This window comes from Streptomyces monomycini (genome assembly GCF_022271435.1).
Lineage (GTDB): Bacteria > Actinomycetota > Actinomycetes > Streptomycetales > Streptomycetaceae > Streptomyces > Streptomyces monomycini.
Map to the genome: position 1 here is coordinate 288,357 of NZ_JAFIQY010000003.1, position 56,159 is coordinate 344,515.

49 protein-coding genes and 3 tRNA genes (2 of these 52 cut by a window edge) are annotated in these 56,159 nt (G+C 73.0%); 24 read left to right on the top strand and 28 right to left on the bottom strand.

Annotated elements, in window-relative coordinates:
* Nucleotides 1–767: the final stretch of an NsdA family TPR-like regulatory protein gene (locus JXZ78_RS05750; protein ID WP_238782690.1), read on the top strand. It extends 865 nt beyond the left edge of the window; 767 of the gene's 1,632 nt are visible here — the last part of the coding sequence; its start codon lies beyond the left edge, outside the window; its stop codon occupies nt 765–767.
* Nucleotides 768–915: 148 nt separating this feature from the next.
* Here JXZ78_RS05750 and JXZ78_RS05760 read toward each other — a convergent pair whose 3' ends face one another.
* Nucleotides 916–1,509: a histidine phosphatase family protein gene (locus JXZ78_RS05760; RefSeq protein ID WP_030021487.1), complete on the bottom strand. Its 594-nt coding sequence runs from the start codon at nt 1,507–1,509 to the stop codon at nt 916–918.
* Nucleotides 1,510–1,827: 318 nt separating this feature from the next.
* On the opposite strand from JXZ78_RS05760, the gene JXZ78_RS05765 reads away from it, so the two are divergent.
* From JXZ78_RS05765 to JXZ78_RS05795, 7 genes are all read left to right on the top strand, one after another.
* A complete protein-coding gene (locus tag JXZ78_RS05765) occupies nt 1,828–2,943 on the top strand; it encodes a phosphatase PAP2 family protein (RefSeq protein WP_033038396.1) in 1,116 nt (371 codons plus the stop codon).
* Nucleotides 2,843–4,252: a hypothetical protein gene (locus JXZ78_RS05770; protein ID WP_372498399.1), complete on the top strand. Its 1,410-nt coding sequence runs from the start codon at nt 2,843–2,845 to the stop codon at nt 4,250–4,252. Before JXZ78_RS05765 ends, JXZ78_RS05770 begins: the two co-directional genes overlap by 101 nt.
* Nucleotides 4,243–5,796 (top strand): hypothetical protein, encoded by a 1,554-nt coding sequence (locus tag JXZ78_RS05775; RefSeq protein ID WP_030021489.1) that lies wholly within the window; start codon nt 4,243–4,245, stop codon nt 5,794–5,796. The genes JXZ78_RS05770 and JXZ78_RS05775 overlap by 10 nt, the downstream gene beginning before the upstream one ends.
* A complete protein-coding gene (locus JXZ78_RS05780; RefSeq protein WP_238782691.1) occupies nt 5,793–7,235 on the top strand; it encodes an AAA domain-containing protein in 1,443 nt (480 codons plus the stop codon). Before JXZ78_RS05775 ends, JXZ78_RS05780 begins: the two co-directional genes overlap by 4 nt.
* 399 nt (nt 7,236–7,634) lie before the next feature.
* Nucleotides 7,635–8,021 (top strand): DUF8844 domain-containing protein, encoded by a 387-nt coding sequence (locus JXZ78_RS05785; RefSeq protein ID WP_030021491.1) that lies wholly within the window; start codon nt 7,635–7,637, stop codon nt 8,019–8,021.
* Between the two features lie 364 nt (nt 8,022–8,385).
* Complete coding sequence (locus JXZ78_RS05790; RefSeq protein WP_030021492.1) at nt 8,386–9,138, top strand: hypothetical protein; 753 nt, start codon at nt 8,386–8,388, stop codon at nt 9,136–9,138.
* A 141-nt stretch (nt 9,139–9,279) separates the two neighbouring features.
* Nucleotides 9,280–9,353, top strand: a tRNA-Lys gene (locus JXZ78_RS05795).
* A gap of 83 nt (nt 9,354–9,436) precedes the next feature.
* Here the strand turns inward: JXZ78_RS05795 and JXZ78_RS05800 are convergent.
* A complete protein-coding gene (locus tag JXZ78_RS05800) occupies nt 9,437–10,663 on the bottom strand; it encodes a M6 family metalloprotease domain-containing protein (protein ID WP_238782692.1) in 1,227 nt (408 codons plus the stop codon).
* 265 nt (nt 10,664–10,928) lie between these two features.
* Between JXZ78_RS05800 and JXZ78_RS05805 the strand changes: the two genes are divergently transcribed.
* Complete coding sequence (locus JXZ78_RS05805) at nt 10,929–13,007, top strand: putative bifunctional diguanylate cyclase/phosphodiesterase (protein ID WP_238782693.1); 2,079 nt, start codon at nt 10,929–10,931, stop codon at nt 13,005–13,007.
* A 151-nt stretch (nt 13,008–13,158) separates the two neighbouring features.
* On the opposite strand, the gene JXZ78_RS05810 is transcribed toward JXZ78_RS05805, so the two are convergent.
* The 3 genes from JXZ78_RS05810 to JXZ78_RS05820 form a co-directional block, all read right to left on the bottom strand.
* A complete protein-coding gene (locus JXZ78_RS05810) occupies nt 13,159–14,340 on the bottom strand; it encodes an LLM class flavin-dependent oxidoreductase (RefSeq protein WP_030021495.1) in 1,182 nt (393 codons plus the stop codon).
* Nucleotides 14,341–14,440: 100 nt separating this feature from the next.
* Nucleotides 14,441–15,181 (bottom strand): maleate cis-trans isomerase family protein, encoded by a 741-nt coding sequence (locus JXZ78_RS05815; RefSeq protein ID WP_030021496.1) that lies wholly within the window; start codon nt 15,179–15,181, stop codon nt 14,441–14,443.
* A gap of 138 nt (nt 15,182–15,319) precedes the next feature.
* The gene (locus tag JXZ78_RS05820; protein ID WP_030021497.1) at nt 15,320–16,246 is read right to left on the bottom strand and encodes a maleate cis-trans isomerase family protein; all 927 of its coding nucleotides are present in this window, start codon (nt 16,244–16,246) and stop codon (nt 15,320–15,322) included.
* Nucleotides 16,247–16,455: 209 nt separating this feature from the next.
* On the opposite strand from JXZ78_RS05820, the gene JXZ78_RS05825 reads away from it, so the two are divergent.
* Both JXZ78_RS05825 and JXZ78_RS05830 read left to right on the top strand, forming a co-directional pair.
* Complete coding sequence (locus JXZ78_RS05825) at nt 16,456–17,421, top strand: D-2-hydroxyacid dehydrogenase (protein WP_030021498.1); 966 nt, start codon at nt 16,456–16,458, stop codon at nt 17,419–17,421.
* 44 nt (nt 17,422–17,465) lie between these two features.
* A complete protein-coding gene (locus tag JXZ78_RS05830) occupies nt 17,466–18,884 on the top strand; it encodes an amidase (RefSeq protein ID WP_030021499.1) in 1,419 nt (472 codons plus the stop codon).
* Here the strand turns inward: JXZ78_RS05830 and JXZ78_RS05835 are convergent.
* Nucleotides 18,865–19,365: a DUF3830 family protein gene (locus tag JXZ78_RS05835; protein ID WP_030021500.1), complete on the bottom strand. Its 501-nt coding sequence runs from the start codon at nt 19,363–19,365 to the stop codon at nt 18,865–18,867. The two genes, JXZ78_RS05830 and JXZ78_RS05835, sit on opposite strands and share 20 nt — an antisense overlap.
* Nucleotides 19,366–19,633: 268 nt before the next feature.
* On the opposite strand from JXZ78_RS05835, the gene ehuB reads away from it, so the two are divergent.
* The 6 genes from ehuB (at nt 19,634) to JXZ78_RS05865 (ending at nt 24,016) form a co-directional block, all read left to right on the top strand.
* On the top strand, nt 19,634–20,563 hold the full coding sequence (ehuB, locus tag JXZ78_RS05840; protein WP_030021501.1) for an ectoine/hydroxyectoine ABC transporter substrate-binding protein EhuB: 930 nt from the start codon (nt 19,634–19,636) through the stop codon (nt 20,561–20,563).
* On the top strand, nt 20,560–21,291 hold the full coding sequence (gene ehuC, locus JXZ78_RS05845) for an ectoine/hydroxyectoine ABC transporter permease subunit EhuC (RefSeq protein WP_030021502.1): 732 nt from the start codon (nt 20,560–20,562) through the stop codon (nt 21,289–21,291). The genes ehuB and ehuC overlap by 4 nt, the downstream gene beginning before the upstream one ends.
* Nucleotides 21,288–21,941, top strand: a complete 654-nt coding sequence (gene ehuD / locus JXZ78_RS05850; protein WP_030021503.1) for an ectoine/hydroxyectoine ABC transporter permease subunit EhuD — start codon at nt 21,288–21,290, stop codon at nt 21,939–21,941. Before ehuC ends, ehuD begins: the two co-directional genes overlap by 4 nt.
* Nucleotides 21,931–22,773, top strand: a complete 843-nt coding sequence (gene ehuA, locus JXZ78_RS05855; RefSeq protein WP_030021504.1) for an ectoine/hydroxyectoine ABC transporter ATP-binding protein EhuA — start codon at nt 21,931–21,933, stop codon at nt 22,771–22,773. Before ehuD ends, ehuA begins: the two co-directional genes overlap by 11 nt.
* 300 nt (nt 22,774–23,073) lie before the next feature.
* A complete protein-coding gene (locus tag JXZ78_RS05860; protein ID WP_030021505.1) occupies nt 23,074–23,832 on the top strand; it encodes an IclR family transcriptional regulator in 759 nt (252 codons plus the stop codon).
* A 110-nt stretch (nt 23,833–23,942) separates the two neighbouring features.
* Nucleotides 23,943–24,016, top strand: a tRNA-Lys gene (locus JXZ78_RS05865).
* 91 nt (nt 24,017–24,107) lie between these two features.
* On the opposite strand, the gene JXZ78_RS05870 is transcribed toward JXZ78_RS05865, so the two are convergent.
* The 6 genes from JXZ78_RS05870 to JXZ78_RS05895 form a co-directional block, all read right to left on the bottom strand.
* Complete coding sequence (locus JXZ78_RS05870; protein ID WP_030021506.1) at nt 24,108–24,695, bottom strand: lytic polysaccharide monooxygenase auxiliary activity family 9 protein; 588 nt, start codon at nt 24,693–24,695, stop codon at nt 24,108–24,110.
* Nucleotides 24,696–24,903: 208 nt separating this feature from the next.
* A complete protein-coding gene (locus tag JXZ78_RS05875; protein ID WP_030021507.1) occupies nt 24,904–25,497 on the bottom strand; it encodes a lytic polysaccharide monooxygenase auxiliary activity family 9 protein in 594 nt (197 codons plus the stop codon).
* A gap of 170 nt (nt 25,498–25,667) precedes the next feature.
* Nucleotides 25,668–26,702 carry a hypothetical protein gene (locus tag JXZ78_RS05880; RefSeq protein WP_238782694.1) on the bottom strand — a complete coding sequence of 345 codons (1,035 nt, stop codon included), beginning with the start codon at nt 26,700–26,702 and terminating at the stop codon, nt 25,668–25,670.
* Nucleotides 26,703–26,971: 269 nt separating this feature from the next.
* A complete protein-coding gene (locus tag JXZ78_RS05885) occupies nt 26,972–27,931 on the bottom strand; it encodes a C40 family peptidase (protein WP_050502657.1) in 960 nt (319 codons plus the stop codon).
* Between the two features lie 24 nt (nt 27,932–27,955).
* Nucleotides 27,956–29,470, bottom strand: coding sequence for an SPFH domain-containing protein (locus JXZ78_RS05890; RefSeq protein WP_238782695.1), 1,515 nt, complete (start codon nt 29,468–29,470; stop codon nt 27,956–27,958).
* Nucleotides 29,471–29,481: 11 nt separating this feature from the next.
* Nucleotides 29,482–30,864: a peptidoglycan-binding protein gene (locus JXZ78_RS05895; RefSeq protein WP_030021511.1), complete on the bottom strand. Its 1,383-nt coding sequence runs from the start codon at nt 30,862–30,864 to the stop codon at nt 29,482–29,484.
* 331 nt (nt 30,865–31,195) lie between these two features.
* Between JXZ78_RS05895 and JXZ78_RS05900 the strand changes: the two genes are divergently transcribed.
* The 4 genes from JXZ78_RS05900 to glxA all read left to right on the top strand — a co-directional run bounded on the left by JXZ78_RS05900 (nt 31,196) and on the right by glxA (nt 36,381).
* A tRNA-Lys gene (locus tag JXZ78_RS05900) sits at nt 31,196–31,269 on the top strand.
* 147 nt (nt 31,270–31,416) lie between these two features.
* Nucleotides 31,417–32,097, top strand: coding sequence for a FadR/GntR family transcriptional regulator (locus tag JXZ78_RS05905; RefSeq protein WP_030021512.1), 681 nt, complete (start codon nt 31,417–31,419; stop codon nt 32,095–32,097).
* Between the two features lie 352 nt (nt 32,098–32,449).
* Entirely contained in the window at nt 32,450–34,411 is a 1,962-nt protein-coding gene (locus JXZ78_RS05910) for a glycosyltransferase family 2 protein (protein WP_030021513.1), read from the top strand.
* Nucleotides 34,408–36,381 carry a radical copper oxidase GlxA gene (gene glxA / locus JXZ78_RS05915; protein WP_030021514.1) on the top strand — a complete coding sequence of 658 codons (1,974 nt, stop codon included), beginning with the start codon at nt 34,408–34,410 and terminating at the stop codon, nt 36,379–36,381. The genes JXZ78_RS05910 and glxA overlap by 4 nt, the downstream gene beginning before the upstream one ends.
* Nucleotides 36,382–36,459: 78 nt before the next feature.
* Here the strand turns inward: glxA and JXZ78_RS05920 are convergent, their stop codons facing one another.
* From JXZ78_RS05920 to JXZ78_RS05965, 10 genes are all read right to left on the bottom strand, one after another.
* The gene (locus JXZ78_RS05920; RefSeq protein ID WP_030021515.1) at nt 36,460–37,533 is read right to left on the bottom strand and encodes a glycoside hydrolase family 6 protein; all 1,074 of its coding nucleotides are present in this window, start codon (nt 37,531–37,533) and stop codon (nt 36,460–36,462) included.
* 389 nt (nt 37,534–37,922) lie between these two features.
* Nucleotides 37,923–38,648, bottom strand: a complete 726-nt coding sequence (locus JXZ78_RS05925) for a class F sortase (protein WP_050502658.1) — start codon at nt 38,646–38,648, stop codon at nt 37,923–37,925.
* Nucleotides 38,638–39,396 carry a hypothetical protein gene (locus JXZ78_RS05930; protein WP_157851634.1) on the bottom strand — a complete coding sequence of 253 codons (759 nt, stop codon included), beginning with the start codon at nt 39,394–39,396 and terminating at the stop codon, nt 38,638–38,640. The genes JXZ78_RS05925 and JXZ78_RS05930 overlap by 11 nt, the downstream gene beginning before the upstream one ends.
* Before the next feature lie 200 nt (nt 39,397–39,596).
* Entirely contained in the window at nt 39,597–40,376 is a 780-nt protein-coding gene (locus JXZ78_RS05935) for an HAD-IIA family hydrolase (RefSeq protein ID WP_030021518.1), read from the bottom strand.
* A 207-nt stretch (nt 40,377–40,583) separates the two neighbouring features.
* The gene (locus JXZ78_RS05940; RefSeq protein WP_030021519.1) at nt 40,584–41,645 is read right to left on the bottom strand and encodes a 2-aminoethylphosphonate ABC transporter substrate-binding protein; all 1,062 of its coding nucleotides are present in this window, start codon (nt 41,643–41,645) and stop codon (nt 40,584–40,586) included.
* Between the two features lie 67 nt (nt 41,646–41,712).
* Nucleotides 41,713–42,510: an ABC transporter permease gene (locus tag JXZ78_RS05945; RefSeq protein ID WP_030021520.1), complete on the bottom strand. Its 798-nt coding sequence runs from the start codon at nt 42,508–42,510 to the stop codon at nt 41,713–41,715.
* Nucleotides 42,497–43,471: a 2-aminoethylphosphonate ABC transporter permease subunit gene (locus tag JXZ78_RS05950; RefSeq protein WP_030021521.1), complete on the bottom strand. Its 975-nt coding sequence runs from the start codon at nt 43,469–43,471 to the stop codon at nt 42,497–42,499. Before JXZ78_RS05950 ends, JXZ78_RS05945 begins: the two co-directional genes overlap by 14 nt.
* The gene (locus JXZ78_RS05955) at nt 43,464–44,612 is read right to left on the bottom strand and encodes an ABC transporter ATP-binding protein (RefSeq protein ID WP_238782696.1); all 1,149 of its coding nucleotides are present in this window, start codon (nt 44,610–44,612) and stop codon (nt 43,464–43,466) included. Before JXZ78_RS05955 ends, JXZ78_RS05950 begins: the two co-directional genes overlap by 8 nt.
* Entirely contained in the window at nt 44,609–45,352 is a 744-nt protein-coding gene (locus tag JXZ78_RS05960) for a phosphonatase-like hydrolase (protein WP_030021523.1), read from the bottom strand. The genes JXZ78_RS05955 and JXZ78_RS05960 overlap by 4 nt, the downstream gene beginning before the upstream one ends.
* A gap of 5 nt (nt 45,353–45,357) precedes the next feature.
* A complete protein-coding gene (locus tag JXZ78_RS05965; RefSeq protein ID WP_030021524.1) occupies nt 45,358–46,479 on the bottom strand; it encodes a TIGR03364 family FAD-dependent oxidoreductase in 1,122 nt (373 codons plus the stop codon).
* Between the two features lie 98 nt (nt 46,480–46,577).
* On the opposite strand from JXZ78_RS05965, the gene JXZ78_RS05970 reads away from it, so the two are divergent.
* The gene (locus JXZ78_RS05970; RefSeq protein WP_157851635.1) at nt 46,578–48,389 is read left to right on the top strand and encodes a DUF2079 domain-containing protein; all 1,812 of its coding nucleotides are present in this window, start codon (nt 46,578–46,580) and stop codon (nt 48,387–48,389) included.
* A gap of 36 nt (nt 48,390–48,425) precedes the next feature.
* Here the strand turns inward: JXZ78_RS05970 and JXZ78_RS05975 are convergent, their stop codons facing one another.
* The 3 genes from JXZ78_RS05975 to JXZ78_RS05985 form a co-directional block, all read right to left on the bottom strand.
* Entirely contained in the window at nt 48,426–49,184 is a 759-nt protein-coding gene (locus tag JXZ78_RS05975) for a GntR family transcriptional regulator (protein ID WP_030021526.1), read from the bottom strand.
* Nucleotides 49,185–49,226: 42 nt separating this feature from the next.
* Nucleotides 49,227–49,640 carry a hypothetical protein gene (locus JXZ78_RS05980; protein WP_030021527.1) on the bottom strand — a complete coding sequence of 138 codons (414 nt, stop codon included), beginning with the start codon at nt 49,638–49,640 and terminating at the stop codon, nt 49,227–49,229.
* Nucleotides 49,641–49,788: 148 nt separating this feature from the next.
* Nucleotides 49,789–50,898 carry an ROK family transcriptional regulator gene (locus JXZ78_RS05985; RefSeq protein ID WP_238782710.1) on the bottom strand — a complete coding sequence of 370 codons (1,110 nt, stop codon included), beginning with the start codon at nt 50,896–50,898 and terminating at the stop codon, nt 49,789–49,791.
* Between the two features lie 251 nt (nt 50,899–51,149).
* Here JXZ78_RS05985 and JXZ78_RS05990 point away from each other — a divergent pair, with 251 nt between their 5' ends.
* Together JXZ78_RS05990 and JXZ78_RS05995 are read left to right on the top strand one after the other, a co-directional pair.
* The gene (locus tag JXZ78_RS05990) at nt 51,150–52,247 is read left to right on the top strand and encodes a Gfo/Idh/MocA family oxidoreductase (RefSeq protein ID WP_030021530.1); all 1,098 of its coding nucleotides are present in this window, start codon (nt 51,150–51,152) and stop codon (nt 52,245–52,247) included.
* Nucleotides 52,244–52,789, top strand: a complete 546-nt coding sequence (locus JXZ78_RS05995) for a heme-degrading domain-containing protein (protein WP_238782697.1) — start codon at nt 52,244–52,246, stop codon at nt 52,787–52,789. Before JXZ78_RS05990 ends, JXZ78_RS05995 begins: the two co-directional genes overlap by 4 nt.
* A gap of 8 nt (nt 52,790–52,797) precedes the next feature.
* Here the strand turns inward: JXZ78_RS05995 and JXZ78_RS06000 are convergent, their stop codons facing one another.
* The 3 genes from JXZ78_RS06000 to JXZ78_RS06010 all read right to left on the bottom strand — a co-directional run.
* Nucleotides 52,798–54,684, bottom strand: a complete 1,887-nt coding sequence (locus JXZ78_RS06000) for a choice-of-anchor A family protein (protein ID WP_050502659.1) — start codon at nt 54,682–54,684, stop codon at nt 52,798–52,800.
* A 234-nt stretch (nt 54,685–54,918) separates the two neighbouring features.
* Nucleotides 54,919–55,776 carry a fumarylacetoacetate hydrolase family protein gene (locus JXZ78_RS06005; RefSeq protein ID WP_030021533.1) on the bottom strand — a complete coding sequence of 286 codons (858 nt, stop codon included), beginning with the start codon at nt 55,774–55,776 and terminating at the stop codon, nt 54,919–54,921.
* 168 nt (nt 55,777–55,944) lie between these two features.
* A protein-coding gene (locus tag JXZ78_RS06010) for a YidC/Oxa1 family membrane protein insertase (RefSeq protein WP_033038399.1) crosses the window boundary here: on the bottom strand, nt 55,945–56,159 show its end. 586 nt of this gene lie beyond the right edge of the window; 215 of the gene's 801 nt are visible here — the last part of the coding sequence; its start codon lies beyond the right edge, outside the window; it ends in the stop codon at nt 55,945–55,947.

A 56,159-nucleotide genomic window follows, 5' to 3' on the forward strand; every position in this document is an offset into this window, starting at 1 on the left:
CCGAAGCGCTGGCCACCGCCCGGGTGGCCGGTGACGCGGCCCTGGAGGCGCACGCCTTCTGCAACACCGCCTTCCTGGCGCGCGACGCGGGCCGCCCCCGGGAGGCCGTACGCGCCGCGCAGGCCGCCCAACTGGCCGCGAAGGACCTGGGCTCGGCGCGCCTGCTGTCCCTCCTGGCGCTGCGCGAGGCGGGCGGCTGGGCGGGACTGGGCGACCGCAGGAGCTGCGAGCAGGCACTCCTACGGGCGCAGCGGCTGCTCGCCCGGGGGCTGTCCGACGACGACCCCGAGTGGATATCCTTCTACGGGGAGGCCGAGCTGGCGGGCCTGGAGGCGCAGTGCTGGTCCGCACTGGGCGATCACGGGCGCGCGGCGACGCACGCGCGCCGGGCGGTGGCGCTCCAGGACCCGCACTTCACCCGGAACATCGCCCTGTTCACCGCGGAGCTGGCCGGTGATCTCGCGCTCAGCCGCGCGCCGGAGGAGGCCGCCAGGGCCGGTACGCGGGCGCTGGCCCTCCTGGAGGACGTCCGGTCGGCCCGGATCCGCACGATGCTGGACTCGGCGGCGCGGGCGCTGCGGGCGTACCGGAACGGCGCGGGGAAGGCGGGCGGCGAGGTCGGCACGTTCCTGGACCGGCATGCCGCCACCCGGCCGCCCGTGCGGACGACGGTCGGCAAGGGCGGGCGGCGGACGGCGTACGGTGCGCGGGCGGGGCAGCAGAGCGACGGGGGCGCGGGGCGGCCGGGGGGCGGGCGGCAGGGGTAGGGGCGGGGTCCCCGGGACCCGGGTCCGCCCCTGGGGTCCCGGCCGCGTACGGGCCTGGGGTCCCGGCGGGGTACGGGCCCGGGGCCCCCGCGGGGTACGGGCCCGGGCTCCGGCGGGCCGCCGCCGTCCGGGCCCGCCGCGCCAGGGTTCAGCCCAGGTGGCCGGTGTCGTTCCAGCGCTCGATGGCGGGCTCCCCGTACGCCCAGCCCAGTACGGACAGGGACGTCGGCTCCAGGCGGATGCGGGCGGCGAAGGAGACGTCCAGGCCGAGCCAGCGGGCCCCCAGGGAGCGCAGGATGTGGCCGTGCGCGAACACCAGGACGTCCCGGTCGGCCGAGCGCGCCCACTCCACGATCTCGTCGGTCCGCGCCGCCACCTGGGCCAGCGTCTCGCCCTCGGGGACGCCGTCGCGCCAGATGAGCCAGTCCGGGCGCCCGGCCTTGATGTCGGCCGGCGTCAGCCCCTCGTACGCGCCGTAGTCGACCTCCATCAGCGCGTCCCAGTCCTGGGCCCGGTCGCCGAAGCCGGCCAGCTCGCAGGTCTCCTTCGCGCGCACCAGGGGGCTGGTGCGGACCTCGACGTCCGGCAGGCCGTCCCAGGGCGCGCGGTGCAGCCGCTTCCCCAGCAGCTCGGCGCCGCGGCGGCCCTCCTCCAGGAGCGGAATGTCCGTACGGCCGGTGTGCTTGCCGGACAGGGACCACTCCGTCTGCCCGTGCCGGGCCAGCAGAATGCGCGGTGCCATGGGGAATACCTCTGGCCGATTGCTCGGCTCTTCCGTCTTCGGAGCCCGCTGCGGGGCTGTCGCTGCTCGTTCGACGCCCGTCCGGTGCCCGGCCGGGGTCCGGCTCGCGTCGCCTCGTTGCGGTGGCCGTCCGTTCCATCATCGCGCATCGCCCGGCACCACCGGGGTGGACCCTCCCCGCCGGGAGCATCGCGCCATACGGCGTACGGTGGAGGGTCGGCGTTTTCCGCGCCGACGGGTGCCGCACCGCGCCGCACCCTCTCGCACCAGGCCCGCGACCGATCCGCCACGGGCCACGCATGTTGGAGAACGACCAGGATGGACGCCGTAGCGCGCCGCCCAGCGGCAGCCGGCAGCCGGCTCCGGTGGTGGACGGAACTGCCACTGCTCGCCCTCGTGTACGCGGCCTACTCCGCGGGCCGCCTCGTGGCCCGCGGCGACGCGCAGACCGCCGCCGGGCACGGACAGACGATCCTGCGGTGGGAAGAGCTGCTGCGGCTCGACCCGGAACGCGCGCTGAACCGTCTCTTCACCGCCACGCCCGCCCTCGGCGTCCCCGCCGACTTCGCGTACGCCTCGCTGCACTACCTGGTCACGCCGGTGGTCCTGGTATGGCTGTGGAACCGGCGCCCCGCGCACTACCGGGCGCTCCGTACGTGGCTGATGATCGCCACCCTCATCGGGCTGGTCGGTTTCACGCTGCTGCCGACCGCGCCGCCCCGCCTGCTGGCGACGGGCAGCGGGTTCGCGGACACCATGGCGCAGTTCTCGTCCTACGGGTGGTGGGGCGAGGACGCGAGCGCGCCGCGCGGGCTCGGCGGCATGACGAACCAGTTCGCGGCGATGCCCAGCCTCCACGTGGGGTGGGCGCTGTGGTGCGGCGTGGTGCTGTGGCGGCACGGCCGGTCGCGGCTGACGCGGGCGCTGGGGGTGGCGTACCCGCTGCTGATCGTGCTGGTGGTGATGGGCACCGCCAACCACTACCTGCTCGACGCACTGGCCGGGACGGCCGTGATGGGCCTGGGCCTGCTGCTGACGCGTCCGGCGCTGCGGCTGGCGGACGGCGTGCGCGGGCGGTTCCGGGCGGACGACCTGTACGGGCGGTTCCGGGCGGACGACCTGCACGGGCGGTTCCGGGCGGACGGCACGGGCGGCCGGACGGCGGGCGCGGACGTCCCCGTGGCAGCGGCGATCGCCCCCGTGACAAGCGCGGAGAACGGCCTTCTCACGGGCGTGGGAATCGGCCCCCTCGTGGGTGCCGCGCGCGATCTTCCGGCCGCCGGGGCGCCGGGGGAATCCGCGAATGTCAGTGGCGGATGCCAGACTTCCGCGGGTGAACGTTTTCCGCGACAGCCGACCCGCCGCGGCCGACCGGCCGCCGGAGCCGCCTCCGCTGCCGCAGCCGACGACGGGGCTGCGACAGCGGCTCGGTGAGCTGCGCGGCCCCGGCGTACGGCCGCGGCCGCTGGACGCCCGCGCGCTCGCCGCGCTGGCCGCCAACCCCGGCTGCCGCCGCCGCGCGCTGCTGGACGGCGCCGGGGTCGACAAGACGGCGCTCGCGGGCGCTCTCGGCTCGCCCGCTGCCTTCGGGCAGTCGCAGTTCGCGCTGGCCCGGGGCAACTCCTTCGAGGCCCGCGTCAAGGCGGACGGCGGCGCGGACCTGATGATGTTGCTGTACGAGCGCATGGGCGGCGGCGCGGAGGCCCACGAGCCCGGCCGGGTCGCCGTTCCCGACCTGTCCGCCGCGGGCCCCGAGGGGCGCGCGGCCCGTACGGCGCTGGCCCTGCGCGAGGCCACCACCACCGGCGGCTGGACCCTGCTGGACCACCCGCTGCTCACCCTGGACGTGGCCGGCTCACCCGCCTACCTGGAGCCGGACGCGGTCGTGGTGCATCCGGACGGCGGCTGGACGGTCGTGGAGATCAAGTCCTTTCCGATGATCGACGGTTCCGCCGATCCGGCCAAGGTGGGCGCGGCGGCCCGGCAGGCCGCGGTGTACGTGCTCGCGCTCCAGCGGGTGGCCGACCAGGTGCACGCCGGTACGGGCCGTACGGTGACGGTCCGGGACCGGGTGCTGCTGGTCTGCCCGAAGGACTTCGCGAACCTCCCCACCGCCGAGGCCGTGGACATCCGTAAACAACTGGCGACGACCAGGCGTCAGTTGCAGCGGCTCACCAAGGTCGAGGAGATCGCCGGGCAGCTCCCGCCCGGCACCACCTTCGACCTCCGGCTCGCGGACGACGGGAAGACGGTGACGCGGCCCGCCGCCGAGCTGGCCGAGGCGGTCGAGGCCGTGGACGCGGCGTACGCGCCGGAGTGCCTGTCCGCCTGCGAGCTGGCGTTCCACTGCCGGGAGCAGGCGCGGGCCGCGGGCGCCGTGGAGTCGCTGGGCCGCGGGGTGCGCGGTGAGCTGGGCGGGCTGCGTACGGTCGAGGAGGTCCTGGCGGCGGCGCGCCGTACGGAGAACGGGGCGGACGACGCGACGGGCGGGTCCGCGGGCGCGGGCGTCGCGACTGCCTGCGTCCCGGACGCGGACGCGGACGCGGCAACGCACGCAGACGCCGCAACGGATACGGACGTGCCCGCCGCCGAAGCCCTGCGCCGGGCGGCGGTCCTGCGCGCCGAGGCGCTGGCCGGTGCGGGTGCGGGTGCGGGTGGCACCGTGACCGGCGGCCCCGGGCAGACAGCGGACCGGCCCGGGGAGCGGGCCGGCGGAGCCGAGGGGGTGCCCGCATGTCGTTGATCGAGGTGCTCGCCAGGATGGAGGCGGTGGCAGCGGGCCGCGCGCAGCCGCTGACGACGGTCCGGCACCGGCATCTGTCCGCCCGGCCGCTGGTGTTCGTCCCGCTGACGACCTCGGGCGAGGCGGGCGCCCCGCTGGGCGCGCTGGTCGGCACGGACCGCGAGAAGCCGCAGCTGCTCGCCGTGCCCCAGCCGCGCGACCGTGACCTGCGGTTCGCGTTCCTCGCCGAGCTGGCCGAGACCGTCCTGCCGTACGTGGACGGGTACGCGGACACCGTCGAGACCGAGCAGCGCAAGGAGACCGACCCCGAGACGGGCAAGAAGGTCCCGGTCGAGGTCGAACTGTGCGCCGACGCGCCGCAGGTGATCGTGCCGAGCGCGGCCGGTGTGGAGTACGTGCGCCTGCTGGGACGGTCCATGCGGTTCCGGCGGACCGCCGACCAGGACCCGGACACCCCGCATCCGGCGCCTCCCCATGTGCCGCTGCTGGGCCGCTGGTTCACCCACTTCGGCGAGCGGGCCCGGGTGCCGGGCGCGAGCCTGCTGCTGCCGATGACCGGGCTGCTCGCCCGCCACTGGGCGACCGGCCAGAGCAACCTGGAGGACCAGCACCTGGGCGCGCTGCTCGCCTGGATCGACCCGCCCGGCGGCGAGCCCGGCGCTGCGGCCGCGCGGCGCGCGGAGACGGCACGGGACGCGGACGGCCAGCTGCTCTGCCCGCCGGCCGGCCCGGCCACGGACCCGGCGTTCGACAACAAGCGCCTCGCCCCGGCGATGGCCCGTTACGACGCGGGCCTGCCCGGCGCCGAGGAGGCGGTCCGCGAGCTGGTCGAGAGCCAGCTGCGCCCCGCCTGGGACTCCGTGTGGCACGGCATCGACCTGCTGCGGGCCCTGCCGGAAGGCTCCAGGGTGGCCGACCGCTGGAAACGCGACCGCTGGTCGTACACCGCGCACCGCGACCGGGTACGGGCCGGTGAGCCGCCGCAGCCCAAGCGGGACGACGCCATCACGGCCGCCCGCAAGCTCGCCTCCCGGGAGACCGCCCAGGCCCAGCTGGACGCGCAGGAGGCGCTGGACGACCCGCTGGTCATGGCGGGCCGCCGGCTCGCCGGAGAGGCGCTGGCCGGCGAGGTGACCGGGGTCGAGATGGCGTATTCGGAGGGCAAGCGGCCGATGCCGCGCCCGCTGGTGACGCTGGTGACGGACGACCGGCCGCAGCTGACCGAGGGCGGCAAGCTGTACCGCGCGCTGCCGGACGGCAAGGCCCAGCCCGCCGAGTTCGTCGAGTACACGGCGGACGGGCCGGGTGGGCTGGTGGTCCGGCTGACCGGCGGGATGGGGCGGGGCAAGACCCCGGAGCCCGGGTCGGTGCCCGAGCCCGGCGACCGGGTGTGCTGGACCCTGTTCGAGCACCAGCCGCGCGGCGGCCCGGAGCTGCCCGAGCCCGAGGACACGCCGTGGACGCACGGCGGGCCGCCCGTGGCCGACACCGCCGTACTGCCCGTGGACCAGCCCGATCCCGTCACCGCGGAGGACTTCCTGTGACCGAGGCCCGCCCCGCGCACCCCGGCATGCCCGCCGCCCGGCGGCCGCACGGCTCCCCGTACGCTGCCCCGCCCACCGTCCCCGGTCCGGCGCTGTCCGCCCCCGGTGCGGCGCCCTTCGACCCGGGCGCGGCGGCGGCCGAGGCCACCGACGCGATCGTGCACAGCACGCTGCACGGTACGCACCGCGGCGTCGTCGTGGACTCACCGCCGGGCGCGGGCAAGTCCACCCTGGTGGTGCGGGCGGCTCGCGAACTGGCCGCGGCCGGGCGCCCGTTGATGATCGTCGCGCAGACCAACGCCCAGGTGGACGACCTGGTGCTGCGCATCGCCGAGAAGGACCCCGAGCTGCCGGTGGGCCGGTTGCACAGCAGCGAGCCGGGCGCGTTCGATCCCGCGCTGGCGGAGCTGCCCGCGGTCCGTACGTCGGCCAAGGTCGCCGACCTGGCCGGGCTGGGCATCGTCGTCTCGACGGCCGCCAAGTGGGCGTACACGAAGGTCGACGAGCCGTGGCAGCACGCCATCGTGGACGAGGCGTACCAGATGCGCTCGGACGCGCTGCTCGCCGTCGGCGGCCTGTTCGAGCGGGCGCTGTTCGTGGGCGATCCGGGGCAGCTGGATCCGTTCAGTGTGGTCGGCGCCGAGCAGTGGGCCGGGCTCGCCTACGACCCGTCGGCCAGCGCCGTGACCACCCTGCTCGCGCACAACCCCGGCCTGCCCCAGCACCGGCTGCCGGTGTCGTGGCGGCTGCCCGCCTCCGCCGCGCGGCTGGTCTCCGACGCGTTCTACCCGTACACGCCGTTCCGCAGCGGCACGGACCACGGCGACCGGCGGCTCGCCTTCGGGGTGCCGTCCGACGGCTCGGGGGTGGACCGCGTGCTGGACGAGGCCGCCGAGTCCGGCTGGGGCCTGCTCGAACTGCCCGCCCGCCACACGCCGCGTACGGACCCGGAGGCGGTGCACGCCATCGCGCGGGTGGTGCGGCGGCTGCTCGACCGGGGCGGCGCGGCGACCAGCGAGCGCGGCCCCGGTCCCGTGCCGCTGACCGCCGACCGGATCGCGGTCGGCACGGCCCACCGCGACCAGGCCGCGGCGGTACGGGCCGCGCTGGCCGGGCTCGGCGTCGGCGGCGTCGCGGTGGACACCGCCAACCGCCTCCAGGGACGGGAGTTCGACGTCACGGTCTTCCTGCACCCGCTCTCCGGCCGCCCCGACGCGACCGCCTTCCACCTGGAGACCGGCCGGCTGTGCGTACTGGCCTCGCGCCACCGGCACGCCTGCATCGTGGTCAGCCGGGCCGGCATACCCGAGCTACTGGACGAACACCCCTCGGCGGACCCCGTCCAACTGGGCGTCACGGTCAAGTTCCCGGACGGCTGGGAGGCCAACCACGCGGTCCTGGCCCATCTGAACGAACACCGGGTGGCGTGGCGGCCCTGACCGGCCGGCGGGGGAAGCCGGTGCGCGGTCGGGCCGGAAGGCTGTCGGAGCCGGCCGGCCGGCGCGCCGTCGGAGTCGGCCGGTGCGCCATCCGGGCCGGGCACGGGCCGGGCTGGTTGGACCGGGCTGGTTGGACCGGGCTACGCCGGGCCGGCCCGCGCAGCATCGCGTGCCGCCGCGCAGGAGAGCGGGCGAGGGCGCGTATCGGTCGCCGCGGCGCACTTACGTCCGTGTGCGCCGCGTGCGGTCGTACGGTGGCGGTGCGGGCGCGGAACGGGGGCGCGCGGCACGCGGCGTGCTGCCCCCGGCGGGCGGCCGAGCCTCGTAGGGGCGCGTCGCCAGGCGCACTTGCGCGGCGCGGGACAATGGAACGCGGCACACGATCCAGGAGGTACGTACATGTCCGAGCCGCAACCGGCTTCCGACCCGCGCGGAGCTGCCTCCGCGCCCCGGCGCCTGAAACCGGCTCCGCTGCTCTTCGAGCCTCCGGAGGCCACGACCGACCCCGAGCACTTCTTCGACCTGGAGTCCATCGAGGACCCCAAGGAGCTGCTCACCCGCTCCACCGAGCTGACGCTCGCCTTCCGCGCCGCGGCGGACCGGGCCACCGAGTTCCAGGCGATGGCGGCGGCCCACCTCGCCGACCCCCGGCGCTTCGACCGGCTGCCGCTCTCGGTGATCGCGGAGCGCGCCGACTGGACCGAGGACTACGCGGCGAAGATGGTCGAGTTCGGCCGCGGCCTGCTGCGCAGCGGTGGCGGCAGTCGGCTGGACGCCACCGACTGAACGGTTCAGCAGCTCCGGCATCCGCTGTCCGGTCGCCTCGGTCGCTTCGGTCGCCTCGGTCCGCCATCGCCCGCGTCGGCCCCGGCACGCACGCGCATCAGCCCGCACCGGCCCCTGAAGGATCTCCGCACCGACCCGTCCCACCCGCCCCGCCCGCATCGGTCCGTGCCCGCCGACATCGGCCCGCACCGGCGCCGGATACGCGCCCCGCACCGGCCTGGCCCGGCCCGGCCCATGATCATGCAGCTTGATCATGGGCCGTTGGCATATGCGAGCGCGGGAACATACCCCACACCGCCCCGTCCTGTCCCGATTTCGGCCATTCCGCAGAAACGGAACACCTCCTACCGGTAGACCAGGGCCCATGAGCGACTGGCCCTCCGAGCACCCCCGCCGACCCGCCCCCGCCGCGTTCCACACCGCGGCGTACGTCACCCTCGCCGGCGCCGACTGGCTCGCCTCCGCCGACCCGTGCCCCGAGACCGTGCACGCCCGGTGGGCGTCCCGCCCGGAGGCGCCGAGCACCCTGCCGTGCGGCACGGTCTTCGACGTGATCAACGCACCCGCGCTCTTCGGACGCGACCTGGTGGACCGCTTATGGACCGTGGGGCCCGGGTCCGGCCCCGTCGCCACCCACCGAGGCCGCATCCTGCTGTTCGCCGAGCCCGGCACGGCCCGGCGGCTGCCCGCCCTGCTCGGCTGGGAGGAATGGTCCGGCGCCGTACCGCCCCTGCTCTGCCACGGGCCGGGCGACGCGGTGACCGTCCCGCCCCTCTTCCCGCAGCGGCCACCCCAGCCACCCCAGCCGGACCCGCCACACACCCCCCACTCGCCTCACACCGACTTCACTCCCCGCTCCCCCCACTCCCCGCGCTCCCCCCACGCACCCCAAACGGACCCCACCCCCCGGTCCGGCCACAGCGCTCAGGACCTCACCGCCTCCCGCTGGCTGGTGGCCCCGGACGTACGCCACCCCTGGCTCCCCGGCCCGGGCGCCCTCCTCTGGGCCTGCATACGTGCCGCCCGGCGCGCCACCACCGCCGCCACCGCGACGCCCGACGCCCCCGACGTGCCCCCCGCCACCCGAACGGCGCCACGCCTCACCCCACCCCTGTGACCAGCGCCACCACCGCCCCGGAGCCCCGGAACACGGGCCCGCCCGGGGCTTCCCGCCCCGCGCGCCCCGGTGCGGGGCGGGCTCCGCTGAATCGATTTTTGCGCCACCCGATCAGGATGCTAATGTTTTCCACGTCAGCAGGCGCCGCTAGCTCAGTTGGTTAGAGCAGCTGACTCTTAATCAGCGGGTCCGGGGTTCGAGTCCCTGGCGGCGCACCGACAGAAGAAGGCCCCCACCTCGGTGGGGGCCTTCTTCGTGCGCCGTGGAACCGCCGAGCCGCCGGGCCGGGAACCGCCCCTCAGCCGCTCCGCTCCACCTTGACCGTCCAGTCCCCCGAGGACGACCGCCCGTACACCTGCACCCGCACGCCGTCCTGGGCGTCGTCCAGGCTTTCGCCTTCGCCGAGCGGCGCGTCAGCAAGCTGGGGGAATACGGAAGTCCCCCAACACGCCTCGGTACCGGGGTGCCCGTCCAGCACCTCCACCGGGCCGCTCCCGGACGCGGTCTCGCTGTGCACGCGGTAGACCAGTACGCCCTCGGTGCAGACCTCGTGATCGTTGCCCACCGCGCCGCGCGCCTCGACGGCCAGCGCGCTGCGCGGGCCGGTGCGGACGACCAGCAGCCGCGCCCTCCGCCCGTCGCCCGGCCCCATGGGGGCGGACACCGGCCGCAGGGTGTGCACGGAGGACCGCCGCTCCCGGGTGGGGGCGACGCACGTCACCTGGCGGCCGCCGAGCCAGCCGGCCTTCCACTTGTGCCAGCCGAAGGGGTCGGGGGCGAGGCCGAACTGGCTGCCCATGAGGTCCCAGTCGCCCACGTACGTGTCCCAGTCGCCCTTGCCGTCCTGCGGCCGGTGGTAGAGGTCCGGCAGGTCGAAGACGTGGCCGGTCTCGTGGGCGAGCACGTTGCGGTCCGGCGGGCTCTGCTCGAAGACGGTGACGAACCGGCTGAGGTCGGCGTCGTCGGCGTGCAGCGGGCGGTCGAGGTTGACGACCTTGGTGGCGTCGGAGTCGACGCCGGCCGCGTCCGGGTCGGCGACGAGGTAGACGACGTCGTAGCGGCTGAAGTCCACCGAGCCGTCCGCGGCGGCGACCGCGTCGCGGAGGTAGGCGCCGCGGCGGCCGGCGTCCCAGTCCCGGCGTATGCCGTACGTACCGGAGGTCTGCGGCATCCGCACCCAGCGGCGCTGGACGTCGGGGCGCAGGGTGAAGCGGCCGTAGGACGCGCGCTCGAAGAAGCGGGAGGTGGCCGGGAAGTAGTCGGCGGCCAGTTCGCGGGGGTCGGTGACCGGCTCGGAGTCGGGGAAGGACAGGAAGACCATGACGGCGTCAAGGGTGCGGACCGGGCGGGGGTAGGCGTGGTTCCAGGTGTCCAGGCCCTCGGAGTGGTGGGCGTCGGTACGGGCCAGGGCGCAGGGCGGCGATCCCCCGGACGCGGTGGCGGGGCCCGCGATGACGGAGGTGGCTATGACGGCACTGAGGGAGGTGGCCACGGCGGCCACCCGGCGCAGCACGCGACGGCCCACTTCCGGAGGTTGCTGGGCGCGTGGCACATCGACCTCCCGGTACGGATTCGGAGCACCCTCACCACCTTGTGGGGAATTGCCGGATTTCGTCCTGTTCCGGGGCCCCAGACGAGTGACCGGCCCAACTCCCCACCCCGTAACGGAAAGTCACTATCGATCGTTGACCGGATACGCACGAACACAGCCGGACGGAAATGGCCAAACTTCCGCCACGGGTGCCGATGATCACGGTTACGTCGCTGGATAGGCCCTTGCGGCAGCCTCTATGATCGCCACACTTTCCAGCGCGGATTCCCCCCTCCATCACGAGACAAGCGCCATGCGGGAGCGAGCAGTGAGCGGATACCCCGGCGGCACGGGCCGCGCGCCCGGAACGACGCTCTCCGCGGTGACGGAGCGTAAAGAAACGACCAATGCATCCGACGGAGGCCCGGACGACGCCTCCGGCCCGGCACCCACCGGCGGCCCCACCGCGGCCGACGGCCCCACCCGGCCCGCCACGGCCGACGGACACCCCCGGCCAGGCCCGTCCGGCCCGTCCGGTCCATCCGGTCCGGCCGGCGAGCCGCGGGCCGGCGCCCGCGGCGAACCCGACGCCGGCGACGGCTCGGCGGCCTCGCTGCGCGACTACCGCGCCGCCTTCCGGGCCGCCCGCGCCCCGCTGGCCGTACTCAACCGCGACGGCCTCGTCCTGGCCGCCAACCCCGCCTTCGGCGAACTGGTCGGCGCGGCACCGGACGACCTGGTCGCGGCCACCGCCGCCGACCTGACCGAACTGGGCACCGACCCGCGCATCTGGGCCGCGTACCGGGAGGTGCTGCGCGGCCACAGCGACCGGTTGCGGTGCACCCGGCGGCTGAAACATCCCGACGGGCAGTTCCTGTGGGCCGAGGTGACGGTCGAGCCGCTGCCGGACGAGGACTGCGTCCTGCTGTCCGTGGCGGACATCAGCGACCGGCACGACCTGCTGGCCCGGCTGCGCCACCTCCAGATGCACGACCCGGTGACCCGGCTGCCCAACCGCGCGCTGTTCTTCGAGCGGCTCGCGGGCGCGCTGGAGTCGGCCGCCTTCGAGCAGCACGGTACGGGCCGGGTCGGCCTGTGCTACCTCGACCTGGACGGCTTCAAGGCCGTCAACGACACCCTCGGGCACCGCGTCGGCGACCGGCTGCTGAGCGCGGTGGCCCAGCGCCTGACGCACTGCGCCGAGAGCCTGGCCGAGCGCGGCGCGGTACGCGGCGGCAGCGGCCACCTGGTGGCGCGGCTGGGCGGCGACGAGTTCGCCCTCCTGGTGGAGGACTCGGCCGGTACCGAACAACTCGCCGAACTGGCACAGCGCGTCCTGGACGCGCTCCAGCGGCCGTTCGACCTGGCGGGGCAGCGGCTGTCGGTCTCGGCGAGCATCGGCGTCGTGGAGCGCGCGGCGACCGGCACCACGGCGACCGGCCTGATGCAGGCCGCGGACACCACGCTGTACTGGGCGAAGGAGGACGGCAAGGCCCGCTGGACGCTCTTCGACCCCGAGCGCAACGCCCACCGGATGACCCGCCAGGCGCTGTCCAGCACGCTGCGGCCCGCGGTGGACCGCGGCGAGTTCACGCTGGAGTACCAGCCGCTGGTCGGGCTCGGCGACGGGCGGGCGCAGGGCGTCGAGGCGCTGGTGCGCTGGCGGCATCCGCAGTTCGGCACACTGTCGCCGAATCGGTTCATCGGATTGGCGGAGGAGAACGGCTCGATCGTCGAGCTGGGCCGCTGGGTGCTGGCCCGCGCCTGCCACCAGGCCCGCGCCTGGCAGCTGGCCCGTCCCGGCGCCGAGCCGCTGTTCGTCAGCGTGAACGTCGCCGTACGGCAGGTGTGGGACTCCGACCTGGTCGCGGACGTGGCGGGCATCCTCGCCGAGACCGGGCTGCCGCCCGCCCTGCTCCAGCTGGAGCTGACCGAGTCGGCCGTGATGGGCTCGGCCGGGCGGCCCCTCCAGGCGCTCCAGGCGCTGAGCGAGATGGGCGTACGGATCGCCATCGACGACTTCGGCACCGGCTACTCGAACCTGGCGTACCTCAGCCGGCTGCCGGTGTCCGTACTGAAGCTGGACGGCTCCTTCGTGCGGGGTTTCCGCTCGCAGGAGCACCCGAACCCGGCGGACGAGACGATCGTGGAAGCACTGGTCGCGCTCGCGCACCGGCTGGGCCTGACGGTCACCGCGGAGTGTGTGGAGAGCGCCGAACAGGCGGAACGGTTGCGCCGTATCGGCTGCGACACCGGGCAGGGGTGGCTGTACTCCCGCCCGGTGCCTCCGGACCGGGTCTGCGAGCTGATCGGCGCGGGGCGGCAGACCGGCGCGTAGGGGCTACGAAGGGAGCGGGCGGAGCAGCGCGCTCCCCCCGCCCGCTCCGATGCATCCGCCCGTTACCGGGGCGGTACCGGGGTCACGCCGCCGCCCGCGCGACGATCACGCCCCCGACGCCACGGCCGTCATACCGCCGGCGCCACGGCCGTCACGCCCCCGGCAGCCCGTAAGCGTCCGCGATCAGCTCGTACGACCGCAGCCGGACGTCGCCGCCGTGCGCGTTCGCCGTGATCATCAGCTCGTCCGCGCCGGTGCGCTTGGCGAGGTCGTCCAGACCGGTGCGGACCGCGTCGGGCGTGCCGTGAATGATGTTGGACAGCCAGCTGTCGACGAAGTCGCGCTCCATGCCGCTGAACGCGTACGCCGCCGCCTCCTCGGGACTGGGCACCAGCCCGGGGCGCCCGGTGCGCAGCCGGATCATGGACAGCGCGCCGGTGAGGACCTGGCGGTACGCCTCCTTCTCGTCCTCGGCGGCCAGCGCGGCGACGCCGATCAGCGCGTACGGCTCGGAGAGGACCGCGGAGGGGCGGAAGGACTCGCGGTACAGGTCCAGCGCGGGGATGGTGTTCGCCGCCGAGAAGTGGTGGGCGAAGGCGAACGGCAGGCCCAGGCGGCCCGCCAGCTGGGCGCTGAACCCGGAGGAGCCGAGCAGCCACAGCGGCGGCCGGTGCGCCGACTGGACGCCGCCCGGGGACGTCGCCTGGACCGGTCCCGGCACCGCGTGGATACGGCTGTACGGGTGCCCGTCAGGGAAGTCGTCGTCCAGGAAGCGCGTCAGCTCGGCGAGCTGCTGCGGGAACTCGTCGGCGCCCTCGTGCAGCCGCTCGGTACGGCGCAAGGCGGCGGCGGTGGCGCCGTCGGTGCCGGGCGCGCGGCCGAGGCCGAGGTCGACGCGGCCGGGGGCCATCGCCTCCAGCGTGCCGAACTGTTCGGCGATCACCAGCGGCGCGTGGTTGGGCAGCATGACGCCGCCGGAGCCGAGCCGGATGCGGTCGGTGTGCGCGGCGAGGTGCGCCAGCAGGACCGCGGGCGACGAGGACGCCACGCCGGGCATCGAGTGGTGCTCGGCGACCCAGTAGCGGTGGAAGCCGCGGCGCTCGGCCGTGCGGGCGATGCCGACGGCGGTCCGTACGGCCTCGGAGGCGGTGTGCCCGGCGCCCACGGTCACCAGGTCCAGTACGGACAGGGGGACGGGCGCGGTGCCGAGGGCCGCGCCCCGGATGCCGTCGCCGTCGCGGGCGTCATCGGCCGGGTTGCCGGTGTCGGCCCGGTGGCCGGTACCGGCCCCGTTGCCGTCGTGGTCCCGGATCTCGTCGTGGTCGCCGCTCACGGTGCGGGCCCTCCTCGCGTCGCTGGTCTGCACCGGGGAACAACCGGAGTACTTCTCCGGTTATTCCCGGGCGGGCGAGGAGGGCGGCGGTTCCCCGTCGCTACCCCGCCGTGGACGTCACCGGCGCCCCCGCGAACAGCGTGCCCAGCGCCGGGCAGGCGACCGTGCGCTCCAGCAGCCGCAGCCCCTCCCAGGCGGTGACCTGGTTGGCGGTGAGCACCGGCTTGCCCAGCTCCGCCTCGATGGCGGGGAGGTACCCGGCGGTGTGCAGGGCCGTATCGGGGAGCAGCACCACCTCGGCGTCGGGGTGGTCCCCCGTACGGGCGAGGAGCAGGACCTCCTCCAGACCCCACGTGCCGACCTCGGCGGCGGTGACGATCCCGCTGCCGCGGGTCGAGACGACTTCCGTACCCGCGGACTTCAGGAAGGCGCGGAAGCACTCGGCGACGTCGTCGGGGTAGGTCGCGGCGATGGCCACGCGCTCGGCGCCCAGGGCCCGTACGGCGTGCGCGAAGGCGAAGGACGTACTGGAGGCGGGCAGCCCGGCGGTGGCCGACAGCTCGCGCACCTGCGCGTGGGCGCCGTCCCAGCCGAAGACGAAGCTGGCGCTGGTGCAGGCCCAGACGACGGCCTCGGCGCCGCGGCTCTTGAGGTCGGCGACGCCGGCGGCGAGCCGGGCGGCGGAGCCCATCTCCAGCAGCGCATCGACGCGGTGGGCGTCCTCGCCGATGTCGGTGTGGACGAGCGGCAGGCTCAGTCCGTTGCCGAGGAGCGCTTCGAGCCGGGGGTAGTCGTCCTCGGCGGAGTGGCCGGGGTAGAGGAAGCCGACCGTGGATGCCATGCACGTCTCCTGACGGGGTGGGGGGATGCGTATGGGGGTGCGTACTGCGGTGCGCGCGCCGCCCCGGGCCTACGTGCGCGGGGCGCGTGGGTGGACGCGGGGTGGGGACGGCAGCCGGGCGGGCGCCGCCCGTACGCGTCAGACCGGCGCCGGCGGGCCGGGCTCCTCCGGGGGATGAAAGGGCGGTACGTCCAGTCCCTCGGCCGGTTCCGCCTCGGAGGACGGGACCGCCGACCCGGCGAACGCCGCTTCGGACCGGCCGCTCCGCCTCGGTATCCCGGCCCCTTCCTCGGGGGCCCAGGAGGCGGTCATGGAGGCCGGTCCGCGTCTGGCGACGGGGTCCACCAGTGCCTGGTACGGGCCGACGGCCTCGGCTCCGATGGCCCGCAGGGAGGCCCACATGGTGACCTGGTTGGCCGACAGGACCGGCATTCGCAGTTCGGCCTCCAGCTGCGGGATGACGTCGTACGTCGGCAGGTTCGTACAGCTGATGAACAGCGCGTCCGCGGCGCCGACGACGGCCTGGCGGGCCATGTCGACGACGTCCCGGTACGGCACTTTCCAGATGTGCCGGGTCAGGCCCAGGTAGGCGCGGCCGGTGACGGTGACACCGGCTTCCTTCAGGTACTCCTCCAGGGAGTCGGTGACGGACTTGGTGTAGGGGGTGACGACCGCGATCCGCCACGCGCCGATCTCGCGCAGCGCTTCGAGGAGCGCGCCGGAGGTGGTGAGCGCCGGGAGCTCCCCCGCCCGGGTCATGGCGGCGCACATGGCGCGCTCGCCCGCCACGCCGCCGACGAAGCTGCCCGAGGTGCAGGCGTACGAGACGACCTGCGGGGAGACGGCGCACAGCGCCTGGACGGCGGAGTGCAGGGTTTCGTGTTCACTGACGAGGCGGGCCAGGTCGAGGCTCACCTCGACGGGCACGAAAGGGGTCCGGGTGAGGTGGAGGGACACATCGTCGGGGATCCAGCGCCACAGCTCGCGGTCCAGGGCGAAGTCGAACGGAGCGACGACACCCACACCGAGCTGAGGCTTCGGTCCCCCCAGAAATGAGACGTCCATGATGCCCCCAGAAGAGCGAAGGGCTGGTAAGGGCAAGGCCTTTGGCCAGGGGTTCGTGGTGCGACCGGCACGAGCCGGGGACGTCGGGACAGAGCCGTTGTTGACACGGTAGTTACGACTTCTTAGCGTGGTCAATCCTCGCATCTCAGGCATCTGTCGGCGCCTCCTTTCATTCAAGGGGGCTCACGTTTCAGAACGGTTTCTGGCCTATGTCCGAAAGCACCGTCCTCGTCCTCGGTTCCGACCCGCCTCCCAAACTGGACCGGCTAGCCGGCCGGGCCCGGCTGGTCTACGCCGACGACGAGACCTTCGCCGACCGACTGCCGCACGCCGACGTGGTATTGGCGTGGGACTTCACCTCCGACGCGATCCGCGACGCCTGGCCCGGTGACGGCCCGCGCCCCGTCTGGGTGCACACCGCGAGCGCGGGCGTGGACCGGCTGATGTGCCCGGAGCTCGCCGCCGGCCCGACCCTGGTGACCAACGCGCGCGGCGTCTTCGAGCAGCCGATCGCCGAGTACGTGGCCGGCCTGGTGATCGCCATGGCCAAGGACTTCTACGGTAGTTGGGAGCTCCAGCGGCAGCGGCGCTGGCGGCACCGGGAGACACTGCGGGTGGCGGGCAGCCGCGCCGTGGTGGTGGGCTCGGGGCCGATCGGCCGGGCCATCGGCCGGACGCTGCTGGCACTGGGTGTCAGGGTGGATCTGGTCGGGCGGCGGGAACGTACGGACGATCCCGACTTCGGCCGGGTGCACGCGGGCGGCGCGCTGCACGGCCTGCTGGGCACGGCCGACTGGGTGGTGTGCGCGGCGCCGCTGACCGAGGAGACGCGCGGCATGTTCGACCGGGCCGCGTTCGGCCGGATGCGGCAGCGGGCCCGGTTCATCAACGTGGCGCGCGGGCCGCTCGTCGTCGAGGGCGACCTGGTGGCGGCGCTGCGGGAGTGGCGGATCGCGGCGGCGGCCCTGGACGTCTTCGAGCACGAGCCGCTGACCTCGGACAGCGTCCTGTGGGACGTGCCGCACCTGATCGTCTCCCCGCACATGAGCGGCGACACGCTGGGCTGGCGGGACGCGCTGGCCGAGCAGTTCGCGGACAACTTCGACCGGTGGGCGGCGGGCGAGCCGCTCACCAATGTGGTGGACAAGCGGCGGGGTTACGTACCGGGCCCCTGATCTTCCGGGACCGTGGAGGGGAACGCTCGTGGACGGAGGTCGGGATGGCTGAGGTGACGGACCTGGCGGACTGCTCGGCGGCGCGGCTGGTCGCCGGGTACGCGGCGGGCGAGTTCTCGCCGGTCGAAGCGGTGCGGGCGGTGATCGAGCGGGCCACGTGGGCGCAGGAGCGGGTGAACGCCTTCACCCGGATCGACGCGGACGAGGCGCTGACCGCGGCGAAGGAGTCCGCGGAGCGGTGGCGGTCCGGGCGGCCCGCCGGGCTGGTGGACGGCGTGCCGGCCACGGTCAAGGACCTGCTGCTGACCCGTGGGGCGCCGACGCTGCGCGGCTCGCACACGGTGCGCGAGGAGGGCACGGCCTGGGACGTGGACGCGCCGTCGGTGGCGCGGCTGCGCGAGCACGGCGCGGTGTTCGTGGGCAAGACCACCACGCCCGAGTTCGGGTGGAAGGGCGTCACGGACAGTCCGCGGCACGGGGTGACAGGCAATCCGTACGACCCGTCCCGTACGGCGGGCGGGTCCAGCGGCGGCAGCGCGGCGGCCGTCGCGCTCGGCGCGGGGCCGCTGAGTCTGGGTACGGACGGCGGCGGGTCGGTGCGCATCCCGGGCTCCTTCTGCGGGATCTTCGCGCTGAAGCCGACGTACGGGCGGGTGCCGCTGTATCCGGCGAGTCCGTTCGGGACGCTGGCCCACGTCGGGCCGATGACCCGGGACGCGGCCGACGCCGCCCTGCTGATGGACGTGATCACCGGGGCCGACTGGCGGGACTGGTCGCAGCTAGCGCCCCCGGCCGGGTCGTTCCGGGAGGAGCTGGCGCGGCCGGTGACCGGGCTGCGGGTGGCCTACAGCCCGACGCTGGGCTGGGACGTGCCGGTGCGCCCGGAGGTCGCCGCCGCGGTGCGGCGCGCGGTGGACCGGCTCGCCGAGCTGGGCGCGCACGTCGAGGAGGCCGACCCGGGCCTCACCGACCCGGTGGAGGAGTTCCACACGCTGTGGTTCAGCGGCGCGGCGCGGGTGGTGCAGAACCTGAGCCACACACAGCGGGAGCTGCTCGATCCGGGGCTGCGGGAGATCTGCGCGGAGGGCGCGCGGCGCAGCGCACTGGACTACCTGGCGGCGGTGGACGTGCGGATGGCCATGGGCGTGACGATGGGCCGCTTCCACAGTACGTACGACCTGCTGGTGACGCCGACCGAGCCGATCACCGCCTTCGAGGCGGGCGCCGAGGTGCCGGCCGGGTCCGGGCACACGCGCTGGACGGGCTGGACCCCGTTCACGTACCCCTTCAACATGACGCAGCAGCCCGCCGCGACCGTGCCGTGCGGCGTGGACGGGGACGGACTGCCGATCGGGGTGCAGCTGGTGGGTGCGCGGCACGCGGACGCGCTGGTGCTGCGCGCCGCGCACGCCCTCTGCACAACAGGGGATGTGCCCGCGCCGCCTACGCCCGGCGGAAGGTGAGGGTTTCCCCCAGGGCGCCGGCGCGCCACAGGTCCTGGCAGGCGTCGGCCATCCGGTCCAGGCCGTCCACCACCGCACCCCACACGATGCCCGGCACCCAGCCCGCGTCACCGTTGATCAGCAGGTTGTTGCGCTCGTAGAACAGCGCGAGGTCGACGACGGTGGCGCGGCCCTGGTGCTTGGCCTGACTCTCGTAGCCGTACGAGGCGGTGCCCAACTGGGTGTCGCTGAAGGTGAAGTAGCACAGGTCGCCGGGGATGGGCGTGATGGTCGGGTTCTCCAGAGGGGGCTCTTCCGGGGCGAACGGCGGGACGAGGGCGTAGATCTCGTTGCGGGCGTACTTGGCGTGGTAGACGTCGCCGCCGAGCGGCAGGGCGTCCCAGACGGCCTTGCAGGTGACCGGCGCGCGGTCGTCGAGCAGCTTGGCGGTGCAGCTCACGCCCCGCTTGTCGAGGGAGACTTCGATGAAACGGTCGACCATTTTGCCTCCTTACGGTGCTTTGCGCCTCCATGGTGGACCAGCGGACGGCCCGATGCACACGGGAACACCGGACGCGGTACCGCCGCCCTCCCCGTGGCACGCGGCCACTGACGACCGTCGTCAATCAGCCATCCAGGGACCGGAATTGGCGCCCCCGAACGGGTGTCGTATGCACGCATGACCGACATGCGCCACGACCCCGCACCGCTTGCATCAAGGGCCGGAAACGATTGGCATATTTTCAACGAGTTCGGGTAGCCGCGCGCCCATGGCTCCACCACAGGGGAACAGCTCAGGAAACACCGCATCAGGGTTCCGCCGCCGCTCACTGCTCGCAGGAGCGGCGGCGCTGGGTTTGACGGGGGCGCTGGGGGCGACGGCCGGTTGCTCGCAGGTCGACATCACCGGAGCTACGGACGGGGGTCACCTACTCGACGATCTTCGCAGCAGGAAAGTCGTACGGATGGGCATCGCCAGCGAGCCGCCGTACGCGTCGATCAACAGCCAGGGCGAACTGACCGGCGAGGCGCCCGCCGTGGCCAAGACCATCTTCCAGCGGCTGGGAGTGGAGCGCTTCGAGCCGGTGCCGGTCGAGTTCCAGGCGCTCGTGCCCGGCCTGCACTCCTTCCAGTACGACGTGATCGTGGCCGGCATGTTCATCAACAAGGCGCGCTGCCAGGCCGTGCTCTTCTCCGACCCGGACTACGAGTCGAAGGACGGCTTCCTCGTACCGAAGGGCAACCCGAAGAAGATCACCTCGTACCGGGACGTGGCCGAGGGCGGGTTCCGGATGGGCACCGGCATCGGTTACGCGGAGATCGACTACGCGGTCGGCAACGGCGTCGCCAAGGGGAGGATCCAGACGTACGGCGACCAGATCGCCGGCATGGAGGCCCTGGAGGCCGACCGCATCGACTGCTTCGCCGGCACCGCGCTGACCATGATGGAGGCGCTGAAGACCGGCAAGCACCCCAAGGTGGAGATGACCCGCCCCTTCACGCCGGAGGTGGACGGCAAACCCCAGCGGGACGGCGGCGGTTACGGCTTCCGGATCGGCGAGACGAAGCTGCGGGACGCCTTCAACGGCGAGCTGCACAAGCTGAAGAAGAGCGGCGAACTCCTGCGCATCGCCCGGCCCTTCGGCTTCACCGAGGACTTCATGACCGACCTCACGGCGAAGGAGCTCTGTGCCCGGTGACCGGAGCCTTGTGGGAACTGTTCTTCGAAGGGGTGTGGATCACCGTCCAGCTGATGGTCTACAGCGCCGTGCTGGCCGCCGCCGTCGCCTTCGGCATCGGCCTGGCCCGTACGTCCCGGCTGTGGATCGTGCGCTTCCTGTCCGGTGTCTACGTGGAGTTCTTCCGCGGCACCTCGGCGCTGGTCCTGATGTTCTGGCTGTTCTTCGCGCTGCCGCTGCTGGGCTGGCAGCTGGCCGGCCTCTGGGCGGGCACCCTGGCGCTCGGTCTGTCCTACGGGGCGTACGGCTCCGAGGTCGTGCGCGGCTCCGTCCAGGCGGTGGCACCCGCCCAGCGTGAGGCGGCGATCGCGCTGAGCTTCACGCCGTGGCAGCGGATGCGCAAGGTCATCCTGCCGCAGGCCGTGCCGGAGATGATGCCGCCGTTCAACAACCTGCTGATCGAGCTTCTCAAGGGCACCGCGCTGGCCTCGCTGCTGTCGATCGGTGAACTGACCTTCCAGGCCAAGCTGGCCCGGCTCTCCACCGGCCAGAGCGCCCAGGTCTACGGGATCATCCTGGTCCTCTACTTCGTGATCGCGTTCGTGGTGACCCGGATCATGCGCCTGCTGGAGCGCCGGGCCAAGGCGTCGATCGGCCGCGCGCCGGAGAAGTCCGGCTGGTTCTCCCGGCGGCTGCCGATCGGCGGGCCGGGCCCGCAGGTGACCACCGCCCCCGGAGGTAAGCCGTGAACAACTGGTCCTGGGAGTACGTCGGCGACATCCTGCCCGACCTGCTCCACGGCTTGTGGATCACCGTGCAGGCGACGCTGCTCGGCTCGCTGGTGGCGTTCGCGCTCGGCCTGGTGTGGGCCCTGGCCCTGCGCTCCCCCAGCCGCTGGGTGACGTGGCCGGTCAGCATCGTCGTGGAGTTCGTGCGCAACACGCCGCTGCTGGTGCAGCTGTTCTTCCTCTTCTTCGTGCTGCCGGGCTGGGGCCTGACCTTCGACCCGCTGACCACCGGCGTCATCGGACTCGGGCTGCACTACTCGACGTACACCGCCGAGGTCTACCGGGCGGGCATCGACGGCGTCCCGGAGGGCCAGTGGGAGGCGGCGACGGCGCTGAGCCTGCCGCGCCGGCGCACCTGGACCGCGGTGATCCTGCCGCAGGCGTTCCGCCGGGTGGTCCCGGCGCTCGGCAACTACGTCATCGCGATGTTCAAGGACACGCCGATGCTGGCCGCGATCACCGTCGCGGAGCTGCTCTTCCAGGCGAACAGCATCAGCGCGACCACCTTCGACTACATGGAGCCGATCACGGTCGTCGGCGTCCTGTTCATCGTGATCTCGTACCCCACCTCCCTTCTTCTGCGAGCCCTGGAGCGTCGCCTTGTCCGATGACAGCAACCCCACACAGCCGGGGCAGCCGGCGCAGCCCGCGCCGCCCACGGTCGGCACCGCGGAGGACGGCCCCGAGCTGGTCCGTTTCGACCGGGTCACCAAGCGCTTCGGCGCGCACACCGTCCTGGACTCGCTGGACATGACGGTCTACTCCGGCAAGCACGTGACGCTGATAGGCCCGTCCGGGTCCGGCAAGACCACGATCCTGCGGCTGCTGATGACGCTGCTGAAGCCGGAGGAAGGGAAGATCAAGGTCGGTGACGCGTACCTGACGCACGAGGAGAAGAACGGCAAGCTCGTGCCGGCGAGCGAGAAGCACTGCCGGGAGGTGCGCAAGAACATCGGAATGGTCTTCCAGCAGTTCAACCTCTTCCCCAACATGAAGGTGCTGCGCAACATCACCGAGGCGCCGGTGCACGTACTGGGCCTGGGCAAGGACGCCGCCGAGGAGCGGGCCCGCGGGCTGCTGGACCTGGTGGGCCTGACGCAGCACATCGACAAGTACCCGTCGCAGCTCTCCGGCGGCCAGCAGCAGCGGGTCGCCATAGCGCGCGCCCTGGCCATGCGGCCGCAGGTGCTGCTGCTGGACGAGGTGACCAGCGCGCTCGACCCGGAGCTGGTGGCCGGCGTGCTGGACGTCCTGCGCGACATCGCGCACACCACCGACATCACCATGCTCTGCGTGACCCACGAGATGAACTTCGCGCGGGACATCTCGGACTGCGTGATGATGTTCGACCAGGGACGGGTGATCGAGTTCGGGACACCGGAGAAGATCTTCAGCGAACCGGAGAACGACCGCACCCGGGAGTTCCTGAGCGCGGTCCTCTGACGGCACGGTCCGTCCCGCGCGGCGTCCGGGAGCGGCCGCGGCCGCGTTCCGGGCGCCCCGCCGGACGGCGTAGCCGTCCTCCGCCATGGCCCGAGATGACCTGGGCATATGCCGGAGGACCACACCCCAGTACAGGTGCGTGGCCATCCCCCCTTTTCGGTCAAGACCCCCTCCGGCGGGCGGCTTTGGCCGCTATCGTGGTACGTGCCTCGCTGCCCGGGAACGGCCGGTAATGTTCGCCGGTCGTGACCGCCGGCGACGGCAGCGACGCAAACGGTCACAACCTGCTAGGGGGACACCGTGGCGCTGAAGCCCGAGCCGACCGCGCCCTTCCACTCGGTGCAGTACGCCCTGCGCGTACTCGAAACCGTCGCCCGCCACGCCCGCGGGGTGTCGGACGTCCAGATCGCCCGCGAGACCGGCCTGCCGACCGGGCACCTCGCCCACATGCTGGCGATGCTGCGCCGCGAGGGCTATGTCGCGCAGGTCGCCGACGGTGCGTACGTCGTCGGCGAGTCCCTGGTCCTGCTCGGCTCGGGCGGCGGCCACGAGGAAGCGCTGCGCGACAAGCTCCAGCGCACCCTCGTCGAGCTGCGCGACTCGGTGGGCGCCGCGGTCTACATCAGCCGCTACATCGACGGCGAGGTCAAGATCCTGCACTACGCCGACGGACCGCGGGCCCCCAAGGTCAACGAGTGGGCGGAATTCCGCCGGACGGCACATGCCAGCGCGGTCGGCAAGTGCCTGCTGGCGCAGCTGGACCACGACGGCCGGATGGACCACCTCTCCCGGCACAAGACCGCCCGCCTCACCTCCCGGACGATCACCAACGAGAAGGTGCTCTTCCACAAGCTGGACAGCCAGCCGCCGACCGTGCCGATGCTGGACCTCCAGGAGTACGCGGTGGGCACGGTCTGCGCGGCCGTGCCGATCACGGCGGGCTCCACGGTCGGCTGTCTGGCCCTGTCGCTCCCGCTGGAGCACGCCCACCGGCTGCGGCAGGCCGCCGACGCGCTGAACCGGCGGGCGGCTCCGGTGCTGCTGTCGCTGACGCTCTGATCCCGGGGCGCCGGGGCCCGGAGGGGCTTCGGCGGGGACCCGGCCGGGCGGTGGCCGGGCGGTGGTCGGAAGCACCCCCGCGGACCAGGTAGTATTTCTTTTGTCAGCGCGCGCCGCTAGCTCAGTTGGTTAGAGCAGCTGACTCTTAATCAGCGGGTCCGGGGTTCGAGTCCCTGGCGGCGCACCTGGGAGTGGGCCTCTCGGAGCACAGCTTCGAGAGGCCCACTCGTGTTTTTCCGTAGGTTCTTCCACTCGGTACCGCTACGTTCTTCCGCTCAGTACTCGACGTCCGAGCAGGCGTAGAACGCGTTACCGGTGTCCGCGATCGTCCAGACGCCGACGATCAGGTGTTTTCCCGTCTTCCCGCCGGGCAGCGTGCCCGGGTGCGAGTACGTGGTCGGCGGCTGCTGACCGTTGTAGGGGACGGTCAGGAACGGGGCCGGTTCCAGGTCCGCCCGGGTCAGGGGGCGGCTGGGGTTCCAGCCGTTCTTGGTGATGTAGTAGCGGAAGTCCGTGGTGCGGTGCGGGGCGGTGAAACGCCAGCGGAAGGTGTACGAGCCCGCGCTGACCTTGGTCGCGGGCCACTGGCCGGCGCGCGGGTCGTCCAGCTCCTTGAAGCGGCTGTTGCCGCCGGAGCAGATCCTGCCGTCGGCGGGTCCGCCGTTCGGGAAGCCCTTGGGGCCTTCGACGCTCTGCGGCTCCCACTGGATGGCGCCGCAGTTCTTCACCGTGCCGTTGGCACACAGTTTCTGTCTGCTGACGGGGGCGTCGGTGTAGCCGTGGCTGCCGGCGCCGCTGGTCGACAGGACCGTCGCGCCGATGACGCCCAGTCCGACGACGGCTGCGCTGATCCGTTTGCGCATGCTTCGCTCCCGGAATGAGGGGGGGGTTCCTGCGAGCCGAGTGCACTGCGGTCCAGACCAACCAGCAGAATATTCCCGCCGGTCGGTGCTGCCTAGGGGCGGCGGGCCGGTGGATGCGAGCGAGGCTGCGCGAGGGAGCGGGGGCGCGCGGCCGGAGGGGGCCTCCCCGGAGGAAGGACAGGGAGGCCCGTCACGGCTCCGGCGCCGGTTACGACAGGTTGACGTCGGAGCAGGCGTAGAACGCGTTACCGGTGTCGGCGATGTTCCAGACGCCCAGGATGATGTGGTGGCCGGACTTCTGGGTGGGCACCGTGCCCTGGTGCTGCACGGTGGCGGCCGGCTGCCGTCCGCCCATCGGCACCGTCACGAACGGCTCGGGTTCGAGGTCCGCCCGGGTGAGCGGCTTGCTCGGGTCGTAGCCGTCCTTGGTGATGTAGTACCGGAAGTCGGTGGTGGCGTGCCGGGCCGTCAGGCGCCACTGGAAGGTGTAGCCCTGGCCGCCCTTGAGGCGGGTGGCGGGCCACTTGCCGCCGCGCGGGTCGTCCAGTTCCTTGAAGCCGGTGTTGCCGCCGGAACATATCTTCCCGTCGGCGGGACCGGCGGCCGGGAAGCCCTTGGGGCCCTCGACGCTCTGCGGCTCGTACCGGATCGCGCCGCAGTTCTTGACGGTGCCCTTGGCGCAGAGCGCCTGGCGGCTGGGGGGTGCGTCGCTGTAGCCGTGACTGGAAGCGCTGCCCGTGGCGAACAGGGACACTCCGGCGATGCCGAGACCGACCACGGCAGCGCTGAGCTTCTTACGCATGTGGTGCTCCTGAAGAACGAGGGGGGTGTTCCATGAGCTGCTGACGTGCGCGCGTCGAGCGGTCTAGACCAAACGGAAGCGTAGTGACGCTGCATGGACATGTCCAGACCAATAGCCGGCGGACGGCCGGTTGCCGTTTCCGTACGGCCGCCCCAACACCTCCCTCGGCATCACGCCACGGTGCTCAGCCGTTCCCCGCCGCCCGGAGCCGCGGCCGCAGACCCGCCCGGAGCCCCGGCCCGGGACCCGCCCGGGTGCGCGGCGCAGTGCACCAGCCCCGCGTACGTACGCCGCAGCGCGATCAGCGATTCCTGCGCCTCGCGGTAGACCGCCGCGTCCGGGCCGCCGCGGTGCGCGAGGGTGCGTACGGGCGCGCAGTGCCGGTCCAGAGCGGTCAGCCAGGCGCGCTGTCCGGCCGGCAGATGGCGGCGCGTCTGGTGCCGGCCGCCCTCCCCCGACCGGCGCCCGCCCGTACCGAGCACCGCGTCGGCCGCCAGGAACACCGGCGGCTCCAGCGCCCCCTGCTCCGCGAGCGCGCCCAGCACCGCGCCCTGCCGTGCGGAAGCCGGGGCCGCCCGCAGCTCCGCCGCCTCGCTCCACAGCTGAGCGCGCAGCGCGTGCTGGATACGGATCAGACGGCGCAGCGCCGTACCGGTGGACACGTCCCCGGGGGCACGTCCGGCGAGCGTCCCGGCCAGCCGCAACAGCCAGATGCCGTGTGCCTCCAGCCGGGTGGTGGCCAGCATCAGCCGGTCCAGCCGGCCGAGCGGCTGCCCCTTCGGCGACCAGCGCACGACCGGGACCAGTGCCTCCGTACGGGCGAGCTGGTCGATGGGCAGTCGGCGGCGCGGCTTGCGTTCGGGTGCCCAGTTCTGGAGGGCCAGCGTGGGGAGTGCCACGAACTGCTGGTGGTCGGCGCGGTGCGCGACGGCCGACCACAGGTCGAGGAAGGCGGCGTCGGCGGAACGCGGGGAGGCGGGGGCGAACGGGTCCAGGGCGCTCCAGCCGCAGGCCGCCACGATCACCGCCACCCGCAGGGACGCGGCGTCGGCGTTGCGCGGTGACAGCCGCGAGACGCGCTGCCGCAACGCCGTCAGTTCGCCGTCCCGCCCCGCCCGGGCGACCAGACCGCGGGCGGTGTCCGTGTCCGGCGCGGTGGCGGCCGCGCCGGCCAGCTCGCTCAGCCACGCCCAAGTGCCGGCCATGGTCCGTACGGGCGGCCGTTCGGGGAGGAAGCCGTGCGCTCCCGGGTCGGGTGCCCCGGCGGGCGTCCCCCCGGTCGTCCCCCCGGGGGGAGCCGAGGCGGACAGGGCGGAGCCCGGTGGCGCCGCGCCGGATATCGCGGGGTCCGGGCCTGCGGACGGTTCGCCGGACGGGGCCTGAAGGGAGGTGGGCGCTGTCGGCACCATGACGGTCGGCCTTTCTGCGAGAGCGGGCCCGCGCGGCAGCGGGCGGCGGGTGGACGGCCTCGTGGTCAGCCGACCCGCCCGTACAAGGTGGGGCGGTAGGCGGTGAAGGACGAGATCCGGACCGACCGGCCGGACCGCGGTGCCTCCAGGTACTGGCCGCCGCCGAGGTAGATCGCCACGTGGTGGACGCCGGACGAGGAGCCGTTGGACGACCAGAAGACCAGGTCGCCGCGGCGCAGCTGGGACCGTGTGATCGGTTCGGCGGCGCGGTACTGCGCGTCGGCGACCCGGGGCAGCGAGATGCCCGCGCGCTGGTACGCCTGCTGGACCAGGCCGGAGCAGTCGAACGCGGACGGGCCGTTGCCGCCCCACGCGTAGGGCTTGCCGATCTGTGCCATCGCCCACCGGATGGCGGTCTCGGTGCCGTACCGGATGGGGGTGCCCTTGCCGGTCCCGTTCGGGGAACCGTCGGAGCCGGCGTCGCCGCCGCTGCCGTCGGGCGCGTCGTCGCCCGGGCCGCCCTGCTTGCCGGTACGGGCCTCGTAGCGGTCCCGGTGGCTGGTCCACCACCAGCTGCCGCCCTGCTGGTACCAGTACACCCGGTCGACGGCGTCCCAGCCGGACCGGCCCCGGAAGGTGGGGTCGGGGTTGTGGCCGCGCGCGCCCGTACCGGTCGTGGAGGGCGCGGCGGACGCGGCCGGCGCCGTGGCCGACCTGTCGCCCTGGCCGCCGGCGTGCCGGGCGTACTTCGCGTAGTGGCTGGTCCACCGCCACCAGCCGGTGGCGTCCCGGTACCAGTACTTCGTCCCGTCCCAGCCCGCGTGGCGGGGCGCCGGTTCGGCGCCCGCCGTACCCGCCGCCGCGCCGACCAGCGTCACCGCGCCCACCGCCGCCGCGACCGCGCCCCGCACCGTGCACCGCGCCCGGCTGCCGCCGTGGCGCGCCGCGGACTCGACCGCGGCCCCGCTGCAGAAGGCGCATCCGCAGTCGGCCCCGACGACCTCGAAGAACACCGGTGTCCGCATCCCACTGCCTGCCTCTCCGCTGTGTCAGCTCTTGCCGGCAGCGCTGCCGCGCGCCGTGTAGAAGGCCACGGTCAGGTCCTTGACCAGGGCTTTTCGTTCGTAGTCGTCCAGCTCCACCAGCCCTCTGCTGGTCAGCCGGTGAACGGTGTCGTCGACCGCGTCCACGACCGAGGTCAGCACGCTGTCGCGGTGCTTGGCGTCGATCGCCGCGATCTGCCGTCGCTGCATGGCCGCCGCCACCTCGGGCGCGTACTCGATGCGGGTGGGCTGGACGGAGAAGACCTCGATGCCGACCGGGCGGCAGTCGGCGGCGAGCACCTCGGTGAGGGCCTCGCCGACCGCCTGGGCGTCGCGCAGCGTCGGCGCCTCCTCGTGGAACGCGTCCGCCGGGAGCTGCGACAGCACCCGCGCCATCCCCGACTCCACCTGTTCCCGCAGGTAGGCGGTGTGGTCGCGGACGGTGAGCAGGGCCCGTGCGGTGTCCCTGACCCGCCACACGACGAGCACCACGACACGCAGCTGGATACCCTCGGCGTCGACCGCCGGCATCGCCTCGCTGCGCCAGTGCCGCAGCCGTACGTCGACCCGGCGGCGCAGCACCATCGGGTTGATCCACACCAGGCCGGTCCGGCGCACGCTGCCGCGGTAGCGTCCGAAGAGGGTGAGCACCCAGGCGCTGCCGACCCGCCCGCGGGCCAGCCCGCCGAAGGCGTACACCGCCGCCACCGCGCCGAGACCGGCCAGGGCCCATTCCCACAGGTGGGGGGCGGGCCGGACGGCGATCTCCAGGCCCAGGGCGCGGACGACCGACGCGGGCAGCATGCCCCGCCGCCACAGGAACGCCACGGAGCAGACGAGCGCCAGCAGGCCGGCGAACAGGGCCAGCCAGCCGGACAGGGAGAAGCCGCGCCGCTCGGCGGGGCCGGCGTCCTCTTCGGTGGCGTGGCGTACGGCGGTTCCGCGGAGTTCGCGGAACCACGGGGGTCTGCCGCCCGCGGCCGTAGCGGTGTCCGCGTCCCGGCCGCCGCGGGCGGCGGACGCGTCGTCCGTGCCGGACCGGCTGCCCGCGGCGGCCACCCCGAGTGCGCCGTCGAGCACGGCGCGTTCCGCGGTGTCCAGCAGGTCGGTCGCGGCGGCGATACCGGCCACGGCGGCGTCGGCGGGGGTGATGCGGGCGGGTTCCCGGCCCGTCGGCGGGGGCGCCACCCGCGGCTGCTCGGTGGTGTCCGCCTCGGCGGCCCCGGTGCCGGTGTCCGGCTCGGCGCGGAAGAGCATGTCCATGGGGATGCTGTCGCTGTGCCCGGCGGGCCGCAGACGAGCGGACCAAGGGGGCGGCGCGGCGGTGGCCGGAGCTCCTGCCGCCGGGGCGCCACCATCTGAGGAGTCCTCAGCCCCGCCGCGCTGTCCTGCCCCTGAGTCCCTGTCAGCCAGGGCGGCCGCCGTCCCTGGTGCGGCCCCCTCCCCCGGCTCGCCGTGCTCCGCCCCCGGCTCCCCCGCCGCGTCGTTCCCGGTGTCCGCTGTCTCGGTCTTCGTCGCCATCGTGCGCTCCGTCATCGGAAGAGTCGCCGCCATGTCTCGGGGCCGGGGTAGCCGTCGGCGTCCCGGCCGGTCCAGCCCTGGGCCCGCTGGAACGCCTCGACGTTGCGGCGGTCCGCCTCCGTCCACCGGGGTCCGGGGCCGGAGCTGTAGTACTTGCCGAAACCCTTGCTCACCAGCCGTTTTCCGAGGCTGGTGACGTATCCGTTGGACTGGCCGGGCCGGAACAAGCCCCGGCCGGGGAACGCCGTGGCGCCCCCGCCGCCGGAGCTGCCGATGTCCCGGCCCACCCCGTTGACCAGGTACGACCAGGTCGCCGGGCCCGGGATGCCGTCCGCCTCCGCGCCGGTCCAGCCCTGGGCGCGCTGGAACGCCTCGGTGGCCCGGCGGTCCGCCTCGCTCCAGCGCGGGCCCGGTCCGGACGTGTAGAACCGGCCGCCGCCGCGCTCCACCAGCATCCGGCCCAGCCGGGTGACGTACGCGTTGTCGGCGCCCGGCCCGAATGTCCCCGCGCCGGGAAACGCCGAGGTTCCGCTGCCCGGGTCACCGCCGGGATCGCCGCCCTCGGCGAGACCGCGGTAGCGATAGGCGACGTACCCCGCGGAATTGCTCCAATAGGCGTACGGCGTGGACCGTTTCACCGTGTGGGGGCGGGTCTGCTCGTACGCGATGTAGCGCGTGCGGGAGGAATCGGCCCAGCCGCCGAAAAGGGTGGCGTGGGACCCGGCACCCGGATTTCCCGGGTTGTGGAAGAGCAGCATGTCGCCGGGCCGCAGTTCGCTCTTTGTTATACGGGTGCCGTACTGGGCCAGGTTTCCGGTCCACTGATTGCGGCCGAGGTTCCAGGCCATCGAGATGAATCCGGAGCAGTCCTGGCGGTATCCGTCCGACCAGTAGCGGCTCATGTTGTACGGGACCTGGGCGCTGACCCAGCGCTGGGCCCGCGCGATGATCTGGTCCCGGGTGAGGGGCCGGGGCGAGGAGGCCGCCACGGCGCGTCCGCGACCGCTGCCCGTGCCCCCGTACAACCCGCTGACCTGGCCTTGCGGGGTCGCGCCGGAGGTCAGGGAGAGCTCCGGGGCGCCCGGCCGGGCGGTCCGGAGGTGGCCGGGGCCGTGCGCCACGGCGGGGGCGAGCAGGGTCCGCTCGCGGCCGGCCGGGGTGCCCGTACCGGCTCCGGCGCCGAGCGCCGCGGCCGCCCCGGATGCGGAAACGCCGCTGCTCAGGACCGTTCCGGCGGTCGCCACCAGGACCAGCGCGCGGCGGGCGCCGTGCGCGGCGGGGTGTCCGCCGTCCCGGACCGCGAGCGCGTGCTGGAGAGCGCGCCGCTCCTGGGCGCAGCCGCCGCACGGGCAGCCGCCCGCTGGGTCGAATTCCACGAATCCCGGCTCTGCCATTTCCGGTCACCTCCAGGCTCGTTCCGTTCCCGTTCGCCTTCGCACCTGCCACAGCTTCTCAACTGGTAGGAGATATCGCATGTTGACGGGGCAACTGATGATCATCCATTACGAAAGCATACTCACAGACCAAATCGGTCATCCGGCTCGACGAAGGTCCCGAGATCACGGGACTTTCGCCCTGCCGGACCGCGGAATCCGGCGCGGCGCCAACACTCCCCGGACGGCCGCGAAAACGGGTGACGCAGGTCACACATTCGGCGGGCCCGGGCGGCCGGGCAGGTGGTCGGGAGCACCCCTGGAGTTCGTGTAAAGTTTTCTACGTCAGCGCGCGCCGCTAGCTCAGTTGGTTAGAGCAGCTGACTCTTAATCAGCGGGTCCGGGGTTCGAGTCCCTGGCGGCGCACGTCACACCGAGGCCCCTCGCAGCTGCGAGGGGCCTCGGCGCTTTTCCCTGCGGCCGCCCCCGGCCGTCGGTCCGCTCCCCCGGATCCCCCGGCGCCGGGCCGGTGCATCGCTGGTCAAAACGGTGATCGAGGTGCACAGTCGCACAATGGCGCGCGACATCCAGGAGCGGATCAAGAAGCTCATCATCGACCGGCGGCTGGCCCCCGGGGCGCCGCTGCCCACCGAGACGGACCTGATGGAGCTGCTCGGGGTCAGCCGGAACTCCGTCCGCGAGGCGCTCAAGGCGTTGCAGGCGATGGGCATCGTGGAGATCCGGCACGGCTTCGGCACCTACGTCGGGCCGATGTCGATGGCCCCGATGACCGAGGGGCTGGCCTTCCGTACGGTGGCCGGCCACTACCGGGGCGAGGACAGCCTGCTCCAGCTGCTGGAGCTGCGCGAGGCGGTGGAGACCGGGCTGATCGCGCGGCTGGCGGGCCAGGTGCCGGAGGCGGCGCTCGCGGAGCTGGACGAGCTGGTCGGGCGGATGGCGGCCGAGGCCGCGGAGGGGGCGGTGCGGGCCGACACCGACCGGGCCTTCCACGCCGCGCTCTACCGGGGGCTGGGCAACCGGCTGCTGAGCGAGGTGCTGGACGCGTTCTGGGAGGCGTTCCACCGCGTACGGACGGACCTGGCCGGACTGGGGGCCGACCCGCGGGTCACCCACCGCCAGCACGCGGAGATCCTCGCGGCGGTACGCGACGGTGACGCGCTGCGGGCCGAGCAGGCCGTACGCAGCCATTTCGACAACATCCGTCTGCGGCTGCGCAGTTCGGGTCAGAAGTAATGCCCCCTCCGGCCTGACCCGTCCATCAATGCACTCGCATGTCCGGTAAACTCCTCGTTTCGCCCTTGCGATCAAGATATGAGCTTCGAGACCCTGACGGGATACTGGAGCCCAACTGAGCCTGTGCACGCTCATGTTGGGGGACACACCGGTTGCGATGAGTGTGGGAGTGGGGACTCCGCCGCACGGGACGCGAGTCGGAGCGGCAAGCATGCAACCGGAAGGCGGCCGTCCTACGTCGTAGCCGTAGGCGGCCGACACCACTTGCGCCCGGGTCGGTCGAGGGGGACCGGAGACGCGGGCCTTGAGAAGACGGGCACGCAGCCAGCATGCGTGCCGGGGGGATGGACTCATGACGTCGCCGCCTACCGGCGCCCGGCAGGAGCAGCAGTACGACCCGTCCGCGACGACGCGCCTGCGCGTGCCGCGCCAGCACTGGCCACGCAGACCGCAGCGCAAGCCGCTGCCGCGCTACGACTACGAGCACTACAGCCGCCTCGCCGGACCGCTCACCCAGCCCGGCCCCGACCAGCCCTACAAGGTGCGCTACCGCAGCCTGCTGGCGGACGAACCGCACCGAATACGCGCGGCGTTACTGCTCGGCGCCGCCCCCCTGCTCTCGCTCGGCCTGCTCGCCTGGCTGATGCAGCCGGCCCACTGGACCGAACGTGACCACCCCGCGCACGACTTCCTGCCGGTGCTGGACATCGTCATGCTGGTCTCGATCGGGCTGATCGAGTTCTTCCGGTGCATGAACGTGCTGTCCAACGCCCACGCCACCCTGGTGGCCCGCGACCCCATCCCGGTCGTTCCCGAACACGGCACCCGCGTCGCCTTCCTCACCTCCTTCGTACCCGGCAAAGAGCCGCTGGAGATGGTGACCAGGACGCTGGAGGCGGCCGTCGAGATCCGTCATCGCGGCCTGCTGCACGTCTGGCTCCTCGACGAGGGCGACGACCCGGACGTCAAAGCGGTCTGCGAGCGGCTGGGCGTCCACCACTTCACCCGCAAGGGCATCCCGCAGTGGAACCAGAAGAAGGGCCCGCACCGCGCCAAGACGAAGCACGGCAACTACAACGCCTGGCTCCAGGCGCACGGTGACGCCTACGACTACTTCGCCTCCGTCGACACCGACCACGTACCACTGCCCAACTACCTGGAGCGGATGCTCGGCTTCTTCCGCGACCCGGACGTCGGCTTCGTCATCGGCCCGCAGGTGTACGGCAATTACGACACCTTCGTCACCAAGGCCGCCGAGTCGCAGCAGTTCCTCTTCCACGCGCTGATCCAGCGGGCCGGCAACCGCTACGGCGCGCCCATGTTCGTCGGCACCTCCAACGCCGTACGCATCAAGGCCCTCCAGCAGATCGGCGGCCTGTACGACTCGATCACCGAGGACATGGCGACCGGCTTCGAGATGCACCGGCACCGCAACCCGGACACCGGCCGGAAGTGGCGCTCGGTCTACACGCCCGACGTGCTCGCGGTCGGCGAAGGCCCCACCGCCTGGACGGACTTCTTCACCCAGCAACTGCGCTGGTCGCGCGGTACGTACGAGACGATCCTCAAGCAGTTCTGGAAGGCGCCCTTCACGCTGCCGCCGGGCAAGTTCTTCAACTACACCATGATGGTCATCTTCTACCCGATGTCCGCCCTGAACTGGATCCTGGCGGCGCTCAGTTGCGCGCTGTTCCTGGGCCTGGGCGCCTCGGGCGTCCAGATCGACCCGGCGGTGTGGATGATGCTGTACGGCAACGCCTCGGCGCTCCAGATCGGGCTGTACGTGTGGAACCGCCGGCACAACGTCTCGCCGCACGAGCCGGAGGGCTCCGGCGGCGTGGCCGGCATGGTGATGTCCGCGCTCTCCGCGCCGATCTACGCCCGCTCGCTGTTCGACGCGGCGCTGCGCCGCAAGAGCAAGTTCGTGGTGACGCCGAAGGGCGACTCCTCCAGCCCGGACACCCTCTTCGGCACGTTCCGGGTGCACCTGTTCTTCATCCTGGTCTTCGGCAGCTCGCTGGCCGCCTCGTTCGTCTTCGGACACAGCCACCCGGCGATGATCACCTGGGCCACGCTGGCGCTGCTGATCACGGCGGCGCCCGTCTTCGCCTGGCGCTGGGGCATCCGGCAGGACCGGCGCGGGAAGTCGCGGGGTGACCCGTCGGCGGACGGCGGCGGGGCGCAGCAGGTGCCGCATCCGCAGCGGCAGCCCAGCTGGGCGGCGCCCACCGGACGCGAGACCTCCGCCGAGCCGGGCCACCGCACCGCCGCCGACCAGACCGCGCAGATCGCTCTTGGGGGACGTCACACATGAAATACCGTCCGAGCCGGCGCACCCGCAGAGTGGCGATCGGCGCGGCCGTGGTGCTCGCGCTGGCGGGGATGAACGGTCCGGCCCTGTTCGGGTTCGTCTCGGAGAAGTACCACGAGTACAAGATCAACCAGCCCGAGTACAAGGCGGCGAACGGCCACTGGGACGTGGTGGACGTACCGCCCGAGTACAGGATCAACACGATTCACGCCGCGCTGCTGCACACCGGCAAGGTGCTGCTGGTCGCCGGGTCGGGGAACAACGCCAAGAACTTCGCGGCCAAGTCGTTCCGTACGGTCCTGTGGGACCCGGTGAAGAACACCTTCAAGAACATCCCCACCCCGAAGGACCTCTTCTGCGCGGGCCACACCCAGCTGCCGGACGGCAAGCTGCTGGTGGCCGGCGGCACCCAGCGGTACGAGAAGCTCGGCGGTGACGTGAAGAAGGCCGGCGGGCTCATGATCGTCTACAACGAGAACCCGGACGCGCCGAAGACGTTCCCCGCCGGGACGCTGTTCACCGGCAAGCAGAACGGCAAGACCTTCGCGTCCAAGGACCCGGTCGTGGTCCCGCGCGCCAAGAAGACGACGGACCCGCGGACCGGCAAGGTCACCGTCACCCACAGCGAGGCCCGCGTCTACGTGGAGGCGCTCAAGGAGGGCCGCGAGCACTCCACCGGCGCCCAGGACAACTACCGCATCCACGGACTGACCGGCGCCGACGCCCGTAACTTCTACGGCATCGCGCAGAAACTGTCCTTCGACAAGAAGGACTTCCAGGGGATCAAGGACTCGTTCGAGTTCGACCCGGTCGCCGAGCGCTACCTCCCGGTCGACCCGATGAACGAGGCCCGCTGGTACCCGACCCTGACCAGCCTGGAGGACGGCAAGGTGCTGTCCACCTCCGGGCTGGACGAGATCGGCCAGGTCGTCCCCGGCAAGCAGGAGGTCTACGACCCGAAGACGAAGAAGTGGACCTACCTGCCCAAGCAGCGCTTCTTCCCGACCTACCCCGCCCTCTTCCTCACCGACAAGGGCCGGCTGCTCTACACCGGGTCCAACGCCGGGTACGGTCCCGACAACATCGGGCGCACACCCGGCATCTGGGACCTGAAGACCAACAAGTTCCAGACCATCCCCGGGATGAGCGACCCGGACGTCCTGGAAACCTCCATGTCCGTCCTGCTGCCGCCCGCGCAGGACCAGCGGTACATGGTGCTGGGCGGCGGCGGGGTCGGCGAGGACCCGAAGGCCACCGACAAGACCCGGCTGGTGGACCTGCACGCCGACAAGCCGCGCTTCAAGGACGGCCCGCCGCTGTACGCGAAGGCGCGCTACCCGAGCAGCGTCATCCTGCCCGACGACACGGTGCTCACCACCAACGGCTCCGGCGACTACCGGGGGCGCAGCGACAGCAACATCCTGAGCGCGGAGCTGTACGACCCGAAGGCCAACACCTCGCGGGCGGTGGCCGATCCGCTGGTGGGGCGCAACTACCACTCCGGGGCGCTGCTGCTGCCGGACGGCCGGGTGATGACGTTCGGCTCCGACTCGCTCTTCGCCGACAAGGACAACACCAAGCCCGGCGTCTTCCAGCAGCAGATCGACATCTGGACGCCGCCGTACCTCTACCGGGACTCGCGGCCGGAGCTGGCCGACACCGGGCCGAAGACGGTGAAGCTGGGCGGACAGGCCACGTACCGGACCAAGCACGCGTCCTCGATCAAGAAGATGCGGCTGGTCCGGCCGGGATCGTTCACCCACGTCACCAACATCGAACAGCGGTCGGTCGCACTGGATTTCAAGGCGGCCAAGGACGGTGTCACGGTGACCCTGCCGAAGGATCCGACGCTGGTGCCGCCCGGCTGGTACATGCTCAATGCCGTGGACGACCAGGGGACCCCGTCGAAGGCGGTCTGGGTGAAGGTGCCGACGGCGTCGAAGGCCGAGCTGAAGGGGCTGGGGCTGAACTGATCCGGTGACGGCGTGCGGGGTGCGGGGTGCGGGGTGCCACGGAATCCCGAGGCGCCCCGCACCGCCGTCCGCTGACGGCTACTTCGTATTGCGGGCCAGTTGCAGCGCGTACTCAGGCCACCAGTCACCGGCCTTGGGACCGCCCTTGCACGTGCCGTCGGACTCGCCGGGACGCTTGATCCACAGGTAGGCGTCCACGAGCGGGTCGCCGGTGCGGACCGTCGGTGCCGTGCCGAGGGCGCGGCCGGGCGGGTTGCACCAGTTCTCCGGGTCGTCGCCGCCGGGCGCGGGGCCGTTGCCGTTGCGGCTGGTGTCGATGACGAAGTGCTTGCCGCCGACCATCGAGGAGAGCTGCTTGCCGTACTTGCGGTTCTCCTCGGTGGTCTGGAAGTTGGAGATGTTGAGCGCGAAGCCGTCGGCCTGGTCGATGCCGGCCCGCTTCAGGGGCTCCACCATGCGGCCCGGGTCCTTGATCCAGTGCGGGTTGCCCGCGTCCAGGTAGACCTTGGTGTGCGGCAGCGCCTTGAGCTTGCCGACGGCCTCCGTCAGCAGGGCGTAGCGCTCCTCGTGGAACTGCTCGGGCGTGCACCGGTCCTCGATGTGCGGCAGGGCGTCCGGCTCCAGGACGACCGTCGTGGGGCGGTCCCCGATGCCCTTGAGCACGCCGTCCAGCCACGCGCGGTAGGCGTTGCCGTCCGCCGCGCCGCCCTTGGAATAGCTGCCGCAGTCGCGGTGCGGGATGTTGTAGAGGACGAGCAGCGCCTCGCGGCCGGCCTTGGCCGCCGCTTCCGTGAAGCCGCGGGCCTCGCCCTGCGGGTCCTCGACGCCTATCCACTCGGCCACGGGCCGGCGGGCTATCTTGTCGATCTGCCGGGCGTCGTCGGGCTTGCCGTCCTTGGCATACGCGGCGGCCTGCTGCGCCGCCTTGCCCTCCGGGTTGACCCAGTAGGGCACCGTGGCCTTGGGCTGCTGACCGGGTTTCGCCCCGGCCTTGCCTTCCCCCTCGCCGTCACCGTCGCCGGACGACGAGAAACACCCCGACACCAGCAGCAGCGCCCCCAACGCCGATACCGTGCCGGACACACCGCGCCGGCGCGCGGCACGGCGCTCACCCGGGGGGCCGCCCCCGGATCCCCGAACATTGCCGTACATCCACTCCCCCCTCGGAGCACGGGACAAGACCGGTCGAAATCCATCCTGGCACAGGCCCCTGAACCACAGGTCGGGCTGTGGACAACCTGTTACGCCCGTACCACCGGGCCGGAAACGGCCGCGTGTCCGGTACCGGACGCCAACTCCCCCTAGGCGGCGCAGCGCAGTCGTCCTACAGTGAACTTCAGTGTGAACTTCCTGTTGGTCACCTGGCCCCAGCCCCTGGCCGGGCACGTGCACGCGCCTGCGTACAGGCGCCCCGCACCTCCCGCCGGCGGCAGGGCAACTCCCGCAGTCCTGAATCCCGGCGGTCGAGGACCGGCCGGTCGGCGGTTCAGGGGGAGCGAGCCGCCGACCGGGACCGGTCGGTCCGGGGTCCCGGCCCGGCCCTACGCGGCGTCTCGCCCCGTGGGCGCGGGCGTGACCTTCGAGAGGTACGCGTGCACGACGACGTTGGCGCTGTAGGCGTCCCGCTCGCTGTCGAAGGTGCCGGCGCAGGTGATCAGGCGCAGTTCCGCGCGGCCCGGCAGGTGCGCGCCGTAGACCTTGCGCGGTGCGAAGTTCCGGCGGTCGTAGATCTTGACGTCCTCGACGGTGAACCGCGCGGTGCTGCCGTCCTCCCTGCGGACGTCCACCGGCTGCCCCGGCTTGAGGCTGCCCAGGCGGTGGAAGACCGCGCGGCCACCGGCCGTGTCCACGTGCCCCGCCAGCACCGCCGCGCCCGCCGTGCCCGGCTGCGGCCCCTTCGCGTACCAGCCGACGAGCCCGGGCGTGCGGTACGACGGCGTGTCGACGGCGCCGGTGGCGTCCAGGTCGGTCTCCGTCACACCGGCCCGTACGCCCAGCGCGCCGACCGTGACCTCGGTGGGGCGGCCGCCCGGGGAGGTGGACAGGGGGGCGTGGGCCGCGGGCAGTTCCTGTCCGACCGGGCGGCCGACGGCCGCGACGTCGCCGGTGGTCGGCGCCTTCGACAGGTCCCCGTCGTCCGTCAGGTCCCGGCCCCACAGCCACAGTCCCAGCAGCAGCGCCGCCCAGGCCACACCGACGGCCATCCGGCCGCGGCCGGGAGGGTGCGGAGGGCGGCGGTCCGCCACCGGGTGGTCGTCAGCCCGCATCGCCGTCGCCCGGTCCCTTGCGGCGGCGTCGCATCCGCAGCGCCTGTCCGGTGAGCGCGAGGACCGCGCCGCCGGCCAGGACCAGGCCCACCGCGTAGGCACCGTCGCCCTCGTGGCTCGCGGCGGTCCGTACGGGGGCGGTCCGGGCGAGGGTGGTGTGCGCGGCGGCCGGGTGGGGGCGGAATCGGGGGCGCGGGTACGGCTGCGGATGTGTCGCGGTCCAGCCGCCTCCTGCCCGTACGGGGGCGGAGGGGGACGCCGGTGGTTCGGCCGCGTCTGTATCTGCGCCGGTGCCCGCTTCCGTACCCGTATCCGTGCCCGTATTCGTGTCCGTATGCGTGCCCGTATACGGATACGTCTCCGGCCCCGTGCCGTCGCCGTTGTCCGCGGATGCCGGGACGACCTCGAAGGAGCCGGCGGCGCGCGCGTCCTCGCCGTCGCAGTGGACGGAGACGGCGTACGTGCCGGGGTCGGCCGTCGAGCGCACCCGGGCGTCGCCCACCAGTCCGGCGGCGACCCCCGCCAGCGGTACGGCGTCGACGAAAGCGGCCGAGGTGGCGCGGCCCGTCCGGCCCGCGCAGCCGCTGACCTGAAGGGCCGCCTCGGTGCCCGGCGGGAGGGCGGACGGCGTGATCGCGACGGTGCCCGCCGCGGCGCCCGGTGCCCGGGCCGCGGACGCGAGCGCGGGCACCGGAGACAGCACCGTCACCGCCAGGGCGGAACAGAGAGTCAATACCGGTGTGCGCATGGTGAACCTCCGAACACTTCCGAAGGTCCGCCCGGCGGCCCGGTTCCGCATCCCGGGCGGGGCCGCGGCTGCGCCGTACGGGTGGCGCGGCCGGGCTCAGGCGCCGAGGGCCGGACGCGGACACGCCGGGGCGGGCTCAGGCGCCGAGAGCCGGGGACGGGCAGGCCGCGGCCGGGCTCAGGCGCCCGGTCGCGCCCCGGTCACACCAGCTCGACGAGGTCGGCGATGGAGTCGACGACCCGCGACGGCCGGAACGGGTGGCGTTCGATGTCGCCCTTGCCGGTCAGCCCGGTCAGCACCAGGAACGTCTCCATGCCCGCCTCCAGGCCGGCCAGCACATCGGTGTCCATCCGGTCGCCGATCATCGCGGAGGTCTCGCTGTGCGCGCCGATGACGTTCAGGCCGTGCCGCATCATCAGCGGGTTGGGCTTGCCGACGAAGTACGGCTCGACGCCCGTCGCCTTGGTGATCAGCGCGGCCACCGAGCCGGTGGCGGGCAGCGCGCCGTCCGCCGAGGGGCCGGTCTCGTCCGGGTTGGTGGCGATGAACCGGGCGCCGTTGTTGATCAGCCGGATGGCCTTGGTGAGCGCCTCGAAGCTGTACGTACGGGTCTCGCCGAGCACCACGTAGTCCGGCTCGTGGTCGGTGAGGACGTACCCGATGTCGTGCAGCGCGGTGGTCAGGCCCGCCTCGCCGATGACGTACGCGGTACCGGACGGCCGCTGCTCGTCCAGGAACTGGGCGGTGGCCAGCGCGGAGGTCCAGATGGACTCCCAGGGCACGTCCAGGCCGATCCGGTTCAGCCGGGCGTGCAGGTCGCGCGGGGTGTAGATGGAGTTGTTGGTCAGGACGAGGAAGGGCTTGCCCGATTCGCGCAGCCGCTTGATGAAGGCGTCCGCACCGGGCACCGGGATGCCCTCGTGCATCAGGACCCCGTCCATGTCGGTCAGCCATGACTCGATCGGCTTGCGCTCTGCCACTGCCGGTCTCCCGCCGTGCGTGTCTGCCAGGGGCGCCGGCCGTGCCCGCGCCGTCGCGGGTCCCGTACGCACCGCGCACCCCGGTGGGTGAGCTGCGTCTCGTACGTATGGCCGACGCCCCCAGCCTAAGTCAGCCGCAGCGATCTCGACCCCGCCGAGATCGCAGGCCGGACCGCTGACGGGCCGCGCCCGGGGCCGGGGCGGTGGTCAGCTGCCCGTGGCCGTCTTCCAGGCGTCGAGGTAGGTGGACAGGTTCTTGTCGATGTCATTCCAGTCCGGGCGGAAGATGTCGACACCGTCCATGATTCTGGCGAGTTCGGTGGCGTTGCGGTCGGTGGGCCGGATGTCCGTACGGGCCGCGAAGCCGCCGCCGACCGCGGAGACCTGCTGCTGCACCTCGGGCGAGAGCAGGTGGTCCAGGAACTTCTTCGCCCGCGCCGCGTGCGGGGCGTTCTTGACCAGCCCGGCCGCGTACGGGAGCGCGAAGGTGGACGGGCGGGCACCAGGCTCGGCGGCGGGGAAGAAAATGCCCTGGTTCGGCATGGACCTCATGTTGGCGTAGTTCATCTGCACGTCACCGTTGGCGACGAGGAGTTCGCCCTTGTCGGTCTTGGGGGCGAGCTGCCCGGTGGAGGAGGACGGGCCTACGTTGTTGGCCTGGAGTCTCTTGAGGAACTCCATGGCGGGGCCCTGGCCGCCGAAGTCGTGCAGGGCCTGGACGACGACCGCCGTACCGTCCCCGGCGACGCCCGGCGTGGAGTACTGGAGCTTGTTCTTGAAGCGCGCGTCCGTCAGGTCCTGCCAGGTACGGGGCGGCTGCTGGAGCTGCCGCTTGTTGTAGATGAAGCAGAAGTAGTTGTTGACGACGGCGGTCCACCTGCCGTCCGGGTCCTTGTTCGCGGCGGCGACCTGCTCGGAGCCCTTGGGCCGGTACGGCTCCAGCAGCCCCTTGCCGCCGGCCTGCTGGATGAACGGCGGCAGCGTCACGACGATGTCCGCCTTGGTGTTGGCCTTCTCCCGGACCAGCCGCTGCACGGCGGCGCCGGAGCCGCTCTCGACCAGGTTGACCTTGATGCCGGTCTTCTTCTCGTAGTCCTTGAAGACCCGGTCGTAGAATCCGTCGCCCCGCTCACCGCGCAGCCCGTCGGCGCTGTAGACGGTGATCTCCCGGGCGTCGGCGCGGGACACGCCGCCGCAGCCGGTCAGGGCGGCGCCGAGGACCAGGGTGCCGCAGACGGCGGCGGCGGTCGGCTTGAGGGGGCTGCGCATGACGTGTCGTGGCTCCTTGAAGTGGCAGGTGGCCGGGCCGAAACCCGAGGTGGTCGGGCCGGGCCCGTCAGCGGTACGAGGCCTTGGTGCGGATACGGGAGACGGCCAGCAGGACGAGCAGGGTGGCGGCCATCAGCGCCACCGCGAGCGCGGCACCGGCGAACAGGGCGCCCCGGTCGGTGGTGGCGAAGATGCGCACCGGCAGCGGCGTCCAGTCCGGCGGGTAGATCATCATCGTGGCGCTCAGCTCGCCCATGGACAGGGCGAAGCACAGGCCCGCGGCGGCGGTCAGGGACGGCAGCAGCAGCGGCAGTTTGACGCGCCACAGGACGTAGGCCGGGCGCGCGCCGAGGCTGGCGGCGCTCTGCTCGTACGCCGGGTCCAGGCGGGCCAGCGCGGCCGTCACGGACTGGTACGCGAAGGCGGTGACCAGGACCGTGTGCGCGACGACCACGATCTGCGGGGTGCCGTTCAGGAGCAGCGGCGGCTGCGAGAAGGCGACCAGCAGCGACAGGCCCACGACGACCGACGGCACCGCGACCGGCAGCACGAACAGGCCGTCGAGGACGCGGCGGGCGCGCGGCCGCAGGCGCTGGGCGGCCAGCGCGGCCCAGGTCCCGGCCGTGAGCGCCAGCAGGCTCGCGGCGACGGCCGTGACCAGGCTGGTGACCAGCGCCTCCAGCGAGTCGCCGCGCGCGATGTCCTGGTAGTGCGCCGTCGTCGGGCCGGACGGCAGCGCCCCGCTCCAGGTGCTCGCGAAGGACGCCGCGACGACCACCAGCAGCGGCAGCGCGAAGAGCGGCAGGAAGAGGACGAAGAACACGGCCCAGACGGCCCGTCGGGCCCCTTTGCTATGCACGAGCACGGCGGCCGGCACCTCCCGCTGTCGGTGTCCGTGCCCCGCCCGCCCGCGCGGCCACAGTCCGGTACAGGGCGTAAAGGGCGACGGACAGCACGATGTTGACGACGGCGACGACGCACGCGCCCGTGTAGTCGCCGTCGAGAATGGCCTTGGTGTAGACGAGCACGGGCAGGGTCACCACGTCCTTGGCCCCGGTGAACAGCACGATCCCGAACTCGTTGAGCGTCAGCACGAGGACGAGCGCCCCGCCCGCCGCCAGCGAGGGCAGCGCCTCGGGCCAGATCACCTTCCGTACGATCCGGACCGGCCGGGCGCCGAGCGACGCCGCGGCCTCCAACTGCCCGGTCTCCACCTGGGAGAACGCCGCGAGAAGCGGGCGCATCACGAAGGGCGTGAAGTACGTGATCTCGGCGAGGAGCACGCCCCACGGGGTGTGCAGGAAGGCGAAGGGGCCGTCCGCGGCGCCGGTGGCGTCCGTCCACAGTCCGTTGGCGAGCCCGGCCGTGCCGTACAGGAAGAGCAGGGCGAGAGTGATCAGGAAGGACGGGAAGGCGAGGAAGACGTCGATGAAACGGCTCAGTGCCCGGCTGCCGGGGAACGGTACGAACGCGATCACCAGCGCGAGGGCGAAGCCGAGCAGCAGGCAGCCGGCGGTGGCGCCGACGGCGATCAGCACGGTGGTGCCCAGCGCGTCGCGGAACGACGCCTCGGCGAAGACCTTCGCGTACGGGGCGGTGGACGGCGGGCCGCCCTCCTCGCCGAGGAAGGACTGCCGCACGACCAGGGCGAGCGGACAGAGGAAGACGAGGGCGAGCGCGGCGAGCGGGGGCAGGGACCAGAGGACGGGGGAGGTACGCGCGGCGGCTCGGCCGACCGCGCCCCGGCTTCCCGCACCCGATTCCGCGCTCGTTCCCGCACCCGATTCCGCGTCCCGTGGCAGCGCGAGGCTTTCCGGCCTACTCATCGGCGGCGCTCCCCGCCCCGGCCGGCAGCAGCACCGCGTCCTCGGCGGCGAAGTGCAGGACGACCTCGGCGCCGGGCTCCGGGGTCGCGCGCAGCTCCCGTACGTCCGCCATGACGCGGTGCCCGGACACGTCCGCGTACACCCGGTGGGTCGCGCCGCGCCACTGCACCTCGGTGACCCGGCCGTGCAGCGCGTTGGGCCCCTCGCCGAGTCCGACGAGGTGCGGGCGCACGCAGAGCGTGGCGGACGCGCCGGGTGCCGCGCCGTCGGCGGATGTGACGGCCAGCCGCGTCCCCGCGAAGTCCGCCGTGCCGTGCGGACCGGCCGTCACCGGCAGCAGGTTGGCGTTGCCGACGAAGGAGGCGGTGAACCCGGTGCGCGGGCGCCGGTAGAGGTCCTGCGGGGTGCCGCAGTCACGCAGCCGCGCCCGGTCCATGACGGCGATCCGGTCCGCCAGCGTCAGCGCCTCCACCTGGTCGTGGGTGACGTACAGGATCGACACGTCCGGCAGTTCGCGGTGCAGCCGCGCCAGTTCGGCGAGCATTCCGGAGCGCAGCCGGGCGTCGAGGGCGGACAGCGGCTCGTCCAGGAGCAGCACCCCGGGCCGGATGGCCAGCGCCCGCGCGATGGCGACGCGCTGCTGTTGCCCGCCGGACAGCTCACGCGGATAGCGCCGCGCGTACGCGGCCATGCCGGACATCTCCAGCGCCTCGGCCACGCGCGCGGCGGTCTCGGCGCGCGAACCGGTGCGCCCGCGCCGGGCCTTGAGGCCGAAGGCGACGTTGTCCTCGACGCGCAGGTGCGGGAAGAGGGCGTACTGCTGGACGACCATGCCGATGCCGCGCCGGTGGGGCGGCAGCCCGGTCACGTCGCGGCCGCCGATCAGCACCCGCCCGGCACACGGCCGGACGAAGCCGGCGACCGCCCGCAGCGCGGTGGTCTTGCCGGAGCCGGACGGGCCGAGCAGGGCCATCACCTCGCCCGGCCCGACGGTCAGGTCGAAGTCGTCCAGGACGACGTTCCCGCCGTACGCGACGGAGACGTGGTCGAAGCGGATGCCGGAGGGGGAGGGGGCTCCGGGGTCGGCGGGGGTCGTGGGGGCCGTGGGGGCGCCGTCGCGGGTACCGGTGGCGGCACTCATACAGGACGCTCCGGCCGCCGGCCCTCGTGCGGCTCTTCCCCACCGTCGAGCAGTGCGGGCAGTTCGGCCACCGAGCCGAGGACGTGCGTGGCGCCCGCGCCCCGGAGTGCCGCTTCGTCATGGGCGCCGGTCAGGACCCCGGCCACGACCGAGGCACCCGCCCGGCGGCCGGAGCGCATGTCGTACGAGGTGTCACCGGCGACCGCGATCTGCCGCACGGAGTCGGCGGCGCCGGTCCGCAGCAGCGCGGCCAGCACCATGTCCGGGTACGGCCGCCCGCGCCCGCCCGCGTCGGCGGGGCACAGGGTCAGCGTCACCAGGTCCCGCCAGCCCAGCGCGTCCAGGACGGCGTCCTGGGTGACCCGCGCGAAACCGGTGGTCAGCACGACCGTGCGGCCCGCTTCCTGAAGGGCCTCGACGGCCTCCCGGGCGCCGGGCACGGGCGCGATCCGCCCGCCGTCGACCAGTTCCCCGTACGCCTCCTCGAAGGTGCTGTTGGCGCGCCGCGCCCGCTCCTCGTCGCCGAACAGGTGCCGGAAGACGGAGATCTTCGACTCGCCCATGGTGGCGCGCACGTAGGCCAGGTGCTTCTCGTGCTCGGCGCTGCCCGGTACGACACCGAGCCGCCCGGCCGCCGCGCTGAACGCCTGCTCGACCAGCCCGCCGTCGGCCACCGTCGTCCCCGCCATGTCGAGCACGACCAGCGAGATCCGTTCCCGCTCCGTATTGTCGACCGTCATCACCTTCACCACCCGATCTCGTTCGCGGTCTCTTCGGCCAGCGCCGGAGAACAGGTCATCCCCCGCCCACCGGGCCCGGTGACCAGCCAGACGCCGTCGCGCACCCGCTGCCGGTGCACGACGCGCGAGGTGTCCGTGCACTGCGCGTACACCCCTGCCCAACGGCGGCGCACGGTGGGCAGCGGGCGCCCGAGCAGCCCCTCGACCACTGCGGTCAGGTGCTCGTAAGGGTCCTCGACGACGTCGAAGCCGAACGGCGTGTCGTACTCGTGTGTGTCGCCGATGGTCAGTCCGCCGTCCGCGCGCTGCACCATCAGCAGCTGCATCCGATGCTCGGCCGCTACGGCAGCCTGCGGCCGCACCGCCGACCACTCGTCCAATTCGGGCCCGTCATAAGCCGGGTAGTAGCGAAAACTGTCCGCATCCGCCACCGAAGTGGTCAGATCCTCGCCGAGCGGGGCCGTCTGCATCATCTGAAGCCGCACGCGGCGCACCGGCAGGCCGGGCGCCAACTCGCGCACCAGGCCACCGAGCCAGGCACCGGGACAGAGCACGACCGCATCCCCCTCGTGCAGGTCACCGTGGTCATCGCGTACGGCCCGTTCACCGACGACGTCGCGCACCTCGCGGCCGCCCATGTAGGTGTAACGCCCGGACGCCGTCAGCGCCTCGCGCAGCGCGCGCTGGGCGGTACGCGGTTCCACGGCGGCATCGCGCTCACACCACAACGCACCGGCGAACTCGCCCCGCAGGGCAGGGTTCACGGCCCTGGCCTCCTCGGCATCGAGCAGCTTGAACCCCCGGGCCGCGGCATCCGTGCGGCGCATGGCAGCCTCCGCGACGGCCCGCTCCGCCTCGTCCCGTACGACGGTCAGCGAACCGTTCGCCCGGAACCCGAGCCCGGGCACCCGCGCCCCGACCCCCTCCCACAACTCCCGCGCCCGCAGCGCCGTCTCCAGCTCCGCCCCACCGGCCCGCCCGCCGACCCAGACCAGCCCGAAATTCCGCACCGAGGCCCCACGCGCCTCGGCCTCCCGCTCGATGTGCACGACCTCATGACCGCGCCCGACCGCTTCCCAGGCATGCATGGTCCCCAGCACCCCGGCTCCGACAACTATGACTCGCATGCCGGGAACGCTCCCGGGGGCGGGTGACCCGGGGCGGGCCGGGAGACGGCGCCGGGGTGAACGGGGACTCAAGCTTGGCCTAGACCCGTTACCTTATCGTGACTTACCGGTGCGCCGAGCCCGCTCTGCACGGCGTGTTTCCTTCCGCGAGCGAGCCCACGAGAGAAGAATTGTGGGAGGCATTACTTGCCGATCCGAGGAAAACAGGCGTGCCGACAATTCATCACACGAAAGAACCAGAATATGGCCGCCGCACCGGGCCCGCAGCTCCCCCGCCACCTTCACGCACGCCATTCGGCAGATGCGCCGAAAGAGTCGCGGGTTTCCTCTCGGTCCACCGCACCCGCCTGTGGGTCGCCCTCTGCTTCTCCATCTCCTTGGTTCTGGGCCTCCAGCAGTGGAGTGCGGGGAAGCTGGGCGGATTCGATCTCGGGATCTTCGATCAAGCCATCCGGAACTACTCCGGATTCCGATTACCCAGATCGGAACTGAAGAGCACGCACCACGGTTTCCCGGCGGACTTCTCCGTACTGGGAGACCACTTCTCCCCCGTGCTGGCCCTCCTCGCTCCCCTCTACTGGATCTGGGACGACCCGCGTGTACTTCTGATCGCCGAAGCAGCCCTCTTCGCCGCCGGAGTCCCCGTGGTCCGACGTATCGCGGAGAACTGTTTCCAGAGCGCACCGACACCCGTCGTCGCCCGGGCCGCGAATGTCGCCGGTGCGGCGTACGCGCTGGGGTGGCCTTTGATGACGGCGTCCCGCCGCGGTTTCCACGAGGTCGCATTCGCCGTTCCCCTGCTGCTGCTTCTGCTGGAGCGAGGAATGCGCCGGCGCTACGGAGCTGTTCTGGTGTACGCCGGATTGCTGTGCTGCACCAAAGAAGACCTGGGCCTGGTCGTCGGTGTCCACGGCGCGGTACTGGCCTACCGCAGCCGACGCGGCGGCGTGAAGAGCCGGGCAGGCGTCGCGACAGGGGCGACCCTGTTCGTCCTGGGCCCCGCGGCCACCATCGTGACCATCAAGTGGCTGCTTCCGATGATGGGAGGAACGCCGGGGTTCTACTGGAGTTACCACCAACTGGGCCCCGATTTCGGCGCCGCCCTGCTGAGGGCCGTGACGGAACCCTGGGTTCTGTTCGGAGTGGCCACCGCCCCGCCGGTGAAGATCACGCTGATCATGTGGCTGTTCGGCACCTTGCTGTTCCTGCCGCTGGGCTCGGCGACGGTGTGGTGCGCGCTGCCTCTGGTGGCTGAGCGCGTCCTGTCCGAGACGTCGAACCACTGGACCGTGATGTACCACTACGACGCCTTCCTCTGGCCGATCCTGCTCACGGCCGGCGTGGAAGTGTCGGGGCGGCTCTACCGTCGGAGCCGCGCGAGCGGTGACACAGAACGCGGAAGTCGCAGAAGCCGCGGAGCGCGTGGGGCCCTGAGGTGGTGGGGACCGGTCGCCGGCCTTATGACCCTGGTCATCGCTGTCCCCTTCGGTCTGTTCGCGCTTCCCCACCCCGGCTACTGGACACCCGACCCCCGCACTCGCGCCTTGCGCGAAGCCGCCGGAATGATCCCTGACGGGGTTTCCGCGGAGGTGGACAACATCATCGCGCCGCACTTGACCGCCCGTGGCCCCGTGGCGCTGGCGGACACCGTGCCGCGAGGCGCGGATTACGTACTGCTTCAGTTCGGTGTCGTTTCGTTTCCCTTCACGTCCGTTTCCCAGGAGCAGCAGTACTCCGGTTTTCTGCTGAAGCACGGATACCGCCGGGTCTGGGAGCGCGACCAGGTGATGCTGTTGCGCCGCGAAGCCGAGTTCCCGATCACCCCGGAAGTCCCTACCGCCGGGCCCGAAAGCAACCCGGCCCCGGAAGGGACAGCACCGGGAACGGGAATGAGCATCTTCCGCGGCTGAGGCGGACGAGAGGGCCGGACAGGAATCCGGCCGCGGTCAGCCGCCCAAGTGGGTCGTGAACGAGAACCGGTCGCCCCGGTACAGGGACCGCACCCGCTCCAGCGGTACGCCCCGGGTGTCTCGGGAGAGGCGGTGGATCAGGAGCATCGGGAGGGCGCCCGGTGTGCCGATCAGCAGAGCCTCGCGTGGGGTGGCCAGTACGGTTTCCAGGCGTTCGTCCGCGGTGCCGAAGCCGATACCCAGGTGCTCGTGGAGATAGGCGTAGAAGGAGGAGTCGGGTGCGAACTCCGTGTCCAGGCGCGGTACGCGTGCCACGGAGACGTACGTGCTCTCCAGCCCCACCCGTTCCTCGTCCGCGAGCAGTACGCGTTCCAAATGCCATACGGGGTCGCCCACTTGCAGGCTCAGTTCCCCGGCCAGTTTCGTCGGAGCGGGGAAACGGTCCAGGCCGACCAGGTGACGGCCCGGACGCCGGCCCTGTTTCCGTACGCCCTCGGTGTAGCTCGCCAGGGACAGCGGCTGCTCCAGTTTGGGGCCCGCCACGACCGTGCCGCGGCCGAGGCGCCGCAGCCGTCCCTCCAGGTGGAGTTCGCGCAGCGCCAGGCGCAGGGTCTCCCGGGAGACCTCGAAGCGCAGGGCCAGGTCGCGTTCGGTGGGCAGCGCCTCGCCCTCGCCCAGCTCGGCGAGGAGCGCTTCGATCCGGACCTTCGCCGCGTAGTACTTGGGGATGCGTCCGTGCTCGGGGATGCCGGAGCGGATCGGCGCGCCAGGTTCCTGGCCGTTCGGGTAGTCCACCGGCCGATCCTCGCACCCTTCCCGGAGGGGGGACCGACGGGTTCAGCGGCGGCGGAGGCGGCGGGCCGCCGCCACGAGGAGCACACCGGCGGAGAGGAACACCAGGGCGGCGGCTCCGATGCGGGTCACTCCTGGGGAGCCGGTGTCGGCGAGGTGGGGTGAGGGGCCGGGCGCGGGGACGGGAACGGAGGCGGGGGCGGAGACAGGGGCGAGGGCCGGGGGGCCGGTCCGTGGTGCGGGGGCGGGGGCGGCCGCGGGGACGGCGACCGTCACGGCGTGGGCCGGTGGCGTGGCGTGGGCCGGTGGGCTGACGGCCGGGAGGGGCGCGGTCAGGAGGACGGCGGACAGCAGGACCGTCGAAAGGGGGGCGCGCAGCAAGGCCGTCGGGAGGGTGATGCGCAGCGCGGGCGGGGGAAGAGTGGCGCGCGGCAGTGCGCGGGGCGGACGCACGGGCATGACGGACGCTCCTGCTCGATCAGCTCAGGCGACGGGGACCACACCAGGCCGCTCGTATGACCGGTCGGTTCCGGACCCTGCCATGCGGGCCCGCCGCCGGGGCACCGACGCCCCGGTACGGCTCCCCGATCGCCCGAATGCCGCGCGTTCAGCGCAGTCCGGCGGCCGTCGCGGCACCGAACGGTGTGCCCGGCGCGCCGAAGAGCGGGGCCAGGACGAGGTGCGCCGCGCCGTCCGCGACCGCCCGCGCGCCGCCCGCGGCCAGCGCGACGGGGACCGCGGACGTACGGCCGTCGCCGCGCACCCGGGCCTGTTCGGCGAGGGCGTCGGCCACGCCGCGTACGTACGTATCGGGACGCGCCAGTACCGTACGGCCACCGAGCAGGACCCGGTCGATGTCGAGGAGTTCCACGAGGTTGGCCGCGGCGGTGCCCAGGATGCGCGCCGCCTCGGCGGGCTCGCCGCGCGCCGCCCTGTCGAGGCACAGGGCCTCGACGCAGCCGCGCTTGCCGCAGCCGCAGCGCGGCCCGTCCAGTTGCAGCACCTGGTGGCCGAACTCCCCCGCGCCGGTCCTGGCCCCCCGGTACAGCGCGCCGCCGAGCACCAGGCCGGCGCCCAGGCCCGTACCGAGGTGGAGGTAGCCGAACGAGCCCCGGCCGTCCGGTTCGCACTGGGCGAGACCGAGCGCGGCGGCGTTGGTGTCCTTGTCGAGGACGACGGGGAGGCCGAGCCGTTCGGCGAGGGCGGCGCGCAGCGGGAAGCCGTCCCAGTCCGGGAAGCCGGTGACCCGGCGCAGTACTCCGGCCGTGTGGTCCAGCGGTCCCGGGCAGGCGGCGCCGACGCCGAGTACGCGGGACGAGCGGGCCTCGTCCGGCAGCGCCGCGAGCTGTGCGGCGACCGTGTCGAGCACGGCGGGCGCGCCCGCGCCGAAGTCGAGCGGGGCGGTGCGCTCCGCGACGGCGCGGCCCGCGAGGTCGGTGAGGACGGCGGTCAGCTCGTCGCGGTCCAGGTGCAGGCCGATCGCGTACCGGGCCTCGGGCACCAGGCACAGCACCGTACGCGGCTTGCCGCCGGTGGAGGCGCGCCGGCCCGCCTCGGCCGCCAGACCGTCGGCCCGCAGCCGGGCGGTGATCTTGCTGACGGCCTGCGGGGTCAGACCGGTGTGCGCGGCCAGCTCCAGCCTGCTGACGCCCGCCGGTCCCGCCGACCGCAGCAGGCCCAGGACCAGAGCGGTGTTGTGGCCGCGCAGGGCGGGCAGACCGGCTCCGCCGCCGGGCGGCGCGGAGGAGGGGGGAGGAGCCGGGGTGGAGGCCGGAGCGGGGGCCGGGGCAGGGGCCGACGCGGAGGCGGGCGCGGAGGGCGGGGCGGGGGACGGCGCGGAGGGCGGGGCGGCGACACCCGGTGGCGCAGGGGCCGGTGCGGCGACACGTTCCTCGGGGTCGTTGCTGGTCACCCGTCCATTGTCCGCATTGCTTGCACTTTGGCAACAGCGTTGCTTAAGTGGACGGCATGAACGACTCCCCCGGCACACCCCTCCGCGTCGGCCTCATCGGCTACGGCCTGGCCGGCTCGGTCTTCCACGCCCCGCTGATCGCCGCCACCGACGGCCTGGTGCTGGACACCGTCTCCACCGGCAGCCCGGACCGGCAGGGCCAGGCACGCGCCGAACACCCGCAGGTCCGTACGGTCGCCACCCCCGACGAGGTGCTGGCCCGCGCCGGCGAACTGGACCTCGTCGTCATCGCGTCCCCCAACAAGACGCACGTGGCGCTCGCCGAAGCCGCCCTGCACGCCGGGCTGCCCGTCGTCGTCGACAAGCCGCTCGCGGGGACCGCCGCGGAGGCCGACCGGCTGGCCGACCTCGCGGAGGAGCGCGGCCTGCTGCTCTCCGTCTTCCAGAACCGCCGCTGGGACAACGACTTCCGCACGGTGCGCAAGCTGGTCGCCGAGGGCGCGCTCGGCGAGGTGCAGCGCTTCGAGTCGCGCTTCGAACGCTGGCGGCCGAAGCCGAAGGGCGGCTGGCGCGAGTCCGGCGACCCGGCGGAGATCGGCGGGCTGCTGTACGACCTGGGCAGCCACGTCGCCGACCAGGCGCTCGCCCTGTTCGGACCGGTCACCCTGGTCTACGCCGAGTCCGACGTACGCCGCCCGGGCGCGGAGGCCGACGACGACACGTTCCTCGCCCTCACCCACGCGAACGGCGTCCGCTCGCACCTGTGGGTCAGCGCGACCACCGCCCAGCTCGGCCCGCGCTTCCGGGTGCTGGGCAGCCGCGCGGGCTATGTGAAGTACGGCCTGGACCCGCAGGAAGCGGCACTGCGCGAGGGGCGTCGCCCTGGCGACGACCCGGACGGCTGGGGTACGGAGCCGGAGTCGGCGTGGGGCCGGATCGGCGCCGGGGAGTCCCCGCTGACCGGCGGCGGCGACCCCGTACCGACCCTGTCCGGTGACTACCCCGCGTACTACGCCGCCGTCGCGGAAGCACTGCGCACCGGGGGCGAGCCGCCGGTGAGCGCCAGGGAAGCGGCGGCCGCGCTGCGCGTCCTGGAAGCGGCGAAGACATCGGCGGCCGAGGGCCGCTCGATCCGGATCGAGGAGTCGGCATGAGCAGCACGACGCAGGTGAACGGCACAGGTGGCACCGGGGCGCTGAACGGTCTGGACGAGCGGGAAGCGGCCCGCCATCAGGTACGCGAACTGGAGGAACAGGAGCGCCGCCTGGTCCTGGAGCGCTTCGGCAACGAGGACGCCTGGCAGCTCGGCTGCCTGCTGGCGGACCTGGCGCGCGAGCGCGGCGCGGCCGTGACGGTGGACATCCGGCGCGGGGCGCAGCAGCTGTTCCACTGCGCGCTGCCGGGCACGTCGGCCGACAACGACGCGTGGATCGAGCGCAAGCGGCGCGTCGTCGAGCGGTACGCGGAGTCCTCGTACCTCGTCGGCGCCCGTTTCCGCGCCAAGGGCCGGACGTTCGAAGAATCGTCCCGCCTCGACCCGGACCGCTACGCCGCGCACGGCGGCGCCTTCCCCGTACGGCTGCGCGGCACCGGAGTCGTCGGCACGGTCGCGGTCTCCGGCCTCCCCCAGGGCGACGACCACGCGCTGGTGGTCGACGCCCTGGGGCGCTACATCGAGCAGCAGCCGGCGGGCTGACCCGGAGGTCAGCTGCCGGAGCGGCGGCGGCGTGTGCGGATGATCAGTACGAGCACCGCACCGCTGACGACGGCGGCCGCTGCCGCACCGATGAACAGCGGGTCCTGGAAGGTGCTGCTGCCGCTGTGCGCCAGCTGGTCGTCGTCATCCGTCGGTCCCGGGGTGGGTACTGGGCCGGTGGAGGAGGAGTTCGTGGGGGTGGGGGTGGGGGTGAGGGTTGGCGTCGGGGTGGGGGTGGTCGGTGACGGTGGGGTGGTCGGTTCGGTGGGCTCCGGAGACGGCTCGGTGGGCTCCGGGGTGGGGGCGGTCGGTGACGGAGGTGCTGTCGGCTCGGTCGGTTCCGGGGTCGGCTCCGGGGGAGTCGGCGACGGCGGGCGGGTCGGCTCCGTGGGCGACGGGGTCGGTTCGGTCGGGGTGGGCGTCGGGGACGGCGTCGGTTCCGTGGGGGTCGGGGTCGGAGTCGGGTCGGTCGGCGACGGGCTCGGGTCCGTCGGCGTGGGTGACGGCTCGTCGGTCGGCGACGGCGACGGCTCGTCCGTAGGTGACGGGCTCGGCTCGGTCGGCGACGGGCTCGGGTCCGTCGGGCTCGGTGACGGCTCGTCGGTCGGAGACGGCGACGGCTCGTCCGTGGGAGACGGCGACGGTTCGTCCGTAGGTGACGGTGAGGGCTCGTCCGTCGGTGACGGTGAGGGCTCGTCCGTCGGCGACGGCGACGGGTCCGTGGGAGACGGGCTCGGGTCGGTCGGGGACGGAGTTGGGTCGGTCGGAGACGGGCTCGGGTCCGTCGGACTCGGCGACGGCTCCGTCGGTGTCGGCGTGGGCGTCGGCGTCGGCGTCGGGCTCGGTGCGCGGCAGTCCGGCAGATCCCCGTTGAACGGGTAGTTGTGCAGCTCCGCGCCGGACGTCGAGGTGTGCACCAGCGAACCGACCGTGTAGAGGCGGCCGTTCATGCCCGGCACCGAGACCGTCGTCGTACTGCCCTGCTTGCCGACCAGCACGCTCCCCTGGAACTGCGCGCCGCCCTTGAACTCCACCGTGTTCGCGTCCGGGAAGTTCCACAGCAGCCGTTCGCGGATGCCGGGCGGCTGGAGGTCGTGGCCGATGTAGGTGTTGATGGTGCGGGCGTCGCCGACCATGTTGACCAGTACGGTCGCGCCGGCCGGGATGTTCTGGAAGGTGATGCCCTGGGCGCCGCCGTTGCGGCCCACCAGGTCGAAGTCGACGTTGAAGACCTGGAGGGCGGAGGTGCCGTCGCCGGTGAAGACCGTCGAGTAGCCCTGGTTGACGGCGGTGCCGGTCGCGGGCCGCTGCCCGTCGCCGGTCCGGGCGTAGCACTGGCTGCTCGCCGTGAGGTCGGGCACCAGCGCGCGGTACGGATCGGCGGCACCCGGCCGCTGGTCCGACTGGGGGATCACGGTGCCGGTCAGCCTGCCTTCGTACGCGACGACGCCGTGGGTGCTGCCTTCCTCGGCGAGCAGCCGCTGGCCGGGGGCGATGGTGACGTCACCGCCCACGGTCAGGAAGTCGGAGCCGTTGGGCGGGGGCACCCGGGAGCCGACGCCGACGACGCCGACGTTGTAGACGCTGGAGCCGCCGGTCTTGTTCATCTGGAAGCCGCCGAGGGTGACGATCTTGCCTTCGGCCTCGGCGGCCGAGCCGCCGACGCGGAAGTCCCCGCCGACGAAGATGTTGAGGTTCTCGTCCCGTCCGGCCACCGGTCCGTTGTTCGGATCGGCGTACGAGGGCGGGCACTGGCTCCCCCGGCACGGGCCGAGCCCGCCGGGCAGCGGGGCCGCGAAGCCGAACGCCGCGAACAGGCCGAGGAGCACGGCGGCCACGGCTCCCAGGGCGGCGGCCCCCACCACATGGGACCGTTTTGTCTTTTTTGCAGGCATATGGGAACTATGTGCATGGAGGGGCCGGGCGGCGGGACCGTTCGCGCACCCGTACGGCGAGTCCCCCTGTCCAGCCGACAGCCGGTCACCGGGCGCCCCTCCGGGACGAGCCCGCGCGCCCGAGTGCCCGAACACCCGAGCCGCGCGCCCGAGTGGCCGGCCCGCGCACCCGAGCCGCGCACCCGAGGGCCCACCCCGTGCACCCGAGGGCCCGCCCCGGGAGCTGAGCAGCCGTCAGGCCCCCTTCAGCTCCTGCCGCTGCCGCCCCAGACCGTCGATCTCCAGCTCCACCACGTCACCGGCTCGCAGATACGGCTTGGGCTCCGGGCAGCCCATCGCCACGCCCGCCGGGGTGCCGGTATTGACGATGTCGCCCGGATACAGGGTCATGAACCGGCTCACGTAACGGACCACCTCGGCCACCGGAAAGATCTGCTCGGCGGTCGTGCCGTCCTGCCGCAGCGTGCCGTTGACCCACAGCCGTACGCCCAGCGCCTGCGGGTCGGGCACCTCGTCCGCCGTCACCAGCCACGGCCCCAGCGGGTTGAACGTCTCGCAGTTCTTGCCCTTGTCCCACTGGCCGCCACGCTCGATCTGGAACTCCCGTTCGGAGACGTCGTGCGCGATCGTGTACCCGGCGACGGCGGCGCGGGCTTCCTCGTCGGTCTCCAGGTAGCGCGCGGTTCGGCCGATGACGACGGCCAGTTCGGCCTCCCAGTCCGTCTTCACGCTGCCGCGCGGCACCAGCACCGTGTCGTCGGGCCCGACGACCGTGTCCGGCGCCTTCATGAAGACGATCGGCTCGGCCGGCACGGCGGCGCCGGTCTCGCGCGCGTGATCGTGATAGTTCAGCCCGATGCACACGATCTTGCCGATCCGGGCGACCGGCGGCCCGGTGCGCAGACCGGCCGGGTCCAGGCGCGGCAGTACACCGGCGGCGGCCGCCGCCCGTATCCGGGCGAGGGCCGGACTGTCCCCGAGCAGTTCCCCGTCGACATCCGTGACCAGTGACGACAGATCGCGCAGCACGCCTTCCTCGTCGAGCAGCGCCGGGCGTTCCGCCCCCACCGGACCGACACGCAGCAGCTTCATCGGTACGACTCCCGTGGTCGAAGGGTCGGTCCGGGAGGGCTCTCCCGGACCGGCCGATGGGGACGGCCATCGAGCGATTCGGACGATCGTCCAAGAACGGCGTCCGCTCCGCAAGACCCGGTTCACGTACTGGACCGTTACCCGGCGGTACGCATCGGGGACGTCCCGCTACCCGGCCGAACCGGCCTGGGCCACGGCCCCCTCCCCGGCCGTACGGTCCGCGTGGCCGTCCTGGTCGCGCTCCCGGTGCAGCAGCGCCCGCTCGCACGCCGTCCACGCCGTGGTCGTCACCAGGTAGAGCGCGGCCGCCAGCGGCAGCACCGCGATGCTGACCAGCGTCCCGAAGGACAGCAGCGGCATCACCTTCGTCATGGCGCCGAGGC

What these genes read in the sequence shown, in the direction of transcription:
- JXZ78_RS05910 (WP_030021513.1), top strand. Translation starts at nt 32,450, where the DNA reads ATGACGTCGCCGCCTACCGGCGCCCGGCAGGAGCAGCAGTACGACCCG.
- JXZ78_RS05920 (WP_030021515.1), bottom strand. Translation starts at nt 37,533, where the DNA reads ATGTACGGCAATGTTCGGGGATCCGGGGGCGGCCCCCCGGGTGAGCGC.
- JXZ78_RS05790 (WP_030021492.1), top strand. Translation starts at nt 8,386, where the DNA reads ATGAGCGACTGGCCCTCCGAGCACCCCCGCCGACCCGCCCCCGCCGCG.
- JXZ78_RS05960 (WP_030021523.1), bottom strand. Translation starts at nt 45,352, where the DNA reads ATGACGGTCGACAATACGGAGCGGGAACGGATCTCGCTGGTCGTGCTC.
- JXZ78_RS05955 (WP_238782696.1), bottom strand. Translation starts at nt 44,612, where the DNA reads ATGAGTGCCGCCACCGGTACCCGCGACGGCGCCCCCACGGCCCCCACG.
- JXZ78_RS05880 (WP_238782694.1), bottom strand. Translation starts at nt 26,702, where the DNA reads ATGGCCGGCACTTGGGCGTGGCTGAGCGAGCTGGCCGGCGCGGCCGCC.
- JXZ78_RS05940 (WP_030021519.1), bottom strand. Translation starts at nt 41,645, where the DNA reads ATGCGCAGCCCCCTCAAGCCGACCGCCGCCGCCGTCTGCGGCACCCTG.
- JXZ78_RS05760 (WP_030021487.1), bottom strand. Translation starts at nt 1,509, where the DNA reads ATGGCACCGCGCATTCTGCTGGCCCGGCACGGGCAGACGGAGTGGTCC.
- JXZ78_RS05805 (WP_238782693.1), top strand. Translation starts at nt 10,929, where the DNA reads ATGATCGCCACACTTTCCAGCGCGGATTCCCCCCTCCATCACGAGACA.
- JXZ78_RS05895 (WP_030021511.1), bottom strand. Translation starts at nt 30,864, where the DNA reads ATGGCAGAGCCGGGATTCGTGGAATTCGACCCAGCGGGCGGCTGCCCG.
- JXZ78_RS05825 (WP_030021498.1), top strand. Translation starts at nt 16,456, where the DNA reads ATGTCCGAAAGCACCGTCCTCGTCCTCGGTTCCGACCCGCCTCCCAAA.
- JXZ78_RS05815 (WP_030021496.1), bottom strand. Translation starts at nt 15,181, where the DNA reads ATGGCATCCACGGTCGGCTTCCTCTACCCCGGCCACTCCGCCGAGGAC.
- JXZ78_RS05980 (WP_030021527.1), bottom strand. Translation starts at nt 49,640, where the DNA reads ATGCCCGTGCGTCCGCCCCGCGCACTGCCGCGCGCCACTCTTCCCCCG.
- ehuB (WP_030021501.1), top strand. Translation starts at nt 19,634, where the DNA reads ATGGCTCCACCACAGGGGAACAGCTCAGGAAACACCGCATCAGGGTTC.
- glxA (WP_030021514.1), top strand. Translation starts at nt 34,408, where the DNA reads ATGAAATACCGTCCGAGCCGGCGCACCCGCAGAGTGGCGATCGGCGCG.
- JXZ78_RS05885 (WP_050502657.1), bottom strand. Translation starts at nt 27,931, where the DNA reads ATGCGGACACCGGTGTTCTTCGAGGTCGTCGGGGCCGACTGCGGATGC.
- JXZ78_RS05905 (WP_030021512.1), top strand. Translation starts at nt 31,417, where the DNA reads ATGGCGCGCGACATCCAGGAGCGGATCAAGAAGCTCATCATCGACCGG.
- JXZ78_RS05775 (WP_030021489.1), top strand. Translation starts at nt 4,243, where the DNA reads ATGTCGTTGATCGAGGTGCTCGCCAGGATGGAGGCGGTGGCAGCGGGC.
- JXZ78_RS05930 (WP_157851634.1), bottom strand. Translation starts at nt 39,396, where the DNA reads ATGCGCACACCGGTATTGACTCTCTGTTCCGCCCTGGCGGTGACGGTG.
- JXZ78_RS05950 (WP_030021521.1), bottom strand. Translation starts at nt 43,471, where the DNA reads ATGAGTAGGCCGGAAAGCCTCGCGCTGCCACGGGACGCGGAATCGGGT.
- JXZ78_RS06000 (WP_050502659.1), bottom strand. Translation starts at nt 54,684, where the DNA reads ATGCCTGCAAAAAAGACAAAACGGTCCCATGTGGTGGGGGCCGCCGCC.
- JXZ78_RS05870 (WP_030021506.1), bottom strand. Translation starts at nt 24,695, where the DNA reads ATGCGCAAACGGATCAGCGCAGCCGTCGTCGGACTGGGCGTCATCGGC.
- JXZ78_RS05875 (WP_030021507.1), bottom strand. Translation starts at nt 25,497, where the DNA reads ATGCGTAAGAAGCTCAGCGCTGCCGTGGTCGGTCTCGGCATCGCCGGA.
- JXZ78_RS05965 (WP_030021524.1), bottom strand. Translation starts at nt 46,479, where the DNA reads ATGCGAGTCATAGTTGTCGGAGCCGGGGTGCTGGGGACCATGCATGCC.
- JXZ78_RS05765 (WP_033038396.1), top strand. Translation starts at nt 1,828, where the DNA reads ATGGACGCCGTAGCGCGCCGCCCAGCGGCAGCCGGCAGCCGGCTCCGG.
- JXZ78_RS05995 (WP_238782697.1), top strand. Translation starts at nt 52,244, where the DNA reads ATGAGCAGCACGACGCAGGTGAACGGCACAGGTGGCACCGGGGCGCTG.
- JXZ78_RS05835 (WP_030021500.1), bottom strand. Translation starts at nt 19,365, where the DNA reads ATGGTCGACCGTTTCATCGAAGTCTCCCTCGACAAGCGGGGCGTGAGC.
- JXZ78_RS05890 (WP_238782695.1), bottom strand. Translation starts at nt 29,470, where the DNA reads ATGGCGACGAAGACCGAGACAGCGGACACCGGGAACGACGCGGCGGGG.
- JXZ78_RS05830 (WP_030021499.1), top strand. Translation starts at nt 17,466, where the DNA reads ATGGCTGAGGTGACGGACCTGGCGGACTGCTCGGCGGCGCGGCTGGTC.
- JXZ78_RS05820 (WP_030021497.1), bottom strand. Translation starts at nt 16,246, where the DNA reads ATGGACGTCTCATTTCTGGGGGGACCGAAGCCTCAGCTCGGTGTGGGT.
- JXZ78_RS05785 (WP_030021491.1), top strand. Translation starts at nt 7,635, where the DNA reads ATGTCCGAGCCGCAACCGGCTTCCGACCCGCGCGGAGCTGCCTCCGCG.
- JXZ78_RS05925 (WP_050502658.1), bottom strand. Translation starts at nt 38,648, where the DNA reads ATGCGGGCTGACGACCACCCGGTGGCGGACCGCCGCCCTCCGCACCCT.
- JXZ78_RS05990 (WP_030021530.1), top strand. Translation starts at nt 51,150, where the DNA reads ATGAACGACTCCCCCGGCACACCCCTCCGCGTCGGCCTCATCGGCTAC.
- JXZ78_RS06005 (WP_030021533.1), bottom strand. Translation starts at nt 55,776, where the DNA reads ATGAAGCTGCTGCGTGTCGGTCCGGTGGGGGCGGAACGCCCGGCGCTG.